Here is a 56,940-nt window from a genome sequence, read left to right as displayed (position 1 = left end):
GACGCCGGCGTGCAGCGCATCGTCATGCTCTCCGGCAGGGGCGAAGACGGAGCGCGTCGGTGCGAAGACATCCTGTTCGCCTCCGGGATCCCAGCGACCGTCGTGCGTGCGAGCTGGTTCATCCAGAACTTCACCGAGGGTGCACTGAGCGACGCCGCCCAGACCGGAGTGCTCGCGCTTCCGGCTGGAAACGTGCGGGAGCCGTTCATCGACGTCGACGACATCGCCGACGTGGCGGTGGAAGCGCTCACCGGAGACGGCCATGACGGCCGCCTCTATGAGGTGACAGGTCCGCAGCTGTTGACGTTCGCCGATGTGGCGACGCTGTTGTCAGAGATCAGTGGGCGCAACGTCGACTACGTGCCCATGGGATTCGACGACTTCCATGCGGCCGTCGCCGCCGAGCAGGGGCCGGAGGTCGCGACGCTGCTCACAGAGCTCTGCCGTGAGGTGTTCGACGGTCGCAACGAGAGCACCACCGATGGCGTCGCCCAAGCGATCGGCCGCGGTCCGCGCGACGCGCGCGCCGTGCTCACCGAAGCAGCCTTGGCGGGGGCCTGGGCATGAGCACCGGCAGGCTTCGCCGAATCGTGCTGCTCCTCGCTGGCCTCACGCTGGTTGCCATCGGAGCTGGTGCGGCGTTCGCACCCGACGCGTTCTACAGCAGCTACGGCATCGCGCTTGCCGGTGACACCGATCTGACGAGCGAGCTGCGCGCCGCAGGGCTGGCGTTGCTTCTGCTGGGCGCGACCGTTGTCGCGGGGGCATTCCTGGCACGGTTGACAACAGCTGCAGCACTCATCGGTGCCGTTGTGCTGCTCGCGTACGCCGGCGGCCGTGCTCTCTCCTGGGCGGTCGATGGCACTCCGTCGACGGCGCTTGCCCTGGCCGGTGCCGTCGAACTTGCGCTGGGCGCTGCGTGCCTCTGGGTGCTGATGCGGCCTGTCTCGCACGGGCCAAGCGCCTCGCTGAAACGCACCGCCGAAACTTCGACCACGAATGGGAGTTGACCACGAACGGGAGTTAACGATAAAGACTCCCCGCGCACCCGCCAGAGCCCGGTTACCCTTGCTACGTTTCCGTCCTGGGGGAGTTGGCCTGGATGGCGCCACGCGGGGAGCCATGAACCATACTAATCGAACTCTGCGCACCGCGCGATCCACGAGGTCAGCTTGCACCTTTGCTGGTGCGGGCGTTCACTGGAGTCGGAGGTATCACCCATGAGAATCGCCATTGCAGGTGGGCACGGCAAGATCGCGCTGCTCCTCGAAAAACAATTGTCAGACGCCGGCCACCAGGCTGTTGCCCTGATTCGCAACCCTGAGCATGCCACCGACGTGCTGGTCGCTGGAGGGATACCGGTGCAGATCGACCTTGAGGCCATCGACGCAGCAACGCTTGCGACCGATTTACAGGGCGTTGAAGCGGTTGTTTTTGCAGCGGGCGCAGGTCCGGGGAGCACAGCAGAGCGAAAACTGACCGTCGACCGTGACGCCGCGATACTGCTGGCCGATGCGGCAGAGGCGGCGGGCATCCGTCGCTACGTGCTGGTCTCAGCGATGTCGGCCGATGACTTCGACCCGGACTCTGACGACGTGTTCCAGGTCTACTTGAAGGCTAAGAGCGAAGCGGATGCCAACGTGCGGGGCCGCAGCCTCGACTGGACGATCGTGCGCCCTGGGAGCCTCACCGACGATCCGGCAACCGGCACCGTGAATCTCGCGGCGTCGACCGGTCGCGGCAGCATCCCTCGAGCGGATGTCGCTGCCCTCCTCGCCGACCTCCTCGTGACCGGGGAAGCCGTGCGCACGCAGTTCGAGGCGATCAGCGGCGAGGTTCCGGTGCGGGACGCCGTTGCGGCTCTCACCAGTTGACCCGCGTTCGCGATCGACGCGCATACCGGCCGAGTTGCCCGTATTTTCGGCCGCTCGCCTCGAGGTGGCACGAGCACCCTCTCCGACCGGGTAAGATTCTTTGAGGTCGTTGTCCTTCGGGGTACGACTCAGTTGGAGAATTCGCCTAGTGGCCTATGGCGCACGCTTGGAAAGCGTGTTGGGTGAAAGCCCTCGGGGGTTCGAATCCCCCATTCTCCGCCAAAGAAAGAAGAGCCAGGCCGAAGGTCGGGCTCTTCTTTCTTTTAACAGGAATTGTGATTCGAGGAGGAGTGAGGGCGGAGCCCGAACGACGGGGTCCCCCATTCTCCGCCAACAACGTAACGCCCGGCCTCAGGTCGGGCGTTATGTCGTTAACAGGATTGTGATTCGAGGCGACTCGAGGGCGCAGCCGCAGTTTTGCGTGATTTGTTGCTTAACGACTGAACGTTGTCCAAAATAGGCCACATCAGCGCTGTGACAGGCTTCCAGCGGACGGGCTAGCTCGATGAGTGCGACCCAAGAACCGCCGCAATGACACACCCCCCAAAGTGTGGCTATGACGCATGCGCAAAGTGGGGCAGACTCGGGGGGTACACCATCGTTCTGCCCCCGATTGTTGGGGCAGACTCGGGGGTGTTTGATACCGCAGCGCAGCGCTCAACGCGGTAGCTTTCACTAAATACATAAAATCCTGGCGCTGGGGAGCGTCAGGCGCCTGCAGTTGCAGGTGATTTCATCGTCAGATTTTCTAGGTCAATTGCGTTGGGGGAACATCCCCGCCTTGCCCTGAATGAATTGAGCTAAGGGGTCAGGGTGTTGTTCGAGGGGGCACAGCGTGCGACGGAGTTACGTCCGCTTGGGCACCTCTTCAAGCAGGGCCTGACTGCCGTTCTGGCGTTCTTCGTTCCCCTGTTCGCCGTGCTCTATTGGCTCACCATTCCTCGCGGGCTCTGGCTCCCCGTCGCTATCGTGCAGGTCATTGCGGCGTCGTGCATCTTCTACGCCATCTACTCGCACCAACATCTCAAGATCGTCGTCTCGCCCATCGGGTTCACCGAGCGTGGGTTCTTCGGACGCACGACGCGATACTCGGCTGCCGCCGTCGACAGCATCATGATGGTTGAGTTGTACCAGAGCGACACCCTCGACACCCATACCAATCTCTTCGTCAGGAAGTCAGACGGCACCGTGGCCCTCCGCATGCGCGGACAGTTCTGGGCACTGGCCGACATGGAAACGGTCATCGACGTGCTGGCCGCGCCCATCATCCGTGTCGAAGAACCCGTCACCCTGCGCGACCTCAACCGCACGAGTCCTGAGCTGTTGTACTGGTTTGAGCGCCGCCCCGTCGGAACCCGCGCGGCCCGCTGAGGCCAGCCGAACGACAGTCCCCGAGAGCTGACGCTAGCGCCGGCGCCTCGTTCCGAAGATTCCTGCGACGACACCCGTGAGAATGGTCTTCGTCACCGACGATCCGAGCACTTGTTCGACCACGGATTTCTGCGGCTGCGACCGGGTACGTGCGCGCGAGGTACCCGTGGTCTCCTTCATCAGTCGGTCGTATTCGGCCTGCGCCTTCTTCTCCGCCGCGGTCTGTTGGGTTGCGCCTGAGGCACGTGCTGATTCTCTGGCCGACTCAGCTTCGTTGGCCGCCTCCAGCTTCTCGGCGAGCATCTCCCTGGCCGATTCGCGGTCGATGGGCGTGCCGTACTTCGCGAACAGGGGCGAGGCATGGGCAGTCTTCTCGATCTGCTCCGCCGCCGTCGGCACCATCGACCCTTGCGGTGCCCGCAACCGGGTCCAGGCGACCGGGCTCGGCGCGCCCTTCTCGTTCATCACCGTCACAATCGCCTCGCCGGTGCCGAGCGTTGTCAGCACCTCAGCGAGGTCATAGCCGGAGTTGGGGTACGTCGATACCGTCTGGCGCAGCGCCTGCGCGTCGTCGGGGGTGAACGCCCGCAGTTGGTGCTGAACCCGCGACCCGAGCTGCGACAGCACGTCGGCCGGCACATCCTTCGGCGTCTGCGTCACGAAGAAGATGCCCACTCCCTTTGAACGGATGAGACGCACGGTCTGCGTGATCGACGCCAGGAAATCCTTCGACGCGTCCTTGAACAGCAGGTGGGCCTCATCGAAGAAGAACACCAGCTTGGGCTTGTCGAGGTCACCGACCTCCGGCAGGTCGTTGTAGAGGTCGGCGAGCAGCCACATGAGGAAGGACGAGTACAGTGCTGGCTTGTCCTGCACGCCTGGCACCTCGAGCAGGCTGACCACTCCCCTGCCGTCGGGCGTCTGGGCGAGGAATTCAGCGGTGTCGATCTCGGGTTCGCCGAAGAAGACATCCGCCCCCTGGTCGGCGAACGTGATGAGCTCGCGCAGGATCACCCCCACCGTCGCGCTGGAGAGGCCGCCGAGTTCGGTGAGCTCGCCCTTGCCCTCCGGGCTGATCAGGAAGCTCAGCACAGCGCGCAGGTCGGTGAGGTCGAGCAGCGGAAGCCCAGCTTTGTCTGCGTAGTGGAAGACCAGGCCAAGGCTCGACTCCTGGGTGTCGTTCAGGCCGAGCACCTTGGAGAGGAGCAGCGGCCCGAAGCCGGCGACCGTCGCCCTGATGGGTATCCCGGTGCCGATGCCGCCGAGGGAGAAGTACTCGGTGGGCGTCGCGACGGGCTGCCAGTTCTGCCCGATCTCCTGCGTACGCGCCAGAAGCTTGTCATTCGGGGTGCCGGCTGTTGCGATGCCGGAGAGGTCGCCCTTGATGTCGGCCGCAAACACCGCGACGCCGTTGGCCGAGAGCTGCTCTGCCAGCACCTGCAGCGTCTTGGTCTTGCCCGTTCCAGTGGCTCCGGCCACCAGGCCGTGCCGGTTGGTCATGGCCAGCGGGATACGAATGGGCACGTCAGGTCTGGCCTCGCCGTTGACCAGGGCACCCATTTCAAGGGCGGGCGCATCGAAGGCGTAGCCGGCGCGGATGGCGTCGACATGGCTGTCGTCGAGCGGGCCGCCACTGGCTGAAGCGGATGCCGCACTCGGCTCAGCGGCGGCCGGCTGCGCCGCCTGCGTGGCCCGTGCCAGCGCTTCGGCATGCGTGGCAGCGGCAACGGCTGCCTCCTGCGCCCGCTTGACCGCCGCCTCCGCATCGGCCTGCGCCTGTTTGGCTGCGGCGAGGGCGGCATCCGCCTCTGCCTGTGCTGCTGCTACCGGATCCACGTCGCTGGGGCTCATGGCCAGAAGTGTAGGCCGCGTGCTCACCCGGTACTAGGCACAGGCCGATTTCGCTCGTTCGTCCTTGAGCGCACGAGCCGTCAGGAGCACGCTGGAGGTATAGACAACGTCTCCACGATTGGCCGGCGCCTACGAGGTGAAGCGAGGATACGCATGACCAGCGATACACGTGCAGAACACGCTGCCAGTACGGAAGCTCGGCGGCTCTACCGAGGCCGAAACCTCGTCTCCGGCCTGCTGCTTGGCGTGGGAGTCGCAGCGTTCATCGACGAAACTGTGTTCCACCAATTGCTTCACTGGCATCACTTCTACGACAGGTCAACGCCGGATGTCGGACTCGTCTCTGACGGAATCTTCCACGCCTTCGGGTGGTTCGCCATGGTCGGCGCCCTGTTTCTGCTCGCGGACCTGTTTCGTCGGCATGCCGTGTGGTGGACACGATGGTGGGGAGGCGTTCTTCTTGGCGCAGGGATCTTCCAGCTCTATGACGGGACGATCCAGCACAAAGTGATGGGATTGCACCAGATCAGGTACGACGTTGATCTCCTCCCCTACGACCTGACCTGGAACATCCTCGCCGGCATCATGATCGTCATCGGCCTCATCCTGGTGATTCGGACACGTCACTCGGCTGCGACGACTGTGCCAGCACCTCCCCCACCTGCACCTGCACCTGCACCTGCACCTGCACCTGCACCTGCACCTGAGAACCTTGCCTAACCACGCACCGGGCAATCCCGCAATCCTGGGTGTCGTGCTGAGCCTGGGGATGGTGCTCGTCGCGCTCGCCTATGTCGCGCCCGCAATTCGAAATCGCAGGCGTCGACCATGGCCCTTGTACCGGTCGGCGCTGTGGATAGGCGGCGTGCTCGCTGTGTGGGTTGCCACCGTCGGACCCATCGCCGATGCGAGCCATGAGAATTTCAGCGCCCATATGGTCGGGCATCTCCTTCTGGGAATGCTGGCGCCGCTTCTGCTGGTGCTCGCTGCCCCCATAACGCTCGCACTTCGCACCCTCGACGTTGTACCCGCACGACGACTCTCTGCGGTCCTCAGGTCACCGCTGGTTCGCTTCTTCACGCATCCGATCGTCGCAACGGTGCTGAACATGGGAGGGCTGTGGGCCCTCTATACGACGGCGCTCTACCCGGCCATGCACGACAACGCACTGCTCCTGTTCGTCGTGCACATCCACGTCTTCGTCGCCGGCTACCTGTTCACTGTGTCCATGATCAGTGTGGATCCCGCTCCGCACCGTTCTGGCTACCTCTATCGGGCCATCGTCCTGGTCATTGCCTTGGCCGGGCACGACATCCTGGCCAAGTACCTGTATGTGCATCCGCCTGCCGGGGTTCCTGCGCCCCAGGCGGAGATCGGAAGCATGATCATGTACTACGGCGGCGACGTTATCGATCTCGTCGTGATTGTCGTGTTCTGCAGCCAATGGTTCGCAGCAACCCGACCGAAGCCGCCCAGGGTTGCTCTGCCGAGCGCGAGTTCAGTCTGAAGGCGCGAGCCGGAAACCTATCGGCCGCGCAGCAGTTCGATGGGCGTTGCCAGCGCCCAGTCGCGCACGAGGCCCTGCCGCACGGTCACCCCTGTGCCCGGCCCTGTCGGCACGCGCAACTGACCCGTGTGCTCACCGTCGCCGAGCACGAAGGGCTCCTCGATGAGGTCCTCGGCGAAGTACCGGTCAGATGCAGAGGTATCGCCGGGCAGCGTGAAGCCAGGCAGCGCGGCGAGCGCCACATTCGCAGCCCTGCCGATACCGGTCTCCAGCATTCCGCCGCACCACACAGGTACCTCAAGCGCCTGGCATACGTCGTGAATGCGCACCGCTTCCTGGTACCCGCCGACGCGGCCCGGCTTGATGTTGATCACCGATGTCGCCCCACGCTCGATCGCGTCAATGGCCACGTCGACGTTCACGATCGACTCGTCGAGACAGACCGGCGTCGCGATGGCCCGCGCCAACACGGCGTGCGCTGCGATGTCTTCTTCGACGAACGGCTGCTCGATCAGGAGTAACCCGTAGGCGTCGAGCTCGCGCAGGTGGTCGATGTCTTCGACGGTGTACGCGGTGTTCGCGTCGACCTGGAGTGGGACATCCGCCCCAATGAGAACGCGCACGGCGGCGACCGGCTCGAGGTCCCAGCCCGGCTTGATCTTCAGCTTGATGCGCCGGTAGCCGGCCTCGACGTAACCAGACACCTCGTCGAGCAACGTGTCGAGGTCTGGGCTGATGCCCACAGACACTCCGCAGTCGACCCAGTCGGCTGTGGCGCCCAGATACGTGCCCATGGAGATTCCGGATGCCCGCAGCTCTGCGTCGAGGATCGCCGCCTCCAGCGACGCCTTGGCCATGCGGTGCCCCACTACGAACGTCAGCAGGCCAGCGATGCTCTCCGCTGTGATGTCATCGGCGGCCAGCAACGCTGGGGCCAGGTAGTGGCGAATGACGTGTTCGCATCCGTCGACGTACTCAGAGCTGTACAGCGGTCCCTCCCCCGCAACGCACTCTCCCCAGCCTTCGGTCTCAGCGCCGGCCGTGCGTCCGCGCACGTGAACGAGGAGCACCACCCTGGCGACCTGCCGGCCGAACGAGGTCTCGAAGGGGCGCACGAGTGGCATCGCTACGCGGTGCAGGGTGATCGATTCAAGCTTCACGCGGGGTTCCGTCCGGAGGGTCGGTGGTGAGCACAGGGTCGCTGGTGAGCACGTAGTCGTTGATGGCATTCAATTCGGGGCGCAGGCCGACCAGGAAGGCGTCGGTGAAGACGGTACGCGACTGCTGGCGCATGGCGGCGGCGGTCTCTGGCTCTGCGACGCGCAGCTGCTCGAAGTCGGGAGCAAGCTCGAAGCCTGCTGTCGGCGTCCAATTCGGCGGGGCAACACCGGTCAGGGCGTTGTTCACCCGGGGAGAGGCCAGATTCCAGCGCACTTCGAAGCGGTCGCTATGGTCGTTGCCCGTAATGGCATCGTCGAGCTGCCCATAGAAATCGGGCAGGAATCGCACAACCTCGGCGCCCAGCTTCACCAGGTTGAAATGGGCGTTGCGACGGATGAGCGGGTCGAACGTCCACCGCATGTCGGTGACACCGTGCTCGAGGCAGAGTGCCCGCTGAAACAGTTTGATGGCGTAGCCGACGCCACCGCTTCGCCGCCACGGCACCACCGCAGCCATATGGGAGTGCAGATGGACGCCGTCGTTCCAGCCGAGGAACCCAAGCGCCGCCCCGACGGGCCGGCCCTCTGCGACAGCAATGAGCACGGTGTTGCCTGCGTAGTCGAGCGCGAGAAGCAACGAGCGGTCTGGGCTGCGTCCGAGCCCCCACGTTCGTTCGAATAGTCCAACGACGGCGTTCATGTCACCCGGTTCGGCCATCCGCACGCTCACCCCTGCCGCCTCAGCAGCAGCATCTGCCTGGCGGTATGCGGCGCGCACGAGTTCGGGGTCAACGCTCATGCATTGAGTAGACCACATCGGTCGGCCACCACGCAGCACCAGAATTGTCATCGGCAGAGGTGCCGCTGTCGTTGTCGCGGTCATTGTCGTTGTCGCTCGCCATCACAGCTGAGACCTGTTCACTCGGCTGCGATGGCGAGACACCGATCAACGGACAAGTCTTCTGCCCCCCACGTATAGCTAATGCCCTCAGGCATCCATCGTCCACCCCTGAAAGGGGTGCCACCAGGCCCGAGGGCAGGGCGAGAACGCAGCCCTGGCCAACGCGCAGCCCTGGCCGAATTCAGCGAGCCGCCGGCGTTCGCTCCTCCAGGCCCCAGGCCTGGCCATATCCACCGGATGCCTCCGGCGCTTTCATCAGGTCAAGGTACGGTGTGGCATCGAAAGACTCAGGACCCCGCACGCCGGTTCCCGTCCAGATCCCCTTCGCCAGCAGTTCGAGGGCGATGACCGGGTTCAGCGCCGTCTGCCAGACCACGCACTGCGCGTCGTACTCCGCCATCGTCCACTCGTTGTCGCTCACGTGATACAGGTAGACCTCGCGGGGCTGCCCATCGATACCGGTGCCGGTCACCCACACTCCGGCGCACGTCTTGCCCGTCATCCGCGGCCCGATCTGTGCCGGGTCAGGCAGGCTGGCGGCCACCACATCGCGTGGCGCGACCTCGACGGGCCCTGCAGCGCTTCGCACGCGCACCGGCGCCACGCTGTCGAGTCCGAGCAGGTGCAGTGTCTTCAGCACGCCGATGAATTCTTCGCCCAGTCCGTACTTGAAGGTCACGCGCTTCGCGTCAAGCCAGCGCGGCATCAGCAGCACCTCTTCGTGCTCGACGTTCACGCATTCAACGGCGCCGATGCCCTCAGGAAAGACGAAGGTCTCCGGCTCACTGAACGGCGGGGTGGTGTACCAGCCGCGGTCCTTCTCGAAGATCACCGGCGGGTTCAAGCATTCCTCGATCGTGGTCCAGATGCTGAACGACGGCGCGAAGACCTCGTTTCCGGATTCGTCGCGCACCACGAGGTTGGCGCCATCGCGGGTGCCGAGTTCGTCGATCTCGCTGAACAGATGGTCGGACGCGTAGCGCGCGAACACATCGGAGAGCCCGGGTTCGACGCCCATGCCAACGAGTGCGAGCCGACCTGCGCTCTCCCAATCGCCGGCCTGGGCGAACTGGTCGTCACCGAGCTTCACGCCGGTGAGTGAGTGTGGCTCTGTGGGGTGCGGCTCTGACAGGCTCATAGCCATGTCGATGTAGTCGGCCCCTGCGGCGAGCGCCCCGGCAAAGATCGTCGGCACGAACTTCGGCTCAACGGCGTTCATGACGTGCGTGATGGCGTGCTCCCTGGCCACGCGTGTCACCGCGTCTGGGTCACTCGCATCGATCTGGGCGGCGCTGAAGCGACTGGCCGTCTCTGCGCCGAGGCGACTCTCGATCGCCGCAATCGTGCGGATCGCCCTCGCCAGATCGAAGTCGCTCACCACGATGTGTTCGTAGAACGAACGCCTCGCCGCGATCTTCGCAATCGCGTCCCCAACGCCCCCAGCCCCGACAATCAGAATTCTCATGCCATGACGCTACAGTGCGGGGTCGGCTGCTGTCGCGCTTCCGCCGCGAAACGACCAACGCCACCCCAGGCCTACTCTGATGTGCGCGGCAGCGAACGATGTCGCATCCGCAACTGCCGCTCGCCATCGAGCCGTGCCGCCAGCGGCACCCACACCAGGAGGGCGACGCCGACGCCGATGAGCAGGCCGCCGATGGTGTCCGTCAGCCAGTGCGCGCCGAGATAGGTGCGGCTCAGCATCATGACGACGGTGTAGATCGCGCCGACAACCCAGACCCACACCTTCGCGAAGATGATGCCGAGCGCCACCGCCATGGTGGCGGCATTGGCGACGTGCCCAGAGGGGAATGAGCCGAAATCGGAGTGCACAAGGATGTCTTCTGGGCGCGCCCTGCCGAAGGTGTGTTTGAGGATCTGCACCAGCCCTGAGCTGACCAGCGTCGCCGCCAGGTAGTAGACGGCTGCGGTCGGGCGTTTGAAGACAAGAAGCAACACGATGATCGCAATCGGCACCACAAAGACGCCCACGATGCCGCCGCCAATGTAGTTCATGGCCAACGACGGAATCTCCCAGATCGGCGAGCGGTGCTCGACGATCTCATCCATCCATTCCACGTCGATGCCGGTCGGATTGCCGTTCGCCCTGATCACGAGCAGGGCTCCAAGCAGGGCGGCCAGAACGAGTGCTCCGATTCCGCTGATCAGCGGCCAACGTCGACTGAACCGCCTGGTCTTCGGACCGGCAGCGGTCTCAGCTGCTCCCTCATGCTCCATCTGCCCATGGTAAGTGACACTGCTACGAGGTCGCCCAGTGCCGCCGGACGACCCCGCCGCTACTATTCGGCGGCCAGCGTGTCGATGCCAGCGGCCAGCGTGTCGATGCCGGCGATGACAATCGTGACGAGGAGCTCAAAACTGCGATCAAGGTCGTCCGGCAGCTTGAACCCCCCGCCGAGTTCCAGCACGATGAAACCGTGCAGCGCTGAGCGCATGATCCGAATCGCCTCAACGGTGAGATCGGCGGGAAGGTCGAACCCGCGCAGAACTCTCGCCAGGGCGGTGAGTGTGGCTGCGCTGGCTGCGGCAAGTTCGGCATCCGCCGGGTCGGCAGGATCCGCTGCGACCTGCGTCGCGGCGTAGCGGCCAGGGTGGGCGGTCGCGAATGCCCGCATGACGTGTGCCACCGCCCTGAGCGCTTCCGGCCCGGCGCGGCCGATCGCCGCGCTTTCGATCGTGGCGGTGAACTCGGTCACACAGAGGATGGCAACCGATCGGCGCAGGTCTGTCAGCGACGCGACATGCTTGTAGAGACTGGGCACCGCCACCCCCACCTGCGCTGCGACAGCCGCGAGTGTCAGGGTGCCAAAGCCTGCGGTTCCCCCGGCATCGATGACGTCGAGTGCGGCGTTGGTGACCGCCTGGCGACTGAGCCCTGCCCTAGGCACGCGACGCCCAGGCATCCGTCACAGCGTCATTGCGCAGGGTGCTGCTTCGAAGAGCGCCGCTTCGAAGAGTACTGAGGAACTCGACCGTCGCCGGCACGACCAGGTCGGGGCGCTGAGCATGTGGATAGTGACCGGTCTGCGGCACCAGTGTCGAGTGCGAGTGCGCTCCGAGGGAGGCGATCCAATCGCTCTCGGCGGCTGGATCACGGTAATCGGGGTCCAGGTCGCCCACGAATGCCAGGATCGGGGCCGTCACCTCACCCAGCCTGGCCTCCACGACGGTGTGGTCGAGTTGCAGGGCCAGCTCTCTGAATGACCGCAACCGACCAGGCTCGCGCAGGGTCGAGCGGATGGCAGCGACATGCTCGTCCAGCCAGGGTGCGCGCGTTCCCTTGTTGAGCGACCGATAGAACGCCGACCAGAAGGCTGCGCCCCACGGCCGGGCGAGAGCGACGTGATAGAACAGCTGCATAGCGGCGCGCACGACGGCGTTTGTTGGCGCATCCCTCAGGATCGGCCCGTACATGACGAGTCCAGCGATCGCCTCAGGTCGCTCGGCTGCGGCCCACGCTGCGGCTGCCGCACCCATGGAGTTTCCGAGCACGACGGCCGAGCCGCCGAGTTCATCGATCAGGGCGAGCAGGTCTTCGCCCGTGGCCACATCTCCATGGACCCGAAAGGTGGTGTCGCTCTGTCCGTGTCCGCGGAGGTCGGTGACGGCCACGCGGAAGCCGGCGGCGACAAGCGCGGGGACGACCTCGCGGTAGCTGGAGCGCAGATCGCCCATGCCGGGAACGGCGACGACGAGCGGACCCGAACCGTCGACTGTGTAGGAGATGCGACCGTCTGGTCGTGCGAGGTAGCGCACATTCTGGCTTTCGGAAATGTTCATAGCCCTAAAGCTAATGGCATTAGCTTTAGCTGTCAACCCCTGCTTTCCGTGCCCTTCTAGTGCGCAAGGGCAGGGACGGAGCGCGGGCGCACGACGGTCCACAGCACGACGATCGAGATAAGGGAGGTCACGATCATCACCCCACCCATTGGCGTGGCCGTTGCGACGCCGAGCAGGCCGACAATGGGCGACACCAGCCCGGCGATTCCGAAGTTTGCCGCCCCGAGCAGCGAGGCCGCCGTACCGGCCTCATGGCCGTGGGCGTTCAGGGCGATGACCTGGGTGCAGGGGAAGCTGAAGCCACAGGCAGCGATGAAGAACCAGAGCGGGATGAGCGTGCCCCACAGGCCGACGCCCGCCTGGTCGAGGACGACGATGACGACAGCCATGGCCGCCATCACAGCAGTCGTGACCACCAGGATCCACTGCGGCGGAACATCAGACGAGTGCATCAGCCGAGAACTGGCCTGCACGCCGATGATGACGCCGATGGAGTTCACCGCGAACAGCAACCCGTACTGTTGCGGGTTGAACGCGTAGACCTGCTGGAACAGGAATGGCGACGCCGACAGGTAGGCGAACAGGCCGGTGAAGGTCATCGCCCCGACAATCGCGACGCCGACGAAGACCCGGTCGGTGAGCACGGACTTGTAGCGCTGGCCCAGGGTGTTGTGCCCGGCAACGTGTCGTTCTTCCTTCGGAAGGGTTTCGACGATGAACAGCATCACGGCAGCGATGACCAGTGTTCCGTAAGCGGCGAGCACCCAGAAGATCCCGCGCCAGTCCATCACGAGCAGCAGCTGGGAACCGAGCACGGGGGCCAGCACCGGCGCGAGCCCGTTGACCAGGGCCAGTCGGGACAGCATCTTCACGAGGGGCTTGCCACCGAACAGGTCGCGCACCATGGCCATGGCCACCACGCCACCCGCTGCGGCGCCGAACCCCTGCAGAACGCGGAACACGCCGAGCCACAGGATGTCGTCGGACAGGGCGGCGCCAACGCAGGCCAGCACGTGGAACGCCGTCGCGAGAATGAGCGGCAACCGGCGGCCGACCTTGTCGCTCCATGGACCGACAATCAGCTGCCCGACGCCAAAACCAATCATGGTGCCGGTCAGCGTGAGTTGGATCGCCGCCGTTGAGACACCGAGGTCGCTCTCGAGCATGGGGAATGCCGGCAGGTACAGGTCAATGGTGAACGGGCCAAGCGCGGTCAACGCGCCAAGAACCAGGATGTAGACCAGTCGCTGGCGGGCGGAAAGTCGATCTCCTGGGTGAAAAACAGAACTCACGTACTGGTGTCCTCGTCGTTATAAGGGGAAAAGGGAGTGCCTGCGCGCCGCGAACGGACTCAGGAAGCGATGGGGTGGAATCCGCTCGGGTCGTCGAGCACGCGCTCGAATGCGAGCTCAGCCGCCCCGATCATGAGCAGGCTGGAGCCCAACTCGGCCGCGGCCACCCGGACACTGCCGAACGGCGCCGGAAGCGCGCGCTCAGCCACGGCGTCGTTCAGCCGCTCTGGGTCGACGGCGAGCAGGGAGGCCAGGAAGCCACCGAGCACGATCAGCTGGGGATTCAGGATATTGACGGCGCCGGCCAGTGCAACGGCCAGGTAGTCGAGCTGACGGTTGACGGTGTTGCGCACCTCCGCCGAATCGGAGTTGAGAAGCGCGGTTTCCAGCTCATCGGCATCCGCCCCACTCAGGCCAAGCACGGCGAGCAGGTCGCGGCGGGTGACTTCGGCTTCGAGGGTTCCGCTAACGCCGGTGGAGTCCGTGTGGTCGCTGCTGCTCACCCTGGTGTGCCCGAACTCCCCCGCATAGCCGGCGACTCCCCCGACGGCCACGCCGCCGACGATGAGGCCGCCGCCGATTCCGCTGGCTCCGCCGTTCAGGTAAATCAAGTCGGAGATGCCCTTGCCTGCACCGAAGTAGCGCTCAGCCATTGCCCCGAGGCTTGCGTCGTTGGCCGCGACGACCGGATAGCCCGTTGCTGCTTCCAGCATGTCGGCGAGTGGCTCGTCGACCCACCCAAGATGCGGGGCATGCCGCACGAGCCCGTCGTGCGCACGGACGAGTCCAGGCACGGCAACGCCAATGCCGACAACCCTGAAGTTCGCTGCAAGGTCGTCGCGCAGGTCGTCGATGATGCCGGCGGCGATGCTGACGGCTTCGACCGCCGTCGGCGACGTCTCGACCGGAAAGCGGATGCGCTGGTGCACGACACCATCGAGGCCCACGATACCGACGGTCACCGCATCGATTTCCGGGTTGATGGCCAGCGCCACGACACGCGCGCTCACCGCAACGATCGGGCTCGGGCGGCCGACCTGATTGGTGGGGTCAGGGTCGCGTTCGACGGCGAGGCCGCGTTCGACGAGTTCGGCGACGAGCGCCGCAACCGTCGACCGGTTCAGGCCGGTGAGACGGGTGAGCTGTGACCGCGACGACGCGCCGTTCCGGTGCACCAGGCGAAGGATCGTCGACAGGTTGTGTCGACGAACGTCGTCGTGGTTGTTTCCCTGCACGGCTGCCCCCTCGTTACCAGCACAGCCGGCGCGTTGAATCCTCCAAGGCTACCGGCGATCCTGGCCATCACAGCGACAGCCCCGCTATTTGTGGTGATATTGTACAAATTCGCATCTGGGCGCCAGGCACTCGTGATGCGCAGGCAATACACCCGTGGTCGTCGGGTCCACGCGTGATGTAATCACCAGTGAAAGCGACGATGCATGAACACCGATCTGTCCGTAGCCGAGCTCCTGCAATACCGGAGCGATCAGACCGATCCAACCGACTTCGACGAGTTCTGGGCCGACACGATCGCTGCGGCGCGTGAGCTGGCCGCCGACCCCGTCATCGTGCGTGTCGAAACGCCCCTGACCTCGATTGAGGTCTACGACGTGACGTTCTCCGGCAGCGATGGGCACCCCATCCGCGGCTGGCTGCGCATTCCGGCAGGTGCACGCACACCGCTGCCCGCCGTTGTCGAGTTCATCGGGTACGGCGGCGGCCGTGGCCATGCTCTCGAGAACCTGCTGTGGGCATCCGCTGGCTATGTCAGTTTTCACATGGATACGCGTGGTCAGGGCTCCGGCTGGAGCCAGGGCGATACCCCAGACCCGGTGGGCAGTGGCCCCCAGCACCCCGGCATGATGACCCGCGGAATCGAGTCGAGAGAGACCTATTACTACCGCAGGGTGTTCACCGATGCGGTGCGAGCGATCGACACCGTGCGGGCACTTGACCAGGTGGATGCCGGCCGGGTCGCCGTCTACGGCGGAAGCCAGGGCGGTGGCATCGCGCTCGCTGTGAGCGGGTTGGTCGACGGCCTTGCCGCTGTCGCTCCTCGCGTGCCGTTCCTCTGCGACTTCCCGCGCGCCACCCGCATCACCGACGAGCACCCATACCGGGAGATCGCGTCGTACCTCGCCGTGCACCGCGACAAGGTGTCGCAGGCACACGGGGTGCTTGCCTACTTCGATGGCGTCAACTTCGCCAAGCGCGCCCAGGCACCCGCGCTGTTCTCGGCGAGCCTGATGGACGCGATTTGTCCGCCGTCGACGGTGTTCGGCGCGTTCAACGCCTATGCCGGCGACAAGGACATCTCGGTCTGGGAGTACAACGGGCACGAGGGTGGCGGCATCGTCGACTACGAGCTCGCGCTCACGTTCTTCGCGAATGCGTTCGCGACGAGCGACGTGGCTGCGGCCGTCTGACCAACCGGTGGTCGAGGAGGCCGCCAGGCCGTCTCGAGACCCACAGCCCTGGATCGGGTTGCGTGGGTTTCGAGACGCGGCCTCGTTCCTCGGGCGCTCCTCAACCACCGGGAGCGTTCAGCTCACAGGCTAGAGCGCGACCCGTCCGTCAGCGGATGCGACGGGGTCGCCCCCGGCGCGGCGAGCGCTGAATGCGACGGCAGGCTGCGAACCCGCAGCCGACGCGGTCACGGTGATGGCGTCATCCGCTGCTGTGACGGTGAAACTGATCGCCGAACCGTCGAGTGGATTGGCCACCTCGACCGTGCGGCTGCCGGTGAAGCCGGGGTAGACCGTGATGAGTGCGTCCTCGGTGAAGTCGTAGTCGGGGCGGTCGCTTCGCGAGCCCGTGACGATGACCGCGCCTTCGCGCACCCACAGCGGAATGCTGTCGAACGCATGCGTCTCCCTGCGCCAGCTGCCGCCGCTGACCACTTCGCCCGTGAGGTAGTTGGTCCAGGTGCCGGCAGGCAGGTAGTACCGCACGTCGCCCGAGGCGCTGAAGACCGGCGCCACCAGCAGGTCTGAGCCAAGCAGGTACTGCCGATCGAGGTAGTCGGTGGCCGGGTCGTCGCCGAATTCCAGCTGCATCGGACGCATGAACGGGATGCCGTGGCGATGCGCCTCCAGCCCCACCTGGTAAAGGTACGGCATCAACTCAAGCTTGAGCGTCGTGAAGCGACGGGTGACATCGACGGCGCTCTGGCCCGGCGCCTCGCTGCCATCGTCGAACAGCCACGGCACCCGGTAGCTCGTCGACCCGTGCAGCCGAGAGTGGCTGGACAGCAAGCCGAAAGCCAGCCAGCGCTTGAACACCGCGGCATCCGGCATGCCTTCGAACCCGCCGATGTCGTGGCTCCAGTAGCCGAAGCCGCTGAAGGCCAGCGACAGTCCGCCACGCAGGGTCTCGGCCATCGACTCGAAGCTGGAGGAGTTGTCCCCGCCCCAGTGCACCGGCTGCATCTGTCCGCCGACCGTGGCTGACCGAGCGAACAGCACCGCATCGCCTTCACCCCTGTGCTCTTCGAGCACCTCGAAGACGGCCTTGTTGTAGAGCTGGGTATAGAGGTTGTGCATGACGAGAGGAGAGCTGCCGTCGTGCCAGACGACATCCGTTGGAATGCGTTCGCCGAAGTCGGTCTTGATAGCGTCGACGCCCTGGTCGAAGAGGTGGCGCAGCTTGCCCTGGAACCAGGTGACGGCCTCGGGGTTGGTGAAGTCGACCAGGCCCATGCCGGCCTGCCAGAAGTCCCACTGCCAGACCTCGCCGTTCGGCTTCTTCACGAGGTAGCCGCCCTGCTTGGCCTCCTCGAAGATCGGGGCGCGCTGCGCGATGTATGGGTTGATCCAGGCGCTGACGTGCAGATTCTTGTCATGCAGTCGCGCCAGCATGCCCTCAGGGTCGGGGAAGACGCGCGGGTCCCATTCGAAGTCTGTCCAGTTGAACTCACGCATCCAGAAGCAGTCGAAGTGGAAGACAGACAGCGGCAGGTCGCGCTCCGCCATGCCGTCGATGAAGCTCGACACTGTGGCTTCGTCGTACTGGGTGGTGAACGAGGTCGACAGCCACAATCCGTATGACCACGCCGGCACGCGCGCAGGGCGACCGGTGAGCCGGGTGTAGCGCTCCAGGATCTCCTTCTGGGTCGGCCCGTAGATCACCAGGTACTCGAGCGCCTCCCCCGCGACGGAGAACTGCACCTCTTCGACCGACTCTGTGCCGACCTCGAACGAGACGTGCTCAGGGTGGTTGACGAGCACGCCATAACCGCGGTTAGTGAGGTAGAACGGGATGTTCTTGTACGACTGCTCACTCGACGTGCCGCCATCGGCATTCCAGATGTCGATGGTCTGGCCGTTCTTCACGAGCGGGCCGAACCTCTCCCCCAGCCCGTAGACAAGTTCGCCGACGCCGAGCGACAGGCGGCCGTGCACATAAGCGGATGCCGGCGCCAGGCCCGTCGTCGTCACGCCGGACACTCCGGCGGGCTCGGTGGTGATGGGGGCGTCCGGCTGCAGCTTCATGTACCCGATCGACTTGTGGCCGCTCGAGGTGAGCACCTCGCCCGCGGCCTCAAAGCTCAGGTTCCATGGGGCGCCCGGCGCAATGCGCGCGGTGAGCTCGCCGGACGTCACAGCGCCACCGGCATCCGTCACCTCAATCTCGCCGTGGCCGTTCTCTGCCCCGACGAGGTCGAAGCCCGGCCCGACCTGGCCGCCGGTGTCCTTCTCAATGCGCACCCGGATGACACCATCGAGCGGCGACGAGAGCGTCACTCCGAGCAGTGCCCGATTGAGCACGTCGCCGCGACGCTCGATGACTTTGGTGGGGGCGGAGATGCGGAGCGCATCGCCACGCTGCTCCGTGCGTTGTACCTCGATGTCGTACGCCTCCTGGGCGTAGAGAGCGTCGACGCCGGGCCTGGCGTGCCAGAATCCATCGGTGAACTTCATGGTTACTTGACTGCTCCTGCGGTGATGCCCCTGGTGAGGGTGCGTTGGAAGATGAGGAAGAAGATCAGCGTCGGCAACAGGCCGAGCAGTGCGGACGCGCTCGTGGTGGTGACGTCCATCATGCGGTCACCCTGCAGCACGCTGATCGCGACGGGCACGGTCTGCGAGGCGTTGCTCACCAGGAAGGTGAGCGGAATCAGGAACTCGTTCCACGTCCAGATGAAGAAGAAGATGAGCAGCACGCTGAGCGTCGGCCGGGTGATGGGATAGACGACCCGCCACAGGATGGTGAACCGGCTCGCGCCGTCGATCGAGGCGGCCTCGAGGATCTCGCGCGGGAAGGTGCCGAGCACCGATGCCAGCAGGTAGGTGCCGAATGCACTCTGGATCACCACGAAGATGATGATGACGGCCCACTGGTTGTCGTACAGCCCGACCAGCTTGAACATGAAGTAGAGCGGGTAGAGCAGTACTTCCTGCGGCAGCATGTTGGCCAGCAGGATGAGGAGCACGATCCAGGTGCGGCCCTTGACCCGCCCGATGCCGAGCGCGAAGGCGTTGAGAAGCGAGATGCCGACGGCGAGCACCGCGACGGTGCCGGAGATGAAGAAGCTGTTCCAGAGCTTCTCCGGGAAGTTGACGCGCTGCCAGAACGACGTCAAGCCGTCGAGATAGAGCTCCTTTGGAACGGAGAGGGGGCCAGACGTGTTGTATTCGCTCGGCGATTTGAACGAGTTGAGCAAGATCAAGAGGAACGGCACGGCGATGAGCAGGCCGATCAGGATGGCGACGACGAGGATGAGCCAGTCGCCTGGCGTCTTCCGTGTCATGCCGCCCTTGCCCTTTTTCGGCACGGGGCGCGAAACGGTGGGCTGCGGACGTGCGGCGTCTGCCGGCTTCTCCAGTGTGGTGCTGCTGGACGACATTAGCGTTCCTCTTCCTTGCGCTCGAGCCGGGTCTGGGCGATGACGAATACCACTGCGACAGCGGCGACCACGATCGTGAGTGCCGTCGCGATGGTGGCTCCGTATCCCACCTGCTGTGACTGGAAGAACTCGCTGTACGCGTAGTAGGCAGGGACGATGGTCGACGTGCCTGGGCCGCCGCCGGTCAGCGTGTAGATGGGGCCGAACACCTTGAGCGCCGCGATCGTGCAGGTGAGGGTGACGACGAAGATCTCTGGGCGGATGATGCTGACTGTGATCGCACGGAAGCGCTGGAACCAGTTCGCTCCGTCGAGCTCTGCAGCCTCGTAGAGTTCGGGGTCGACGCGTTGCAGTGCGGCCATGAAGATGACGATCGGGTAGCCGAGCTGCACCCAGATCATGATGACCATGATGCTGGGAAGCGCGGTGTCAGGGCTGCCGAGCCAGTTGTGCTGCAGCGAGCCGAGGCCGATTGCGTCGAGCACCTGGTTGAGCGCGCCGTTCTGCGGCCGGAGGATCCAGCCGATCACGATCGCGGCGATCACGCCTGGGAGGATCTGCGGCAGGTAATAGGTAGCACGGAGGAAGCTGGCGAGCTTGCCGCCGAACTTCTTGCCGATGAGGTCGAAGAGCATGGCGGCGAGCACGAGGCCGAGCAGTGTTGGCACGACGACCATGGCAACCACCATGGCGATCGAGTTGCTGAACGACGCCCAGAACGTGCTGTCGCCGAGGAGCTTCTCCCAGTTGTCGAGCCCAATCCACTCCGGGGGTTTGATGCCCCTGTACTTCGTGAAGGTGAGGTAGATGTTCCAGACCAGCGGAATCAGGATGATCAGTGTGATCAGTGTGAGGCCGGGCACGAGGTACACCCAGAAGCCCTTACTGCTGCTGCCTGGGATGAGGCTGCGGTACTGCGGCTTACGACGTACCGGTTCGTCGACTGCGAGAGAAGTCGCCATGCGAATTCCTATCCTTGCGAGGTAACCGGGGGCCGCGTGCGGCCCCCGGTTAGTGGTGCGAATTTGTGCGAGCGGAGCGAATGTCGCGAGACGTTAGCCGACGATGTCGTCGACGCCCGACTGGTACTGCTCACCGAGCTGCTTCTGGACGTCCTTGACCGACTTGGTGCCGTTCAACAGTTCCTGCAGGCCGGCGTTCAGCTCGTCGTAGAACGTTGCGGTTGGCCAGTCGGGGTAGAAGGCGATGCCGTCTTTCTCGGTCAGCTCGTTGAAGTTCGCGATGAGCTCCTGGCTCTTCGGGTCGGTGATGTCGTCGGTGTTCGCCGCGACGGGGATTCCACCGTTGTTACCGATGAGCGCCTGGATCTCTGGGCGCATGGTGATGTCAATGAACTGGTACGCGAGTTCCTTGTTCGAGGCGTTCTCCGGCACGGCCCACATGTTGCCGGCTGAGCCAGGGGACAACTCGGTCTCTGGGAAGAGGAAGGTGCCCCAGTCGAAGCCGGTCGCCTCAGTCGTGAAGCGGTTGTACCACCAGCTGCCGGAGAAGAAGATCGGGTACTGGCCGCTGATGAAGCTGGTTCCGGCATCCTCAGCCTTCAGGCCGGTGGCGTCGGTGCTGATGTAGCCGGCATCCGTCCAGTCCTTGATGGTCTGGGTGGCGTAGCTGATCTCCGGGCCCTGCCAGTCGACGGGGTTGGAGTACAGCTGGTAGTCGTTCACCCAGTCGCGGTCGGCCTTCGTCAGTGCCAGCTGGTACCAGAGCTGCCCCAGGGGGTACTCGGTTGCGGCCTGGGCGAGCGGGGTGATTCCCTTCGCCTCGAATGCGGCGAGCACCGCTTCGAACTCGGCAAGCGTGGTCGGCACCTCGAGGCCGTTCGCGGCGAACATGTCCTTGTTGTAGTACACCTCGACGTACTCGCCGTAGTTCGGGACGCCGTACCAGGAGCCATTGCCCATGACGCCGTTCTCGTCGTACTTGGCGGTGGTCTGCAGCGACGGGGCGAGCTTGTCTGCCCAGCCGAACTCGTCGACCGCGTCATCGAGGTTGGAGAGCAGGCCCTGGCTGGCCAGCAGGCCGGCTGTGGCGTTGCCCTTGTTGTACTCGAGCACGTCAGGCGCCTCGTTCGAGTTCAACACCTGGCTTGCGGTGGAGCGGATCTGCTCGAAGCTCTTCTCTTCGAATTCGACGGTGGCGCCGGTCTCTTCTTCGAAGACCTTGATTGCCTCGTTCCAGGCGATGCCCATCGCGCTGTCTGCGCTCTCGAAGTGCCAGAGCTTCAGGGTCTTGCCGTCTTCGGCCGAGTCGCCTGACGTTGCTGAGCAACCCGAGAGAACCAGGGCACTGGCTCCCAGGAGCGCGATGCCGGCCAGAATTTTTCTGCTTTTCATGAGTAACTACTTCCTCGTAGGTGGTGCAGGGGCGAGCGGATGCTGCTGTGTTGCGGTGGTGCTGGTGGTGCTGTGGTGCTGGCTTTCGAAACGTTTCGATACTTGCGGTGAAAAGAATCCTTTCGATGTGCGGGGAAGGTCAGGGACGGTAGTGGGCCGTTGAACCGAGCGCGACATACGTGGGCTCGATCAGTTCAACGTGCGGGACGGTGTCGCCGTGCAGCTGCGCCATGATGAGCTGGATCGCCCTGCTGCACGACGCATCCGACGGAAGGGGAATGACATCGAGCGGCGGATCCAGGTGGTCGGTCTCAAAGCTCGAGCACGCGGAGACGATCGACAAGTCCTGCGGCACGCGGATGCCGCGCTGGCTCAGCAGTTCGAGCACCATCGACTGCACTGGCTCGTTGCTGTTCAGCACGAGGGCCGTCATTCCCGGCAGTGCGTCCATGAGGGCGTCGACGGATGCCCGCACCCCGGCAGAGTCCTCAGCAGACGGCGTGAACGCCGCCTCGATCCCCCGACGTTTGGCGTCGGCCAGAAACGAGTCCCTGAACCGCGGCGGGAAGTTCGATCCACGCTCGTAAACGATCGGCGCCTGGCCGAGCAGTCCGATTCGGGTGTGGCCGAGGGCGGTCAGTCGCTCGAGGCTCATTTCGGCTGCGCGTTCAAAGTCGAGGTCGACACAGGTGAGGCCCGTCGTGTCGCTGGGGATGCCGACAACCGTCGCCGGCAGGCCGAGTTCACGAATGAGGTCGGTGCGCACGTCTTCGGTGGAGACGTCGAGCAACAGGATCCCGTCAACGAGCGACGAGCGCGCCACGCGGCGCAGGCCGCTCGTCGCCTCATCCTGGGTGAGAAGCAGAACGTCGTAGTTGAATTCGCGCGCGGCCTTGACGATCGAGAGCACGAACGTCATGTGGGCGGGGGCGTAGGTGCCGGAGTGCAGCGGCGCGCTCAGCGCGAAGATGTTGGTGCGGCTGCCCTTGAGCATTTGCGCGCCGGCGTTCGGTCGGTAGTCCAGCTGCAGGACGGCAGCTTCGACTCGTCTGCGGGTGGTTTCCGCAATGGATCGCTTCCCGCTCAGCGCGTAGGAAACGGTGGAGATGGACACACCAGCGACGCGAGCGACGTCGTGAATGTTGGCCATCTGAACTCCATTGTTTAAACGTTTCGAATGCGGTGTCCAGAGCCTAAGCCAGCCAGAAGTCAGAGCGCAAGACATTTGTGGTAATTCACTACAAATGTCTTTTAGCCCGATGAGCGGCATTCTTTGCTGAGAGGTAGTGCAGACGCTTCGCTCGTGCTCTAATATGTTTTGAAGTCCAACAAATCATCATTGATGCTGAATCGGAGCTCGACAATGTCACTCACCCCCACCCCGGCCGATAAGTTCTCCTTCGGTCTGTGGACCGTCGGCTACAACGGAGCCGACCCCTTCGGCGGCCCCACCCGCCCCGACCTCGACGTTGTCGAAGCTGTCACCCGCCTGCACGAACTGGGCGCATACGGTCTCACCTTCCACGACGACGACCTCTTCGCCTTCGGCTCAACGGATGCCGCGCGCCAGAACCAGATCGACCGCCTCAAGCAGGCACTCGCCGACACCGGCCTCATCATTCCGATGGTGACCACCAACCTGTTCAGCGCACCGGTCTTCAAGGACGGCGGCTTCACGTCGAACGACCGCGCCGTTCGCCGCTTCGCGCTCCGCAAGGTGATGCGCAACCTCGACCTTGCCGCAGAGCTCGGTGCCAAGACGTTCGTCATGTGGGGCGGCCGCGAGGGCGCAGAGTATGACTCCGCCAAGGACATCCGCGCTGCACTCGACCGCTACCGCGAAGCCGTGAACCTGCTGGGTGACTATGTGACCGACAAGGGTTACGACATCCGCTTCGCCATTGAGCCGAAGCCGAACGAGCCCCGTGGCGACATCCTGCTGCCGACGCTCGGCCACGCCATCGCATTCATCAACACGCTGGAGCGCCCTGAGCTCGTCGGTGTGAACCCTGAGGTCGGCCACGAGCAGATGGCCGGACTGAACTTCACCGCCGGCATCGCGCAGGCGCTTGACGCCGGCAAGCTGTACCACATCGACCTCAACGGCCAGCGTGGCATCAAGTACGACCAGGACCTCGTGTTCGGTCACGGCGACCTGCAGAACGCGTTCTCGCTCGTCGACCTGCTCGAAAACGGTGGCCCGAACGGTGGCCAGGCGTACGACGGCCCGCGTCACTTCGATTACAAGCCGTCACGCACCGAGGACATCACCGGCGTCTGGACGTCGGCTGCGGCCAATATGCGCACCTACCTGCTGCTCAAGGAGCGCGCCGCGGCATTCCGCGCCGACCCTGAGGTGCAGGAGGCACTGGCCGCGTCACGCGTGCCTGAGCTGTCCGTCACCACGCTCGGCGAGGGCGAAAGCTACGACGACTTCCTCGCCGACCGCGCCTCGTACGAGGACTTCGACGCCAAGGCATACTTCGGTGGCAAGGGCTTCGGCTTCGTGCACCTGCAGCAGCTGGCGCTCGAGCACCTGATGGGCGCGCGCAACTAGCACGCTCCCATCCGCGCCAGCCGACCACGCGGCGCAGCAGGGTCCATGAGTCGCCCATTTTTGCTAGTGCACGAGCACTCTGAACTAGCAGAAGTGGGCGACTCATCCGTCGTCACCCCCTTCACGTATCGCCCACACACCACCCGCACCACCACTCGCTGAGGAGCACCGCATGACCCTGGTCGCCGGAGTCGATTCATCCACCCAGAGCTGCAAGATTGTCATCACGGATGCCGACACCGGCGCCCTGGTCCGCAGCGGCAGGGCCACGCACCCCGTCGGCACAGAGGTTGATCCCGCCGCCTGGTGGGACGCCCTGCAACTCGCCATCAGCGAGGCCGGCGGACTCGACGACGTCTCAGCGATCTCGATCGCCGCCCAGCAACACGGCATGGTCGTACTGGATGCCGATGGCCGCGTCATCCGCCCCGCCCTGCTCTGGAACGACACCCGCAGCGCGCCCGCCGCAGCAGACCTCATCGCAGAGGTCGGGGCCGCGGAGCTCGCGCGCCGCACCGGGGTCGTTCCCGTTGCATCATTCACCATCACGAAACTGCGCTGGCTGCAGGGCGCTGAGCCGGAGAACGCCGCCCGCGTCGCCGCCGTCGCCCTCCCCCACGACTGGCTCACCTGGCGCCTTCGCGGCTTCGGCCCTGTCGACGAGAGCAGCCGTGGACCGGTCCTCACCGAGCTGACGACCGACCGCTCCGACGCGAGTGGCACCGGATACTGGTCACCACTCACCGGCGAATACGACCGCGAACTCCTCGCGCTGGCCCTCGGCCACGACGCGATCCTGCCGCGCGTACTCAGCCCAGGCGAATCCGCCGGCACGACGGGGCCTGACGTGGCGGCATCCGCTCTCGTCATCGGCGTCGGCGCAGGCGACAACGCCGGAGCTGCCCTCGGTCTGGGGGCAGGCACGGGCGATGTCGTGGTGTCCATCGGCACGAGCGGCACCGTGTTCGCCGTCACCGACGCACCCATAGCGGATGTCACGGGCACCGTCGCCGGGTTCGCCGACGCGACAGGGCGCTCGCTTCCCCTCGTCGCCACCCTGAATGCCGCGCGCGTGCTCGACGCCATCTCGGGCCTCCTCGCCGTCGACTTCGATGAGCTCGGGCGCCTCGCGCTTGAGGCGGAACCCGGCGCGGCCGGACTCGTGCTGCAGCCGTACTTCGAGGGCGAGCGCACGCCCAACCTGCCGGATGCCTCGGCCTCCCTCTTCGGGATGACCCTGGCTTCGACGTCCAGGCCCAATCTGGCGCGTGCCGCGATCGAAGGATTGCTCTGTGGCTTGGCCGACGGCCTCGACGCCGTGCTCGGGCTCGGTGTGCAGGCCGACCGCATCCTGCTGATCGGCGGCGCGGCGCAGAACCCGGCCGTGCAGGCCATCGCCGCGCAGGTCTTCGCCGTGCCGGTGCAGGTGCCGACGCCCGGCGAATACGTCGCCAACGGCGCGGCAGCCCAGGCCGCCTGGGCACTGACGGGAACCCGTCCGACCTGGACACTGTCGACGACAGCAGAGCCCGCACCCGACTTCCGCCCGGTGATCCGCGAGCAGTACGCCGCGCACCGCGTGCAGTAGCGGCACCAGGGCAGCACCCCTGAACCGGGGTGCTGCCCGAATAGAACTACGCTCGCGCTGCGTGCGCCACGAGTGCCCGACCGAGCGCTCTGGCCAGGGGGGACGCATCCGCTTGTGCACGGACGCGGAACGTGGTGAGCGTGACTTCGCCATCGCTCCACGCGATGGTTGCCGTGGTCGTTGCCGCGTGCCGCAGCCATCCGGAGAAGAGCGCTGAGTGCACCTGTGCGGGGCGCATGGCCGCCGGGATTCCGTTGATGACCAACTCACCGAGAAGATCCTCGTAGGCGATGCCGAGGAGCGGTCCACCGGGAAGCGTTGCGAACGCGCCGTCTCGCCGCAACCATTCCTGGCGCGGAACCCAGTCGCCGTCGCCGTCTCGCGGCCCCAGCTTGGCGATCGGCAGGTAGTCGAACGCGTCGCAGAAGGCATCCGCTTCTTCAACGAGCACCAGTACCCTGCCCCCGCGACGGGCATGCTCCTGCGCCGCGGCATCGAAGCTGCGGACGACGAGCAGGTCGGTCGCATCAGGCGCAACTGCGTCATCCGCTGCGGCGAAGCCGAGACCCGCGAGCCAGGCACGCACCGCCGGGTCGGTCGAGCACACGGATCGGTCGAGCGCCGGCACCTCGTCCATGACCACGGCGATGATCGCGGCGTCGCGAGCCTGCAGGATGCCGTCGACCCAGAGTTCTGTCGCGATCTCCAGCTCGCCAGGGTAGTTCGGCATGGTGAGCTCGGTAGTCACCGTCGCACGCTCGTCGATCCGAACCGATCGAGACTCGACAGTCGTGCCGTCGACGCTCCACCGCAGTTCACCGATCGCACCAGCGCGAGAGCCCAGTGGCCTCGGCGGCACGACAGCGGTCGACACCGCGATGGTCCCGCCCACGCGGTCGGAGTACGATTCCGGGCGAAGTACAACGGCGATGTCACCGTTGATCAACCGGAAGTCTTCGTTGAACTGCTTGGGGTTGCGCATCATGTCGAAGAGGCCGTTGGCCTCCCACTGCACATCGCTCAACTGCGTCAAAACATATCCAGAGATGGAGCCATGGCTGCGGATCGACCCGGTCTGGTAGCGATTGGCCACCATCTGCGAGTGGTGCAGCGCAGTGACGAGGGCGTCCCACGATCCGAAGACGTCCGTCAACCCGAGGTCAGCGAATCGCGCTGCGAGCCCGGTGCCTTCGGCGGCGCCGTATGCCCAATGGGCGCCGTTCGCGAACCACCATGGCTCAGACCCGTCATCCTCGAACTGGTCGAACGCGGTGGGCAGGGCCCAGTTTCCGTATTCGGAGAGGATGAGCGGCTCATCACCACTCCGGACGGCGTCGCCATAGGGGCTGTATGTCCAGGCTGGCCTGCTCGCGAAATCGGCGATCTTCTCGTCCCACGGCACCCGGCTCTCCGGGATTCCCCGATAGACGTGAAAATCATCGAGGTCGCTCTTGATGTGGAAGTTGGGCTCGCACGCCGAGTTGTCGACGACGAGCGCGTCTGGCGCCAACGCCTTGACCCTGTCGAACGTCTCCTGCAGCCAGGCACGCTGCCCGGCATCCCGCAGGTCGATGCCCCATGACTCGTTCATGACGGTCCAGATCACAATCGACGGATGATGGCCGTCCAGCTGGATGAGATCGGCCAGCAACTGCGCGCCCTCTGCAGCCCCGCGGCTCGTCATGGTGAGCCAGCTCGGCAGTTCGGCCCACACCAGCAGGCCCATCCGGTCGGCCAGGTCGTAGTAGCGCTCGTCTGGACGCTTGATGTGGCAGCGCAGCATATTGAAGCCAAGGCGCTTCGTCTCGGTGAAGAGCGCTTCGAGCGCCTCATCGGATTCGGGAATCGTGGAGCTGCCCAGGTGGTAGTCCTGGTCGAGCACCGCACGAATCTCCAGCGGCTCACCGTTCAGCAGCACCTCACCGTTGCGAGTCGAGATCGTGCGGAATCCGGTCGTGCGCTGTTGCGTGTCGACACCGCTCGCTGTGTTCACGCTCACCGCCACCGTGTACAGCTGCGGGTCGGTGGTCGTCCAGGACTGCGGCGCCGGAATGCGCACATCGAGCGACATCCGTTCAGCGCCATCGTGCAGCTCTATAAGAGAGGAGTAGGTGTCGGCGTCGTTGCCGACGCGGGTGACGACGATGCTCGCCGTGTCACCGGCAGTTGCCGCGACAGCCAGGCTCGCTGTCGCCGTGATCACACCGGTCGTGGCATCGGCCCGAACGAACACATCGTTCAGGTGCTGGGGTGTTCGTGATTCGATCCGCACCGACTGCCAGATACCGGCGCTCGTGCCGTACCAGCTCTGCTTGCCGTGGGGAACCTCGGTGAAACTGGCCTCGTCGCCCGCCCGCATCCTCGGCGGGTAGGACACAGCGACCTCAATGTGGTTGGTGCCCACCGTCAGGGCATCGCCCAGGTCGAACTCGAACGGCGTCCATCCACCGACGTGCTCGCCGATCGGCTGGCCGTTCAGTGTGACGGATGCCGCATAGTTGACTCCCCCGAAGTGCAGGTGCGCGCTTCTGTCGCGAGCCCACCCCTCAGGCACATCGAAGCTCCGGTGGTAGCGAACCGTCTGGTGCGACATGCCATGCCCCTGAACCTGTGTGGTCCATGGCCCAGGAACGACGACGGAAACGTCGGCCTGTCCGCTGCCGAGCGACAGTGCCCATTCACCGTTCAGGTCAAGGTGTGGACGACTGGATTCGATCATGTGCCTGTGCTCCTTGAGAGGGGCCCGCGACGGCGTGCCGCGGGCCCCTGGTCTAATGCGGGGTGTGGACTACTTCGCCAATGCCTGTTCGACGCGCGACTGCGCCTCTGTCAGGGCTGCGCTGATGTCCTTGTCGTTCAGCCATGTCGACTCGATCTGCTCAAGGATCGCGTCTTCGGCGCTCTGCCAGTTCTCGATGTGCGGCACGAGCTTGGCGTTGTGCAGGGCCGTCTCCACGTAGTTCTCGCGCTGCACGGCATCCGTGTATGCCTCTGACTCCAGCACCGAAACGCGCGGCGACATGTGACCAGTGGCGATCGCCCAGGTGTCGGTGTTGTTGTAGAGGTACTTCGCGAACTCAATGGCCGCGCGGTACTGCACAACATCGCCATCCTTCTGGCGCGGAATGGCCCAGGTGTGCGAGGCAGCCCACGTTGCGGGCTCTTCGTACAGGGTGGGGAAGTCAGCGACCTGGTAGGTGAACGGTGCCGTTGTCGCGTATTCGTTGACGACCCAGGTTCCGTTCATCATCATGGCCGCGTCACCGGCGAGGAACTGGGCGTTCGACCCTGCGTAGTCGACTGTCGCATCTGCGTATCCCTCGTCAACGAGAGTGTTGATGAACTCGAGGGCGTCCTTCGCCTCAGGGGTGTCGATGCTCACCGTCTTGCCGTCTTCAGAGATCAGCGCGCCGCCCTGCTGGTTGACCAGGCTGGAGAACAGGCGGAAGCCCATCGGGTCGTTCGCGAGGGCGATCGAGATGAAGTACTTTCCGGTCTTCTCCTTGACGGTCTTGGCCGCGGCGAGGAACTCGTCGGTGCTCGTGGGGAGCTGAGGCGTGCCGTCGGCGTTGATGAGTCCGGCCTGCGTGAACAGGTCGACATTCACGTGAGCGAGGATGGCGTGCAGGTCGAACGGGACCGCGTAGGTCTCGCCTTCCCACTCGACACCGCTCCGTGCTGAGTCGCTGGCATCAGCAAGCTCGATACCGAGCTCTTCAGCGTCGAAGGCGATGATGCTGTTGCGTGCTGCGTAGTCCGGCAGCGCGTGAGCGTGCAGGTTGGCGATGTCGGCGGGCGCTCCGCCGGCCAGGCTGGCGTTGAGCGCGTCATAGTACGACGCCCATTCGCTGCCACCCAGGCGCTCGACGGTGATGCCGAACTCGTTCTCAGCGTTGAACTTGTTGGTGAGGATCTGGATGGCCTCACACTCGTTTGCTGCCTTGCTCGTGTCGGTGACGCCCGTGGTCGTCTCCTCGCAGTCGCCGAACATCCTGGCCATCTGAATCGTCGTGCCGTCGAGCTGCTCTGCTGTAACGGCTTTGATGTCGGCGGTCAGGTCTTCCGAACTGGCGGAACTCGCTCCGGTGGAACAACCCGCGAGCAATAGTGACGCCACCGCAAACGACGACGTCGTCATTGCGATCCTCTTGGTGCGCATGTGTGTATCTCCTCTTGTGTGGAAAGGTGGCCGGGTGGCCGGTAGTACAGCGGTGGAGTGGCTATTTATCGCCACTGGTCAAGGCAATGCCTCGGATGAGGTGCCGTTGGAACAGCACGAAGATGATGAGTAGTGGCAGGCTGCCCATGACGCCGCGGGCCATGAGCGACCCGAGTTCGGTGGCCTGCGCGAAGTTGCCCTGCAGCGAGGCCAACCCGGTGGTGATGGTGAACATCTCACGCTGGGTCGCCGAGACGAGCGGCCAGAGGTAGTCGTTCCAGGTCTGCACGAAGGTGAAGATTCCGAGCGCGACCATCGATGGCCTGGCCAGCGGCAGCATGATCGAGATGAACGTGCGCCACGGCCCTGCACCGTCGATGCGCGCCGCCTCTTCCACCTCGTCTGGAACCTTCGAGAAGAACTGCGTCATGAGGAACACGCCAAGCGGGGCAGCGAGTCTCGGCAGGATCAGCGCCTCGTAGCTGTTGTGCAGGTCGAGGTCGGCGAACATGGTGAAGAGAGGGATGAACATCGCCTCTTTCGGGATCATCAGCCCGGCCAGCACGCTGGCGTAGATGAAGACCTTGCCTGGAAAGTCGATCTTGGCGAACGCGTAGCCGGCCATCGCGCACAGGATGACGGTGACCACCGTGGTGATCACAGACACGATGAAGCTGTTCAGGAACCAGCGCGGCGTCAGCCCAACCTGCATGACACCGATGAAATTGTCGAAGGTGACCGCGGGTGGGATCAGGCCGGTCGTCTCAGCGGCCAGCATGCTGTTCGGCGTCAACGCGAGCGACACCATCCACAGCGCGGGTATCAGCCAGACGATGCTCGCCACGATCATGAGCACGTGATAGACAGCGGATGCCGACATCCGGCGCGAGCTCGGACGCTTGGGCCGCTTCGACGTTGAGGTCCGCGCCATGGCGCGAGTGGTGTTCGGGGCCGATGAAGTGAGGAGTGCCATGTGCGGTTACCTTTCCCGGCCGAAGACCTTGAGTTGCACGATTGAGACGACGAGCATCACCGCGAAGAGGAAGAGCGAGACAGCAGAGGCGTATCCCAGCTCGAGGTCGCGGAAGCCGGCTTCGTAGATGTGCTGGATGAGCACGCGGGTCGCGCCGCCTGGCCCACCGCCGGTCATGATGTTCACCTGGCCGAACACCTGGAACGACGAGATGATCTGGGTGATGATGACGAGGACGAGCACATGCTTCAGGCCCGGAATCGTGATGTTCCAGAACTTGGTGAGCGGTCCGGCTCCGTCGAGCGCCGCAGCTTCGTAGAGCGATTCGTCGATGTCCTGCAGGCCGGCCGCAAACAGCACGAGGTTGAATCCGACGGTCCACCAGACGGTGGTGATGATGATCCCAGCCATGGCGAAGCTGGGGTCTGACAGCCAGGCGATCGGGCCGATCCCGAAGTTCGCGAGGAATGGCGCGAGGAGGCCGCGGTCAGGCGACAGGAAGTAGCTCCAGACCAGCGTGACCACCGACACCGGGAGCACGTACGGCAGGAAGAATGCCATTTGGTAGAGGCCACGCCCGCGGCGCTTTCCCTGCAGGGCGAGTGCCATCAGCAAGCCGAGGCCGGCGATGATCGGCACAGACACCACGGTGAAGACCAGCGTGTTCTTGAAGGACACCCAGAAGTTCGGGTCGTTCCACATGCCACCATCGCCGGGGTGGAAACCAAGCACGATGGCGAGCAGCAGCAGCCCGCCGACACCGATGCCCATGCCCCACGAGATCGAGCGGCGCTGAATGGGACGGATGGCCAGGGCGATGGCCGCAGCGACGATGAGCAGGCGAGGCACGAAGAGGTGCGCAGCGGTCCAGGTCATCTCGGTGCCCCAGAACATGCGCACGTAGTTGTCGAGGCCGATCCAGTTGCGGGTGTACCCCAGCAGATCCCAGTCGTGCAGGCTCATGACCACGGCCTGCACGAGGGGGTAGCCGATGAATGCGAGATAGATGATCAGGAAGGGGGCCGTGAACATCAGCCCGTGTTTCAGCCCTGTGCGGGCCTGACGAACACTGCGAGCCATCGTGAGTCCTCCGAATTGCCACGTTGCAAATTGTGTGAATGACTGATTTAGCCATAGCAATCAGACCCGTGTCAAATCTCCGCACATCCTGGCCGTGTCGTTCTGCGCGTGCTGGCGACCGCGATTCCAAAAGTGCGCAACGATGGAGCCATGGCCGCCAACATCCACGACGTCGCCCAGCTCGCCGGCGTCTCGCCGCGCACGGTGTCGAATGTCGTGAACAATTTCGTGCACGTACGCCCGGGCACTCGCACGCGCGTTCAGGCGGCAATTGAACAGCTCGGCTATCGGCCGAACATCAGCGCGCGCCGCTTGAGACAGGGCAAAACCCGGATTCTCGCGCTGGCCGTTCCAGAGCTCTCCCAGCCCTACTTCTCAGAGCTCAGCGAGCTCATCGAGCGGGCAGCGCAGTCCCAGGGATACACGGTGATGGCCGCCCAGACCGGTGGCGCGCGTGACCGGGAGATCGGTATCCTGCGCGAGTTCGGTTCGCACGTCGTCGACGGTCTGATCCTGAGCCCCATGAGCATGCAGGCCACCGATCTGCGGGAGAACAAGCCGAGCGTTCCCATGGTGCTGATCGGGGAGCAGATCTTCAGCGAGGCGTTCGTCGACATCGCGATCGACAACGTGCGAGCCGTTCAGGATGTCACCACCCACCTCATTTCCACCGGCCGCATGCGGATCGCCGCCCTTGGCGCATACTCAGAACCCGGGTACCGCAGCGCCGATCTGCGCCTGGAGGGATACCGCACTGCACTCGAGCAGGCCGGGCTCCCCTTCCACCCCGAACTCGTGCTCTATACCGACCAGTACAGCCGCAGCGCCGGACGCGCTGCCGTGCTCGCCGCAGCCGAGGCCGGTCTCGAATTCGACGCCATCGTCTGCTTCAACGACGTGCTCGCCCTCGGCGCACTGCGCGCGCTGGCCGACCTGGGCATCTCTGTCCCCGGCCGCGTCGCGGTGACGGGCATGGACGACATCGAAGACTCCGCGTTCTGCGTCCCGTCGCTGACGACGATCTCCCCCGACAAGGAAGCCATCGCGACCAACGCGGTTACCCGCCTTCTTGAGCTGATCGACGACCCAGAGGCCGCTGCCAGCGACATCATGCCGGCACACCGACTCGTGGTGCGGGAGAGTTCAGCTCCGGCCTGAGCGCGCGGAGGCGCACTGTTACAGCTGGCGACCGCGCACGAACCCGGCCGGGTCATCGAGTAGCGCCGCGAACGGCAGCTCAGCGGCCCCGACCATCATGAGCCGCGAGCGGAGACTGGCCCGCTCGATGGTCACGGCGTGACCCCTGCTGCTCATTGAGCGCACCCGCACGGCTTCGGCCAGACGCTCTCGACCAACCGAGAGCAGCGAGCCGAGAAACCCGCCGAGGACGACCATCTCAGGGTCGAACATGTTCACGAAATTGGAGATGGCCTCCGACAGGCAGTCGATCTGGCGGCGCACTTCACGCAACACAGCGGGGTCCCGCGACACCGCGAGCGCAATGTCGAGGTCATCCTGGTCTGCACGGGTCACGCCAAGCACAGCCAGCAGCCTGGCCAGGCTCACCTCGGTCTCCAGGCACCCGATACGCCCGCAATGGCAGCGCACCCCCGTGCTGTTCACGAGGGTGTGGCCGAGCTCTCCCGCATAACCGCGCGTGCCGCGGAGCGGTGTCCCGCTGATGATGAGGCCACCGCCGATACCGCTCGCGCTGCCGTTGAGGTACACGACGTCATCGCAGTGCTGCGCGATGCCGAACAGGCTCTCCGCGATCGCGCCGAGGCTGGCGTCGTTGCCGGCGAAAACCGGATAGCCGAGAGCTTTCGACAACGGCGCAGCGAGGGCAGCGTCGCGCCAGCCAAGGTGCGGCGCGACGAGAATCCGTCCGTCCGACGAATTCACCAGGGCAGGCACGGCCACGCCAACACCGGCGATGCGATACGTCCGCTCGATCTCGCCACGCATGCCGTCGACGATGGCCTTTACCACGTTGATGGTTTCGCCGATGCTCGGCACCCCCGCAGTGTCGAAACGGATGCGCCTGATCACCTCACCCCCCAGGCCAACCAGTCCGACGGTGATGGCATCAACGTCGGGGTTGACCGCAATCGCGGCCAGCCCGGGGTTCGGGTACACCTGCGGGCTCGGACGTCCGACCCGGCCGACGACACTCTCCGGCTCGCCCTCATATGCCATGCCGAGGTCGACCAGTTCCGAAACAAGCGCGGAGATAGTCGAGCGATTGAGGCCGGTGCGCTTCGTGAGGTCGGCGCGCGAGCATCCGCTTGCATGATGCAGCATCGTCAACGCCATCGACAGGTTGTACCGACGCAACTGGTCGTTGCTGGTCCCGCCGCGAATGCCGAGAGTCGGCGGGGCGCTATTCATCCGACTCTTCACCCTTCACTGTAACGAGCCTGAGACGAGCCTGAGTCGAGCCAGCGGTTAGCGCCCGCCCCGACGCTTGTTGAAGATGTCGAACGCAACGGCCAGCAGCAGCACCAGACCCTTGATCGCCATCTGCCAGGCCGAGTCGACGGAGAGAATCGAGAGCCCCATGTTGAGCACGCCCATGACCAGGCCACCGATCACAGCTCCGACCACGGTTCCGACACCGCCCTGCACGGCCGCACCACCAATAAAGACCGCCGCAATGGCATCGAGTTCGTAGTTTCCACCGGCGGCTGCCACGGCGCCACCCGCACGGGACGTCGACACGACACCAGCGAGCGCGGCCAGCACACCCATGTTGACGAAGATGAAGAAGTTGACCCACTTCGTCTTCACGCCGCTCATGATGGCGGCGAACATGTTGCCACCCATCGCGTACACGTGACGGCCGAACACTGTTTGGTTGAGCACGAACGTGTAGAGCAGGATCAGCACGGCCAGGATGATGAGGATGATCGGTGTTCCGCTGTAGCCGGAGAGCAGCCAGGCGAACCAGATGATGGCGAGTGCTGCGATGCCGCTCTTCACCCACATCGAGGTGATCGGCTCGCGCGGCAGGTCAAGCTTGCGCAGCGTGGCCCTGCTGCGCAGCTGCTGCACGATGAGCGCCAGCGCCGTCAGTACACCAAGGGCGAGGGTGAGCACGTCGCGGCCACCGATTTCGCCGAGGAAGCCAGGGATCCAGCCGGCACCGATCGCGGTGAATTCGGCCGGGAGGCCGCTGATCGTTCCGCCGGTGAGCAGCACCAGGGTGAGCCCGCGGAAGATGAGCATGCCGGCCAGCGTGACGATGAACGCCGGTATCCCCACGAAGGCGACCCAGAATCCCTGCCACGCCCCGATGACGGCGCCGACCAGCAGGGAGATGAGCACTGCGGCCCACCATGGCAGGTCCCACGAATTCATGCTGATCGCCGCAACCGCGCCGACCAGCGCGACGACCGATCCGACGGAGAGGTCAATGTGCCCGGCGATGATCACGATGACCATGCCGATGGCGAGGATCAGCACGTAGGCGTTCTGCTGGATCAGGTTGTTGACGTTCCCCGGCAGCAGCAGCCGCCCGTTGGTGAGCACCTGGAAGAGCACGACGATGATGGCGAGAGCGGCGAGGATGCCGTACTGCCTGAAATTGATCGAGAGTCGCGGCTTCCGCACAGAGGCGGGAGGCGGAGTGGGAGTGGGCGTAGTGGTGGGGGTGCTGGTGGTACTCATCGGGGCTCAGTCCTTTCCCGCGGTCATGTAGTGCATAAGAGTTTCTTGCGACGCGTCGGCCCTGGCCACCTCGCCGGTGAGCTTTCCTTCAGAGATCGCGTAGATGCGATCCGCCAGGCCGAGGAGTTCGGGCAGCTCGGAGGAGATCACGACGACTGCCTTGCCCTGTGCGGCGAGTTCGTTGATGATGCCGTAGATCTCGTACTTCGCACCGACATCGATGCCGCGCGTCGGCTCATCGAGGATCAGGATGTCTGGGCCGGAGAAGATCCACTTTGAAAGCACGACCTTCTGCTGGTTTCCGCCTGACAGCTTGCCGGTGACGGCTGAAACGGATGGCGCCTTGATGTTCATCTTCTGGAGGTACGACTCTGCGACCTTGTATTCGCGGTTGCGGTCGATCACGCCGTATTTGGCGAGCTTGCCGAGCGCCGCGGCCGATACGTTCACGGTGATGTCACCGATCAGATTGAGGCCGTATCGCTTACGGTCCTCCGTGGCATAGGCGAAGCCGTGCTTGATGGCTTCATCCACGGTGCGCATCTGGATCTCTTCACCGTTCTTGTACACGGAGCCTGAGATATTGGTGCCGTATGAACGGCCGAACAGGCTCATCGCCAGTTCGGTGCGGCCGGCACCCATGAGTCCGGCGAAGCCGACGATCTCGCCCGCACGCACAGTGAAGGACGCCCCGTCGACGACCTTTCGGGTGGTGTCGACCGGGTGATAGACGGTCCAGTCCTCAACCCGGAGCACTTCGTCACCGATGTTCGGATCGCGCGGCGGGAACAGGTTGTTGAGGTCACGACCAACCATGGCGCGGATAATCCGTGCCTCCGTGGCATCCGGTCCGTCCATCGCGATCGTCTCGATGCTCGTGCCGTCGCGGATCACCGTGACGGTGTCGGCGATCCGCTTAATCTCTTTGAGCTTGTGGGAGATGATGATGCAGGTGATGCCCTGGCTGCGCAGGTGGTCGATCAGTCCGAGCAGGTGGGCAGAGTCCTCATCGTTGAGCGCCGCTGTCGGCTCGTCGAGGATGAGGAGCTTGACCTGCTTGGAGAGCGCCTTGGCGATTTCGACCAGTTGCTGCTTGCCCACGCCGAGCTCGAGGATCTTGGTGGCCGGGTTCTCGTCCAGGCCGACCCTGGCCAGCAGGAGTGCGGCTTCGCGGTTGGTCTTGTTCCAGTCGATGACACCGCGGCGGGCGTTCTCGTTGCCGAGGAAAATGTTCTCTGCGATCGAGAGATACGGGCTGAGCGCGAGCTCCTGGTGGATGATGACGATGCCGTCATGCTCGCTGTCGTTGATGCTGCGATAGGCAACCTGCTTGCCTTCGAACTCGATGGTGCCGTCGAAGCTGCCGACGGGATACACGCCGCTCAGCACCTTCATCAGCGTCGATTTCCCCGCGCCGTTCTCGCCGCAGATCGCGTGGACCTCGCCGCGCTTCACTTCGATCGACACTCCGTCGAGTGCCTTGACGCCACTGAAGTCCTTCTCGATGTTGTTCATCCTGAGGATGGTCGAGTGTTCCATGGCCGCCTCCTGTTCTTGCTCGCCGTGGATGCACAACCCACAGACTCCGGGAGGCCGGCCCCGCCAGATGGCGGGACCGGCCGGTTCACATCGGTCGTACTGGTGTCGCGTTGAGCGACTTACAGTCCGACGTCTGATGCCTTGACGAAGCCGGAGTCGACGAGCTTGGTCTGCACGTCATCCTTCACAACGACCTCTGGGTCGAGCAGGTACGACGGAACGACCTTCTTGCCGTTGTCGTACGTCTTGGTGTCGTTGACCTCGACCTCTTCGCCGGCGTTGATTTCCTGGATCATGGTGAAGACGCGCTCACCGAGGGTGCGGGTGTCCTTCCACACGGTCATCGCCTGCTCGCCGTCGAGGATCGCCTTGACGTTGGCCTTGTCGGCGTCCTGCCCGGTGATGAGCGGGTAGTCAGCGCCCGGCGTGTAGCCGGCCGACTTCAGTGAGGCGATGATGCCGATGGCCAGGCTGTCGTTCGGGGAGAGCACAACGTTGACCTTCTGGTCGCCGGTGTAGAACGACGACAGGCGGTTGTCCATCTCGGCCTGGGCCTTGTCTGACGCCCAGCCCTGGATGCCGATGGAGGCCCAGTCATCGTCGGATGCCGGTGCCTTGCCGCTCGGGACGACCAGCTGGCCGCTCTCGACGTAGGGAAGCAGAACATCCCAGGCGCCGGAGAAGAAGAACTTGGCGTTGTTGTCGTCCGGGCTGCCGGCGAACGGCTCCAGGTTGAACGGGCCCTTGCCATCAGCCAGGCCGAGCTGCTCTTCGATGAACTGCCCCTGCAGCTGGCCGACCTTGTAGTTGTCGAACGTCGCGTAGTAGTCGACGTCTTCGGTGCCCTTGATCAGGCGGTCGTACGCGATGACGGTGGCATCCTGCTTCTTGGCCTCTGCGAGCACCGGTGCGAGCACCTCGCCGTCGATGGCTGCGACCACGAGGATCTTGGCGCCGCCGGCGACCTGGTTCTGGATCTGGCTGATCTGCTGGTCGGTCTTGTTGTCTGCATACTGCAGGTCAACGGTGCAGCCGGCACCCTCAAGCTGCTTCTGCAGCTGCTCGCCGTCGTTGATCCAGCGCTCAAGGCTGCGGGTCGGCATGGAGATGCCGACGTTGCAGTCACCCGCGATGGCGTCGGTGGATTCTGCCCCAGCGCCTGAGCCTGAGTCGCCTGATGCGCATGCCGCGAGCGACAGGAGAACGGCTCCGGTCGCCGCAACGGCAAGGAGTTTTTTGGTCATGGACATTGTGGTTGCTTTCCTCTCTGAGAGCTGCCAGTCACGTCAGCGGCCGGAGTTGAAACCGGCGGCCTGCTGAACGGAGGGCTGTCCATAACGGTGATTGACCTGTTCTGCACAGGCGTACGCACAAGTTGTCATGGTGTTACCTCCTTGTAACGGGACATCGCTGTGATGATCCCGGTCGCAATCGCGACCTTTTGTTGACGGAGAGAACTTATCCAACAATCGTGATCCGCGTCCATTGTTTTCTTGAAGATTGCTATTTTTGTGGCCGAACCGTTGCCAAAAGCCAAGGGTTGCTCAGCTTTCGCTGCCACTGGCCTCGTGTAGCCCCGATAAGTTCGGGCCGCGCACTATCTCGTTCTGGCCAGGGCCGCACCGGCTTCGCGCAGGTAGGTGAGCGGATCATTCATCGCCGCAGCCACGCTCCCCGCACGCACCGTGAGGGACTCAGCCGTCGCGAAGCCCACCGTTGCAGGGTCGACGTCAGGGGCGATCGATCCCGCGACGAGCAGCGTGGAGACACCGTGCTCGCGAGCCAATCCCGCCACGTAGCCTGGCACCTTTCCAGAGACCGACTGGGCATCGAACCGGCCCTCCCCCGTGATCACAACGGATGCCCCCGCCACCGCATCCGGCACACCGAGCGCCTCCCCGACGGCCGCTGAACCCGGCGCGATCCGTGCGCCCCAGGCCAGCAGTCCGAAGCCGGTGCCGCCAGCCGCACCGCTGCCCGGCGTGTTCGGGTCTACCCGGATCAACCGCACAAGCCGCCGCAGATTCGATTCGAGGCCGGCGACCTGGGCGGGATTCGCACCCTTCTGCGGACCGAAGACTGCCGCTGCACCGAATTCGCCGAGCAGCGGATTGGTGACATCGCTGAGGATTATGGCCCCGCCAGGCGGCAGGGCACGCAGCGATTCCAGCCGCACCTTCGCGAGGCTCCCGAGCCCCCGGTTGCCCAGCCGAATCGGCCGGTTGCCGGTGTCGAGCATCGATGCGCCGATGGCCGCGAGCGCGCCGGCTCCGGCATCCGTCGATGAACTGCCGCCGATGGCGAGGAGCAGTCGCTCAACACCGTGGTCCAGGGCATCGGCGATGGCCTGGCCGAAGCCGAGGGTGTGCGCGTTCAGCGGGTCAGGCGCGTCGAGCAGGGTGATGCCGCTGGTGTTTGCGAGCTCAACGACGGCAGTGCCGTTCGGCAGCAGTAACCAGTGCGCCGAGACAGGCCTGTTGTCAGGACCCTGCACGACAACCGGCATCCGCTTCGCACCAGGCACTGCGCATTCGAACGCGTCGAGGGTGCCTTCTCCGCCGTCTGCCATAGGCAGCAGCTGCAGGTTGTCCCCCGGTCGAACCGATGACCATCCGGCGGCAATCGCTCTGGCGGCGTCCGCGGCACTCGCCGATCCCTTGAATGAATCCGGCGCAATCACGACGTTCATCGACACCGCGTTCCCCCTGCCCTCGCTGGATTCGACCCTAGCGCCGAGCCGGTCACGTCCCCGAGATATTTCAGCCTGCGCCGGTAGGCTCGCCCGGATGACTTCTTTAGCTGCAGCCTCACGCCGACTGCTCATTGGTGGCCTCGCCGTCATGCTCGCAGCGCTACTCGCCATCACAGGAGTGGGGGGCATGGCATTGGCCGCACCCAGCTCCGGTCGAGACACCGACCGTACTGCCGACCGAAACACCGACGAGTTCGACCCCGGTTTCATCATCAGCGACTACAACTTCTTCAATGCGGATGCCATGAGCGAGCCAGAGGTCCAGTCCTTCCTCGACGAGCGGAACTGTCGCCCGAAAGACGCATCGCCGTGCCTGTGGGAGTACCGCGAGAACACGAGCGACCAGCCGGCCGAAGCTGCCGGCCACTGCACCGCATACCTCGGCGCACCGCACGAACGCGCCAGCCGCATCATCGCGAAGGTGGCTGAGGCCTGCCAGATCAGCCCTGAGGTACTGCTCGTGCTCGTGCAAAAAGAGCAGTCGCTCCTCACTCGTCCGAGTGAGTCCGGCTACCTGCGCGCGACGGGCTACGGCTGCCCTGACACGGCGGACTGCGACGCAGAATACTTCGGCTTCTTCAACCAGGTCTATAACGCTGCGTGGCAGTTCCGCCAGTACACGCAGGAGCCGGAGCGCACCTATTCAATCGGGTCGGTCGACATCGGCTTCAATCCGGATGCCGCCTGCGGGGCAACCACAATTGACATCCAGAACCAGGCAACGGCCAACCTGTACAACTACACGCCGTACCAGCCGAACTCCGCTGCACTGGTCGACATTGACGCGGGCGACGCGTGCTCAGCCTACGGAAACCTCAACTTCTGGCTGATGTACAACCGGTGGTTCGGCGACTCGGAGAGCGCGCCGTTCCCCGACATCTTCGACGAGTGCCTCAACCTGGTCGGTGGCCGACGCTGCCTGCCGCCCACGCTGTTGCCCAGCGCGTAGCCAGCAGCCAGAGGGCCTCCGAAACGCCACAGCAAGGCAGCGCGGCACAGCTGGCTCCCAGCATCCCCATAGGCGTGACACAGCAGTATTCTTTAGCGTCAACACAGACCTGACCCTGACGAAACGGTGGTGCTTTCGATGAACGCCAACGCCCCTGGCAAACCGCAGCCCTCGAAGAAAAACCGTCGAGAAGAGGCGCGTGACACCGCCAGGCAGATGCGCGCAGAGCAGCAGAAGCGCCAGAAGCGCAACAAACTGTTGATCCGCAGCGGCATTGGTGTCGGGGTTCTTGCCGTTGCCGTGATCGTCGCTCTTGTCATCGTGAACCAGCCGCGCGCGGCATCCGCTGGGCCCCTCAATATGGCCAGCGACGGAATCCTGCTGACCGGTGACGGCACCACCATCACCGCAACGGAGACCACCGCAGTGCCGATCGACTCGACGCCGTCGCCCACTGACCAGACCGCCCTCGACGCCACGGCCAACATCACCATGTACGTCGACTACCTGTGCCCCTATTGCGAACAGTTCGAGCAAGCGAATATGGGACAGATTGAGAGCTGGGTCGAGTCTGGCCAGGCCACGCTTGAAATCCACCCGCTGTCGATCCTCGATTCCAATTCCGCCGGCAGTAAGTACTCGACCCGCTCAGCAAACGTGGTGGCGTGCGTCGCGAACTACGACCCAGACAACGTTCTCGCGGTACACAAGGCCCTCTTCGAGCAGCAGCCGGCTGAAGGCACGACAGGGCTGAGCAACGTTGAACTGGTTGAGCTCGTGAAGAGCGCAGGCGTGACGGATGAAGACGTCGCGTCATGCATCAACGACCAGACGTACTCCAACTGGGTCGGCACTGCGACCGATCGCGCGCTGGCCGGTCCGCTCGCCAACGCTGACATCGCACAGGTCACGGGGACTCCGACGGTGATCGTGAACGGTGTGGCATACACCGGCGCACTTGACGATGCCACGGCGTTCCAGAAATTCGTGCTCGAGCAGGCCAGCGCGGCGAGCACGGGCACGCAGTAGCCGGACTCAAGGGGTCGGGGTGCGCCGCGGCAGTGTCATCACGACCCGCGCTATCGCCAGGGCAATGAAGAGCTGCCCGGTCAGCACCTCAACAATTGCCAGCGTCTGACCCAGTTGAGTTGCGGGCACCAGGTTCCCGTACCCGGTCGTGGTCATTGACGTGAACGAGAAGAAGAGCGCGGTCGCGAGACTGGTGGGGGTTCCCACCCCGAGCAAGTCGCTGTAAAGGCCGATCAGCGTGTACGCGAAGGTGAAGAACATGCCGATCAGCACGTACGCGCAAATGATGGCGAGGAGTGACTGCGCGTCGACCGCTGTGCGCTTCGACTGATGACGGACGATGGCCGCCGGAGCCAGGCCATAAAGAACCAGAGAGCCGGCGGTCATGACGGTTTCGGTGAGCGTTCCTTCGAACCCGAAGATCCAGGCCACCACAGTCGCGCCGGCGCACACCAACACCAGAATCGTGCCGACCCGGCTGACGCGCGGCGACAAGTCGGTGGCGTGGAAAATCGCCCACAGGGTGGCGAGCTGCACGAGAAGCGCGAACGGGCTTGGCTCCGGCCTCGTCTGCCACGCGCACAAGAGGTATGCGATCCCGATGAAGAGCAAAACCGTGCCGTACCCAGGGTGAAAGAATCGATCCCGGCCGAACAGGTGGCGCGGTTGCGGCGTTGAATCTGGAGTCGAATCAACCGCCATGCTTCAGCCTCCCCGGCCTGCTCCCACTCGCTGACGCACAGGCTACTCCCGGGCGGCCACGGGTGGCCACAGTTCTCTGCCGGCATGACGGCGGGCACTGCCGACTCCACCCGTGCAGGGCTAGGGTGGCTAGGTGACCGAGGCAACGCACATCCCCATAGACCAGCACTCCCACGTGGCACTCGCGGCCAAAGAACTTGACCTTCGGCTGGTAGACACCGCAGACTCCGCTGCCGTCACGGCCTGGCTCCTGGCCGATGCACGCGGCTTCCACGGCGCCGATCCGAGCACGGAGTATCTGGCCAGCAGGGCCAGGGAACTCGGCGAGGGTGATGACAGGGTCACGGGGGTCTGGGATCTCTCCCTGCCCGAGAGTGCGCTTCCGGTGGCCACCGTCTGGTCATGGCAGATGGGACTCACCGTGCCGGGTGGCAACACCCTGAGCGCCTGGGCAATCAGCTCAGTCACGGTCTCCCCCACGCATCGCCGGAAGGGCATCGCCCGCGCACTTCTCACCAGCGAGCTCCGCACGGCGCAGGCCGCGGGAAGCGCGATGGCCATGCTGACCGTCACCGAAGCCACTATCTACGGCCGCTACGGATTCGGCCCTGCTGCCTGGCAGGCCCCGTACACGATCGACACCAGCGGCCTCCGCTGGATCGGCCCAGTGCCAGAGGGACGCGTGGAATTCATCACGCCAAACGACCTGCTCAGCATCGCCCCAGCCGTCTATGAGCGCGCCAGGGTCCGCGTTCCCGGCGAGGCCGATCGCCGTAACGATACGTGGACGCGCATCCTGGGCATCGCTCACCAGTCACCGAGCGATGACAAGCGCGACCTGAGGGCCGTCATCTACCGCAACGCTGACACAGACGTTCAGGGCTTCGCCGTGTACCGTTTCGAGGGCCACGAGGAGAATTCACACCTTGAGCTCATCGACCTCATCGCAGAGTCGGACGATGCGTACTCGGCGTTGTGGCGCTACCTGATTGAGATGGACCTCATCCGGAAGATCTCGGCGCCCAGGCGCAACGTGGCGGAACCCGTCATCTGGCAGGTTAACAACCCGCGCGCCATTCGCAAGACCGACGAGCGCGACCAGCTCTGGCTGCGCATCCTCGACGTGCCGCGGGTACTGGCCGCCCGCGCCTATTCCGCTCCGGGCATATTCGTACTCACGGTGCACGACGAGCTGGGCTTTGCCGATGGCGAGTACGTGCTCGAGATCGCGCCGACCGGCCACGGCACGGTCACCCTGCTCAAGCACTCCACCGTGCACCTGCAAGCGGATGTCGCCACTGTCACCCTCTCCGTCAACGACCTGGCGTCGCTCTACCTCGGCGGCGCGAGCGCCGTTGCCCTCGCCAGATCTGGCCGCCTCGACGGCCTGAGTTCGAACGCGGCCGAAGCGCTGGATCGCTCGTTCACCTCTGCCGACAGCCCGCATCTCAGCACCTGGTTCTAGCCGAACTGCACACCCGCGCGGTCGGGAGTCATAGGTCTGAAAAAGTGCGGTGAGAATGATTCACAAATTTGTGAAATCGGCGTATTCTCACCGGCATGAACACAATCATTGAGACCAGGGCGCTCACGAAGCACTTTGGCCGCGTACGCGCTCTCGATGGCCTTGATCTCTCCGTCAGCGCGGGTGACGTGCACGGATTCCTCGGACCCAACGGCGCCGGAAAATCGACAACCATCCGCATCCTGCTTGGCCTGGCCAGGCCAACAGGCGGAACGGTGACACTCTTCGGGCAGGATCCGTGGAACGACGCGGTCGACCTGCATCGCCGCATCGCCTCCGTTCCGGGCGACGTCAACCTGTGGCCCAACCTGTCGGGCGGCGAGGCGATCGACCTCATCAGCCGCCTGCGAGGTGGCACCAGAGACCGCGACCTGTACGCCAGTCGCAAGGCACGACTCCTCGAGGTGTTTCGGTTCGACCCCACGAAGAAGGGTCGCTCGTATTCGAAGGGCAATCGCCAGAAAGTGGCGCTGATTGCCGCCTTTGCGACACCCGCTGAGCTCTACATCCTCGACGAGCCGACGAGCGGCCTCGACCCGCTGATGGAGGCGATCTTCAACCAGGAGATTCGACGCGCGGCAGACGATGGTGCGACGGTGCTGCTGTCGAGCCACATCCTGTCGGAGGTCGAGCAGCTGTGTGATCGCGTCAGCATCATTCGCGACGGCCGGTGCGTGCAAACCGGCACGCTCGCCGAGTTGCGCAGTCTCACGCGCACCGAGATCTCGTTCGCTGAGGCCGGCCTCACCCCAGAGCAGCTGCGTCCCCTCGCCGCCCAGTTCGACCTGAACATGACCGCGGGGCGCGTGCACTTCACCGTCGAGAGCGAGCGAGTGTCAGCCGTTCTTCCGGCGCTTGCAGAGTTGGGTGTCACCGGTCTCACGATCGCGCCGCCGTCGCTGGAGGAGTTGTTCCTGCAGCAGTACGCCGTCCAGCCAGAGAGCGATCTCTCCGCAGCGGGGGCGCATCGGAAATGAGTACGCTGACAATCCTGCTTCGGCAGCGCATCCGTCGTGATCGGATCCAGCTTGCAATCTGGATCCTCGGCATCGGACTGCTCGCGTTGTTTTCAGCGTCGGCCGTTGAACGGACGTACGGCGATGCGGCCGGCCGTGAGGGCATCATCCGCTTGGCTGTGGCGAACCCCGCAATCCTGATGCTGCGCGGACAACCACAGGGGGCGAGCCTTGACGCCGTGGTGTTCTTTCAGATCTTCACGTTCCTGGCGCTGATGGCCGGGTTCATGAGCACCTTTCTCGCCGTGCGCCATAGCCGTGCTGAGGAGGAGAGCCTTCGTGCAGAGCTGATTGCCGCGACCCCCGCCGCCCGCACCCTGCCGACAGTGGCCACGCTCATACATGGCCTGCTGGCGAACCTCGTGCTCGGCGTCGTGGTGGCGCTGGCGTTCATCGCGGGTGGCCTTGAGCCGGGCGGATCCGTCGTGGTCGGCTGCGCCATCGCGCTGGTCGGCATCGCGTTCCTCGCGATCGGCCTGCTCTCGGCGCAGTTCATGCGCACCTCACGAGGGGCGAACGGACTCGCGGCGTCCATCGTCGGGGCGGCCTATATCCTGCGCGGCCTCGGCGATGCGCTGGGCACGCCATCGTCGGACGGGCTGCACATGGTCAGCGCCTGGCCGAGCTGGTTGTCGCCGATCGGATGGGGGCAGCAGACCGCTCCGTTCACAGCATCTACGCTGGCTCCCCTGCTGCTGTGCCTGGCCGTTGCGGTCGTCTGCACGGCAATCGTGTTCGCGCTGCAGGCTCGCAGGGACAGCGGGGCCAGCTTGCTACCGGCATCCGTTGGTCGGGCCTCGGCGCGAGCCGGCCTCTCCGGCTCGTTCAGCCTGGCGTGGCGACTGCAGTGGCCGACGATCCTCGGCTGGTGCCTCGGAGCCGCGGCGACGGGTTTACTGGCGGGGTCGCTGGCCAAGCTGGTCGTCGCCGCCACAGAAGCGGATGCCACGTTGGGCACGGCCGTGCACAGCATCGTGCCTGGCGCCGGTGGCACGGCAGAGCAGGTGCTCATCTCAGCACTGTTCAGCCTGGTTGGCGTGCTGGCCGCGGCCTGCGCGACGCAGGTGATCATTCGCATGCACCAGGAGGAAAGTGCTGGCCTGGCGGCCGAAGTGTTGGCGACACCTGTGGCTCGGCTGCGCTGGTTCGGTGACTACGTGGTGCTCGGCACCGTGTCGGTGGTGATCGTGCTCGTGGTCGCTGCCGTGTTCTCCGGCGTCGGCGCACTCGCGTCTGGGGACGACGTTCAGGTGATCGGCGACTCGTTCGCCGCCGCAGCCGCTCAGTTGCCGGCGGCTCTCGTCTATCTCGGTGTCCTGTCGCTGATCTTCGTCGCGGCGCCCGGGGTCACGCTCGCCCTCGGCTGGGTATTGCTCGGCCTCGGCGGATTCCTCGGCATCTTCGGCGGGCTCGTCGGCTTGCCGGAATGGGCCCGCGATCTCTCGCCGTTCACCCACACCCCGCTCGTCGTCGGATCGGACACCGACTGGTCGGGCGGACTTTGGATGCTGGGGGTGGCAGTCATCGCCCTGGTATTGGCTGTTGTCGGGATGCGGCGGCGCGATATCCGCTCGACGTAGTTCGCCTGTGACTGCACCCGCTCTGACCTGTACCCACGACCTGACCTTTACCCATGAAAGGACAAACGGATGCCGCGAGATGACCGAGCACTGACCGCAAGCCTCGAGAAGTCGGCGGCGGTGCTGACCTCTGCGGGGTTTCCGCGGATGCCGGCCAGGGTGCTGATGGCGCTGATGGGGGCGGAGGCCGGCGGGTTGACCGCTGTCGACCTGGCTGACCGGCTGAGTGTGAGCGCTGCGGCTATCTCAGGGGCGGTGCGATATCTGCAGGACATCGGACTCATCCATCGCATCGCCCAGTCGGGGAGTCGGCGCGACCGGTACGAGCTTCCGGAAGATGCCTGGTACGCCGCACTCATGACCAAGAATCCGGTCTACGAGACCTTGGCCGCCCTGGCGGATTCGGCGGTGGTCGCCCTCGACGATCGGTCATCGAAGGAGGCTGCGCGACTGGCCGAGATGGCCAGGTTCTATCGGTTCCTCAGTGAGCGGATGCCGATGCTCATCGAGGAGTGGGAGACGTTGCGCAGCGAGGGGGCTGGCGTCGGGACTGTGGTGAGCTGAGGCTGCGGGTTCGTCTGTTGCGGTGGTTGCGTTACGTCTGTGGCTGAGGCATCGGTTTCGTCTGTGGCTGAGGTTACGTTTCGTCTGTGGCTGAGGTTACGGTTTTGCCAGAAGGCGGGGCTACGGATTCGCTTGTTGCAGTGTCTGTGGCTCGCTTGTTGCGGTGCCTGTGGCCGCGTCGTCGACTCCAGCTATCTGTGACGTCCTGTCCTTCTGTTGAAACCACAGCAGCTCCTCCACAGGCGTGTGTTGTCTCGGTCTGTCCACAGATTGCCCCAATCTAGAGAATAAACTTTCGGTACTTGGGATGATTATGGTATGCGAAATTCGATCACAATTCTTACCCTGTATGCCTTCTCGGCGACCAGGGCCGGGATCGATCCCGGTGCCGGGGCGGCCGATTCGCCGGTAGCGGTAGCAACACGGGCAGCGACTCGGGTCGCTGGTCTGTCGACGGTGACGACATGACTCTGCTCGCGACCCATCCTCTGACCGAACCCGCCGAGCTACCTCCCCTCGTCGCCATTGCCGAGGCTCGTGAAGCGTTCGCCACAGCCCTGGCCAGACTCTCGCACTCCCAGCTCACCGACGAGGACGCGATCGCGGCCAGCTGCGAGATCGAAGTCATCGGACGCCTCGCCGATGGGGCCCGCATCAGCTCCGCGGCCGATATTGAGCACCGCTCGGAGAAATGGCTCGGCAAAGACTCCCTGGCCAGGAAGCGCGGCTGTAGCGATGGAACCGGGCTGCTCACCCTGATCACCAGGGCATCCCGGCAAGACGTGACCCGCCGGCTCAAGCTCAGCGCCCAACTGATGCCCCGCCACGACCTCACCATGGTGCTGCCCCCGCTGTTCCCGGCCGTCGCCGACGCCCTCGCCGCCGGGGAACTCGGCCTGGAGGCCGCCGAGGCCATCGTGACCGGACTGAACAGCATCCGCCCCCGCGTCAACCCAGCCGACCTGCACGGCGCAGAAGCAGCCTTGGTCGCCGCCGCTACCGGCGCAGTTACCGCAGAGACTGCTGACCTGCCGAACGCGGGATTCGCGTTCGACACGGACTGCATCAAGGGACAGGTCCAGGTGTGGATTGCCCGCCTCGATCCGGACGGCGCAGCCCCCTCCGATGACAACCACGAGGCGCGCAGCAGCTTCGGCTTCGGCCGGCTCAAGAACGGCCTCTACCCGCTCCGCGGCGGCGTCACCCCAGATCTCCGCGGTGTCATGGACGGCATCTTCAACACCTACCTCTCAGCCCATACCGACACCCCGGGCAATGCCGGACCCGCCTACGACGCCAGGCACGGCATCACTGACGCGGGCACGGGCACTGGCGCGGGTGCGAGTAATAGCGAACCGGGAATGGGGGAGCCCGCCGGCCACGCATCTGGTCCCGCGTTCCCGTCCGCCGCCGAACAGGCCGCGGAAGCCGCGGCCGACGCGGAACGGCAGGCCCGGATCGATGCCGGCGAGGTCATCCCCGGCGCCGAACTTGGGTTTGATGACCGATCAGGGGCCGAGAAACGCGCCGACATCCTCCGCGCCGTCTTCGACCACACCGCCCGCGACCCACACACCCCGACGATGGGCGGTGCGGCCCCGACGGTAATGGTGCACGTGAACGCAGTAGACCTCGCCGCAGATATCCGCGCAGATGTCGGCGACAACAACGGCAACGGCAACGGCAACGATGCAGACAACGCCCACAGTGGCGATGGTCGCAGTGTTGGCGTCGGCTGGATCGACGGCATCGACGCCCCGATCTCAATGCGCACCGTGAAGCAACTGATCTGCGCCGGCGGCTCCCAAACCATCGTCCTCGGAGCCCGCAACGAAGTCCTCCACCTCGGAACCACCGAACGCTTCTTCACCCGGGCACAACGCCGGGCCATGGCCGCCCGTGATGGCGGTTGCGCGATCCCGGGATGCACCGTCCCACCGGCCTGGACCGAAGCCCACCACGTCATCCCCTGGTACCTCGGCGGCAAGACAGACATCGACAACGGAGTACTGCTCTGCTGGTACCACCACCACAGCATCGACACCTCGGGCTGGCAGATCCGCATGGTTAACGGGTCCCCGGAGATCAAGGCACCAGCCTGGCTCGACCCTGACAGACGATGGCTTCCCGGCGGACAACACTGCGCAACACCGAGTCGGCGTCGCCGCAGCTGAACTCGCTGCCGCTGAACTCGCAGAAGCGACAGGGCAGCAGGGTTGGTCAGCGGGGTCGGGCTGCAGGGTCGGGCTGCAGGGTCGGGCTGCAGAGTTGGTCAGCCAAGTTCGGGCAGCACCAGCCGATTGCGATGCCTTCCAGCCAACCGCGAGAGTGCCCGGCCATGTCAACCCCCTTGAAATGCCGTTTCACCAGTGCAAACGTGAACCAGAAGAGTGAAAACTGATGATGCGAATGCCTGCCATCACTGCTTGCCATCACTGCTGAGGCGATGACGAGGCGACGTCATCACCGACGACAGGGGTTGAGCACGATGTCAATATTCCTCACCATCATCATCGTCGTGGCCGTGATCCTGGCCATAACAGGCGGCTTGGTGCAATCGCTGAGCTTTCTCCTGTGGATCGGAATTGTGCTCGCCGTGATCGCCATCGTCGCCTGGTTGATCCGTGCGATCAGCGGCCGCAACTCGACGTAGGTTGACGTAGATCGGAGACAGTCAATGCCCCGAAGCAAGAATCCCAGCCTCAAGGACCCAGGGCTCTACGACAAGCTCCGCGACGAGGGCGCCTCGGCTGAGAAGGCTGCCCGCATCTCCAACGCCGCTGCCAAAGAGGGCCGCTCCGAGATCGGGCGAAAAGGTGGGCAATCCGGCGACTACGACGACTGGACAGTCGAACGCCTGCGAGGCAGAGCAAAGGAGCTCGGCATCACCGGCTATTCCGGCAAACGGAAGAGTGAACTCATCGACCTGCTGCGAAACCACTGATCGCACGTAGTGGTCAGCCAGGTCGCTCAGCGTCCGGTACCGCGGATGCGGCGCGACAGCTCAGCGGCAACCTCGGCGACCTGCGCGGCGAGCTCCGGCCACCGCGCAGGCTCGATCGAGTCCCGAGGGAATGTGATCGCAATTCCCGCCGCCGGCCATCCGACATGGTCCTGCACCGACACGGCAACGGATGCGAAATTCTCCGTCACCTCGCCATCTTCCGTTGCGAAGCCCTCCTCGGTCACCTTCTGCAGCACACGCTTGAGTTCGGCGTAGCTGTGCGGCGGTCGGCCATTGCGGTCGACGAATGCGGCGGCATCCGGATAAAGCGCCCGCAGCTGCGCCGGTGGCAACGTCGCTAGCATTGCCCGCCCGCTCGCGGTGAGGTGTCCGGGGAGTCTGATGCCGACATCCGTCACCAAGCGCGGCCGCCGTGGCGCACGTTCCTCGGCGATGTAGAGCACATCGCGCCCATGCAGCACTGCCAAGTGTCCAGACTCGCCGATCCGGTCAACGAGTCCGGCGAGGAGCGGCTGACCGATGCGACTGAGCGGCTCCTGATGGGAGAAGCCGCTGCTGAGCTCGAACGCCGCGACACCGAGGCCATAGCGTCTGGCCTCCGGAATGTGCAGCACAAAACCGTGCTCCTGCAGCACGGCAAGCAGGTGATAGATCGTGGAGCGAGGGATACCGAGGGCGCTCGCGATCACCGCGGCCGGCACCGGGCCGCGCTGGGTAGACAGGAAACGCAGGATGCGCAGGGTCTGGTCTGCGGCCGGCACCTTGACGGCATGGCCGGAACGCGTGGACCGCTCTAGATCCATGGGAGTCCCGCGTCCATCTGAGCCGCATCCATGTCAGTCCCTCCGGCATCCGGTCTGTGATCCCAGACACATCGTATGCGCATGCTCTGGTGCCATCCGGCAGACCCTCGGCATGCTGGGCCTAGGAACACAAGCCAAGGAGTACGAATGTCAGAACCCCGCATCGTGCGCGCCGCCCGCGGAACGACACTCACCGCGAAGAGCTGGCAAACCGAAGGCCCCCTGCGCATGCTCATGAACAACCTCGACCCCGAGGTCGCCGAGCACCCGGAGAGCCTCGTCGTCTATGGCGGAACGGGCAAAGCCGCCCGCAACTGGGAGGCATACGACGCCATCGTTCGCACGCTGGAAACCCTCGACAGCGACGAGACCCTGCTTGTGCAGTCCGGCAAGCCCGTCGGCGTGTTCCGCACCCACGAGTGGGCACCCCGCGTGCTGATCGCGAACTCCAACCTCGTCGGCGACTGGGCCACCTGGCCAGAATTCCGCCGGCTCGAGGCGCTTGGCCTCACCATGTACGGCCAGATGACCGCCGGATCCTGGATCTACATCGGCACCCAGGGCATCCTGCAGGGCACCTATGAGACCTTCGCCGCCGTCGCTGCCAAGCTGGCGGGCAAGCTTTCTGGCGAACGCGTCAGCACTGCCTCCCTCGCCGGAACCCTCACCCTCACGGGCGGTGCCGGCGGCATGGGCGGCGCACAACCGCTCGCCGTGACCATGAACGAGGGAGTCGTGCTCATCGTCGACGTCGACGAGACCCGCCTCACACGCCGCGTCGAGCACGGCTACCTCGGCGAGATGACCCACGACATCGACGACGCCATTGCCCGCGTGTTGGCCGCCAAAGCCGAGCGCCGGCCGCTGTCGGTGGGCCTGGTCGGCAACGCGGCATCCGTTTTCACCGAGTTGCTTGAGCGACAGGTTCCGATCGACATCGTGACCGACCAGACCAGCGCACACGACCCCCTCTCCTACCTGCCGGAGGGCGTCAGCGTGGCCGAATGGCACGACTACGCCGCCGCCAAGCCAGAAGAATTCACCGACAGGGCCCGCACGAGCATGGCCAAGCAGGTCGCCGCCATGGTGGGATTCCAGGATGCCGGCGCAGAGGTCTTCGACTACGGCAACTCGATCCGCGCCGAAGCCGTGCTCGGTGGCTTCGATCGGGCCTTCGAGTTCCCTGGCTTTGTCCCCGCCTACATTCGCCCGCTCTTCGCCGAGGGCAAAGGGCCATTCCGCTGGGCAGCGCTCTCGGGCGACCCGGCCGATATCGCAGCGACCGACAAGGCAATCGTCGAGCTCTTCCCGCACGACGAGCACCTGCGCCGCTGGATCACCGCTGCCGGAGAGAAGGTGCACTTCGAGGGTCTGCCTGCGCGCATCTGCTGGCTCGGCTACAAGGAGCGCCACCTGGCCGGGCTCAAGTTCAACGAGATGGTCGCCTCCGGCGAGCTGTCGGCGCCACTTGTCATCGGCCGCGACCACCTCGACTCCGGTTCGGTCGCCTCGCCCTATCGCGAAACGGAAGCCATGGCAGACGGCTCAGACGCCATCGCAGACTGGCCCCTCCTGAACGCCCTGCTGAACACCGCTTCAGGGGCCACGTGGGTGTCGATCCACCACGGCGGCGGAGTCGGGATCGGTCGCAGCATCCACGCCGGACAGGTCATCGTGGCCGACGGCACTCCCCTTGCCGCCGAGAAGATCGAACGCGTGCTCACCAACGATCCCGGCACCGGGGTAATGCGTCACGTCGACGCCGGCTACGAACGCGCGGCAGAGGTGGCCCGCGAACGCGGCCTGCGCGTGCCGATGTGGGAATCCTGATCCGGCTGCCATGACGTCTGCCATGACACCTGCCACAGCATCCGCCCTGCTCCTCACCGACATCGGCCTCCTCGTCACGAATGACGCTGCCAGCGGATCTGGCCAGACCGGCGAGATCACGGATGCCGCACTGCTGGTCGAGAACGGCATCGTCACCTGGGTGGGCCCCGCCGCCGCCATCCGCTCCAACACCAGCGCAGCGATCTCGCCGGAAACACTCGCCAGCGCCGAAGTCACCAGCGCACACGGCGCGTGCGTGATTCCCGGCTTCGTCGACAGCCACACCCATCTGGTGTTCGGCGGCGATCGGGCCGCCGAGTTCGAGGCACGTATGTCCGGCCAGGCATATGAGGCGGGCGGCATCCGCTCGACTGTCGCGGCCACCCGCGCCGCCACCGATGCCGAGCTGCTGACCCGCCTGCACGGCTTCGTGGATGAGCTGCTCGAGCAGGGCACCACCACCGTGGAGATCAAGAGTGGCTACGGATTGTCCGTCGCCGATGAGGCTCGACTGGTTCGTCTGGCGTCGATGGTCACCGACGAGGTCACGTTCCTCGGCGCGCACGTCGTGCCCGCCGAGTATGCGGGGCGCCCAGATGACTACGTCGACCTGGTGGTCGGCGAGATGCTGGACGCCTGCGCACCGCACTCGAAGTGGATCGATGTCTTCTGCGAAACGGGTGCCTTCACCGTTGAACAGAGCCGGCGCGTGCTGGAGGCCGGCATCAGGGCCGGCCTCCAGCCCCGCGTGCACGCCAGCCAGCTGGGGCCGGGCGGCGGAGTGCAACTCGCTGTCGAGTGCGGGGCGGCATCCGTTGACCATTGCACGTACCTGACCGATGCCGACGTGGCAGCGCTAGCCGGATCCGACACCGTGGCCACGCTGCTGCCCGGCGTCGAGTTTTCGACCAGGCAGCCCTATCCGGATGCCCGCCGATTGATCGATGCCGGCGTCACCGTTGCGCTGGCCAGCGACTGCAACCCGGGCTCGAGTTTCACGTCGTCGATGGCGTTCTGCATCGCGGTGGCCGTGCGCGACATGGGTATGACGCCGGCAGAAGCCATCTGGGCTGCAACGGCTGGCGGGGCCATGGCTCTCCGCCGCACCGACGTCGGCCGACTCTCCCCCGGCTCTCGCGCCGACCTCGTCGAACTCACCGCGCCGAGCTACGTTCACCTCGCCTACCGGCCGGGCGTTCCGCTCGTCTCCCGGGTGTGGAAGGGCGGCGAGCTGCGCTTCGAACGGCGCGCAGCAAACAGGGTTTAGCGGGCAGCAGGCAGCGGGCAACAGGCAGTGACCCATCCCACTCAGCGCAGCGCGATCCCCGCCGCCACCTCAAGCACGCACAGCGCTGTCAGTCGCACCGTTCGTCCGTCTGCGGCATCCGCTGTCGCATCGACCTCGGCCAGGTCAACGGACTCCACGCGTGCGTCGGCCCCTGCCGCCCTGGCCGCGACGCGCAGCTCGTACGCCGAGATGCCGCCGGGCACAGACGCCGGGCACCCGGGCGCCACCGAGCGGTCGCACACGTCGACATCGAGGTCGACGTGAATCGGTCCGCCGCCTGCCCCCGCGATCTCCAGCGCTTCGGCGAACACGTCAGCCATCGGCCGCCGGTGCAGCTCATCGCGATGGACCACCGTGATGCCGTAGTCGCGCGCGCGATCGGCGTACTCCCGGGAGTTCACGAAGTCGGCGATCCCGATCTGCACGATGCGCCGCCCGTCGAGCCCCGCCTCGACCAGTCGTCGCACCGGGGAGCCGTTGTTGATCCCGTCGCGCAGGTCGTAGTGGGCATCGAGCGTGATGAGCCCAGCGCTCGGCAGCCGCGTGCCCCACGTGCCGAGCGCCGCAGAGACGGTCACCGAGTTGTCGCCGCCGATGGCGACCACCACGTCCGACCAGGCCGCAGCCTCTCCGACGGCCTTTCTGGCCCTCGCCTCCCCGGCCTCCCCATCTGGGTCGTGCACGTTCCCGAAATCCACGATGGTGAGATCGTCGATCGAACGGATGCCGCCCCGATGCCCGCGGTCAGCCATGATCGCGCCTGAATAGCGTGGCAGCACCGCGCGAACGGCATCCGGCGTTGCACCGGCATTCGTCGGAGAGAGCGAAGTGCGCCAGGCCGGCAGGCCGATCAGCGCGAGGTCGATGTGTGCGCCGGCCGGCACGTCAGACGGCGATGGCCAGTTGCCCGTTCGCGGCCAGCGCGCATCGGTTGGCAGCGCGGGGGCGGCCGGAGCGGCCGGAGCGGGCGGACGGTTCGGCTGCGCTGGCGTGGTCACAGCACCGACGCTAGCCGAGCGGATGCCACAGCAACAGGCATCCGCTCACCGCGATGTCTGGCGCACCAGACGTCGCAGGTGCCTCCTCGCGTGGCAACCCTTGAACCGCCAACGGGCCGCGAGTACGTTGAGTGCACGCCAACCCGTGGGGGTGTGAGATGGCAAATCCCGATTTCTCTCTGCTGAGCCAGCGCATCGACGGAGAACTCATCCGCCCTGGCCAACCGAGATACACCGAGGCCAGACGGGTGTGGAACGGTCTGATCGACCGGCATCCGTCTGCCATCCTTCGGTGCACATCCACCTCAGACGTGAGCCAGGGAATCGCGTTCGCGACGGCGAACAGCTTTCCCGTCGCCGTGCGCGGCGGCGCCCACAGCGTTGCCGGCTACGGCACCGTCGACGGCGGCCTGGTTATCGACCTCGCCGCCATGAACGAGGTTCACGTCGATGCCGACAATCGCACGGTGACCGTTGGCGGCGGCGCAACCTGGGGCCAGGTGGATGCCGCAACCCAGCAATTCGGTCTTGCCGTGCCAGGAGGGGTCTTTTCCCGCACCGGCGTCGGCGGACTCACCCTGGGCGGCGGCTACGGCTGGATCCGCAACAAGTACGGACTCAGCTGCGCCAGCCTGCTCGGTGCCGAGCTTGTCACCGCCGATTCCGCTGTGGTGACCACCCACCAGGCGCATCACCCCGATCTGCTCTGGGCGCTCCGCGGCGGCGGCGGGAACGTCGGTGTCGTCACCCGTTTCATCTTTCGGCTGCACCCGGTCGGCCCAGCCGTCTTCTTCCTCTCCGTGATGCACGATGCCCGCGGAGATGGCGGTGTTCGCGGGCTCAAGGCATTCCGTGAGTTCTGCTCTCGAGCCCCGGATGAGATCGGCCTGGCTGCATCCCTCGGCGTTGTCCCCGCTGACGCAGAGGGCTTCTCGGCCGAGATGACCGGCATCCCATTCATCGGCTTCGCCGGGGTTTTCGTGGGCGATCCGGTCATCGGTGAACGGCTGCTCCAACCGCTCCGCGAGTTCGGCATCCCGCTGCGTGATGCCTCAGCGGTCATGCCGTACACCGAGGTGCAGCAGGTCTTCGACGACGACTACCCGGAGGGAGACCGCTACTACTGGAAATCCCTGCACGTGAATCGCCTCGACGACGCGGCACTCGGCCTGCTGGCCCAGGCGGGCGCGAACACCGTGTCAGACCTCAGCACGATCGATGTGATGCACCTCTCTGGGGCAGCCCGCCGACCGATCGACGGCGCACTGCCGGCAACGCCGGCATCGTTTCTGGTCAACGCCGAAGCGAACTGGACCGAATCGCGCGCTGATGCCGCAAACATTGCCTGGGCTCGCGCACTGGTCGACGCACTCCACCCGTTCTCGACCGGCAGTGGCTATCTGAACTTCGCCGGCCTGCAG

Annotated in this window: 49 protein-coding genes, 1 tRNA gene and 1 other RNA gene (2 of these 51 running past the window's edge); 23 read left to right on the top strand and 28 right to left on the bottom strand. The window is 65.1% G+C overall.

Translation table 11 applies throughout. The features are described 5' to 3' along the window. Together AC25Z0_RS11500 and AC25Z0_RS11495 are read left to right on the top strand one after the other, a co-directional pair. Positions 1–567: the 3' portion of an NmrA family NAD(P)-binding protein gene (locus AC25Z0_RS11500; protein ID WP_488133299.1), read on the top strand. Its footprint begins 249 nt before the window's first position; only the last 567 of its 816 coding nucleotides appear in the window; the start codon falls outside the window, past its left edge; the stop codon is at positions 565–567. After that, on the top strand, positions 564–1,010 hold the full coding sequence (locus tag AC25Z0_RS11495) for a DUF4345 domain-containing protein (RefSeq protein WP_488133298.1): 447 nt from the start codon (positions 564–566) through the stop codon (positions 1,008–1,010). The genes AC25Z0_RS11500 and AC25Z0_RS11495 overlap by 4 nt, the downstream gene beginning before the upstream one ends. Before the next feature lie 18 nt (positions 1,011–1,028). Here AC25Z0_RS11495 and ffs read toward each other — a convergent pair. Beyond that, positions 1,029–1,125: signal recognition particle sRNA small type (ffs, locus tag AC25Z0_RS11490), an RNA gene on the bottom strand. 95 nt (positions 1,126–1,220) lie between these two features. Between ffs and AC25Z0_RS11485 the strand changes: the two genes are divergently transcribed. The 3 genes from AC25Z0_RS11485 to AC25Z0_RS11475 all read left to right on the top strand — a co-directional run bounded on the left by AC25Z0_RS11485 (position 1,221) and on the right by AC25Z0_RS11475 (position 3,245). Continuing rightward, the gene (locus AC25Z0_RS11485; protein ID WP_488133297.1) at positions 1,221–1,874 is read left to right on the top strand and encodes an SDR family oxidoreductase; all 654 of its coding nucleotides are present in this window, start codon (positions 1,221–1,223) and stop codon (positions 1,872–1,874) included. Positions 1,875–2,008: 134 nt separating this feature from the next. Next, positions 2,009–2,096, top strand: a tRNA-Ser gene (locus AC25Z0_RS11480). Between the two features lie 591 nt (positions 2,097–2,687). Continuing rightward, the gene (locus tag AC25Z0_RS11475) at positions 2,688–3,245 is read left to right on the top strand and encodes a hypothetical protein (RefSeq protein WP_488119786.1); all 558 of its coding nucleotides are present in this window, start codon (positions 2,688–2,690) and stop codon (positions 3,243–3,245) included. A gap of 33 nt (positions 3,246–3,278) precedes the next feature. Here the strand turns inward: AC25Z0_RS11475 and AC25Z0_RS11470 are convergent, their stop codons facing one another. After that, positions 3,279–5,096: a helicase HerA-like domain-containing protein gene (locus AC25Z0_RS11470; RefSeq protein WP_488133296.1), complete on the bottom strand. Its 1,818-nt coding sequence runs from the start codon at positions 5,094–5,096 to the stop codon at positions 3,279–3,281. Positions 5,097–5,249: 153 nt separating this feature from the next. On the opposite strand from AC25Z0_RS11470, the gene AC25Z0_RS11465 reads away from it, so the two are divergent. Both AC25Z0_RS11465 and AC25Z0_RS11460 read left to right on the top strand, forming a co-directional pair. Continuing rightward, a complete protein-coding gene (locus tag AC25Z0_RS11465; RefSeq protein ID WP_488133295.1) occupies positions 5,250–5,816 on the top strand; it encodes a DUF2243 domain-containing protein in 567 nt (188 codons plus the stop codon). Next, positions 5,809–6,603, top strand: a complete 795-nt coding sequence (locus AC25Z0_RS11460; protein WP_488133294.1) for a cytochrome c oxidase assembly protein — start codon at positions 5,809–5,811, stop codon at positions 6,601–6,603. The genes AC25Z0_RS11465 and AC25Z0_RS11460 overlap by 8 nt, the downstream gene beginning before the upstream one ends. Before the next feature lie 17 nt (positions 6,604–6,620). Here AC25Z0_RS11460 and menC read toward each other — a convergent pair whose 3' ends face one another. The 9 genes from menC to AC25Z0_RS11415 form a co-directional block, all read right to left on the bottom strand. Further along, positions 6,621–7,763, bottom strand: coding sequence for an o-succinylbenzoate synthase (gene menC / locus AC25Z0_RS11455; RefSeq protein WP_488119782.1), 1,143 nt, complete (start codon positions 7,761–7,763; stop codon positions 6,621–6,623). Further along, positions 7,753–8,562, bottom strand: a complete 810-nt coding sequence (locus AC25Z0_RS11450; RefSeq protein WP_488119781.1) for a hypothetical protein — start codon at positions 8,560–8,562, stop codon at positions 7,753–7,755. The genes menC and AC25Z0_RS11450 overlap by 11 nt, the downstream gene beginning before the upstream one ends. Continuing rightward, entirely contained in the window at positions 8,552–8,713 is a 162-nt protein-coding gene (locus AC25Z0_RS11445; protein WP_488119780.1) for a hypothetical protein, read from the bottom strand. Before AC25Z0_RS11445 ends, AC25Z0_RS11450 begins: the two co-directional genes overlap by 11 nt. A gap of 132 nt (positions 8,714–8,845) precedes the next feature. Then, complete coding sequence (locus AC25Z0_RS11440; RefSeq protein WP_488119779.1) at positions 8,846–10,129, bottom strand: saccharopine dehydrogenase family protein; 1,284 nt, start codon at positions 10,127–10,129, stop codon at positions 8,846–8,848. Between the two features lie 71 nt (positions 10,130–10,200). After that, positions 10,201–10,902 carry a phosphatase PAP2 family protein gene (locus tag AC25Z0_RS11435; RefSeq protein ID WP_488119778.1) on the bottom strand — a complete coding sequence of 234 codons (702 nt, stop codon included), beginning with the start codon at positions 10,900–10,902 and terminating at the stop codon, positions 10,201–10,203. A 62-nt stretch (positions 10,903–10,964) separates the two neighbouring features. Further along, positions 10,965–11,573, bottom strand: a complete 609-nt coding sequence (locus AC25Z0_RS11430; RefSeq protein ID WP_488119777.1) for a TetR/AcrR family transcriptional regulator — start codon at positions 11,571–11,573, stop codon at positions 10,965–10,967. Beyond that, complete coding sequence (locus AC25Z0_RS11425) at positions 11,566–12,465, bottom strand: alpha/beta fold hydrolase (protein ID WP_488133293.1); 900 nt, start codon at positions 12,463–12,465, stop codon at positions 11,566–11,568. The genes AC25Z0_RS11430 and AC25Z0_RS11425 overlap by 8 nt, the downstream gene beginning before the upstream one ends. Positions 12,466–12,521: 56 nt before the next feature. Continuing rightward, entirely contained in the window at positions 12,522–13,757 is a 1,236-nt protein-coding gene (locus tag AC25Z0_RS11420; protein WP_488119775.1) for a multidrug effflux MFS transporter, read from the bottom strand. Positions 13,758–13,816: 59 nt separating this feature from the next. Beyond that, positions 13,817–14,992: an ROK family protein gene (locus AC25Z0_RS11415; protein WP_488133292.1), complete on the bottom strand. Its 1,176-nt coding sequence runs from the start codon at positions 14,990–14,992 to the stop codon at positions 13,817–13,819. A gap of 204 nt (positions 14,993–15,196) precedes the next feature. Here AC25Z0_RS11415 and AC25Z0_RS11410 point away from each other — a divergent pair, with 204 nt between their 5' ends. Next, positions 15,197–16,183, top strand: coding sequence for an acetylxylan esterase (locus tag AC25Z0_RS11410; RefSeq protein ID WP_488133291.1), 987 nt, complete (start codon positions 15,197–15,199; stop codon positions 16,181–16,183). 129 nt (positions 16,184–16,312) lie between these two features. On the opposite strand, the gene yicI is transcribed toward AC25Z0_RS11410, so the two are convergent. From yicI to AC25Z0_RS11385, 5 genes are all read right to left on the bottom strand, one after another. Next, complete coding sequence (yicI, locus tag AC25Z0_RS11405; RefSeq protein ID WP_488133290.1) at positions 16,313–18,676, bottom strand: alpha-xylosidase; 2,364 nt, start codon at positions 18,674–18,676, stop codon at positions 16,313–16,315. Positions 18,677–18,678: 2 nt separating this feature from the next. Further along, entirely contained in the window at positions 18,679–19,602 is a 924-nt protein-coding gene (locus AC25Z0_RS11400) for a carbohydrate ABC transporter permease (RefSeq protein ID WP_488119771.1), read from the bottom strand. Further along, positions 19,602–20,564: a carbohydrate ABC transporter permease gene (locus AC25Z0_RS11395; RefSeq protein ID WP_488133289.1), complete on the bottom strand. Its 963-nt coding sequence runs from the start codon at positions 20,562–20,564 to the stop codon at positions 19,602–19,604. Before AC25Z0_RS11395 ends, AC25Z0_RS11400 begins: the two co-directional genes overlap by 1 nt. 93 nt (positions 20,565–20,657) lie before the next feature. Continuing rightward, positions 20,658–21,956 (bottom strand): ABC transporter substrate-binding protein, encoded by a 1,299-nt coding sequence (locus AC25Z0_RS11390; protein WP_488133288.1) that lies wholly within the window; start codon positions 21,954–21,956, stop codon positions 20,658–20,660. A gap of 139 nt (positions 21,957–22,095) precedes the next feature. After that, on the bottom strand, positions 22,096–23,106 hold the full coding sequence (locus tag AC25Z0_RS11385; protein ID WP_488133287.1) for a LacI family DNA-binding transcriptional regulator: 1,011 nt from the start codon (positions 23,104–23,106) through the stop codon (positions 22,096–22,098). A gap of 213 nt (positions 23,107–23,319) precedes the next feature. On the opposite strand from AC25Z0_RS11385, the gene xylA reads away from it, so the two are divergent. Both xylA and xylB read left to right on the top strand, forming a co-directional pair. Further along, entirely contained in the window at positions 23,320–24,513 is a 1,194-nt protein-coding gene (gene xylA / locus AC25Z0_RS11380; RefSeq protein WP_488133286.1) for a xylose isomerase, read from the top strand. A 172-nt stretch (positions 24,514–24,685) separates the two neighbouring features. Next, positions 24,686–26,101: a xylulokinase gene (xylB, locus tag AC25Z0_RS11375; RefSeq protein WP_488133285.1), complete on the top strand. Its 1,416-nt coding sequence runs from the start codon at positions 24,686–24,688 to the stop codon at positions 26,099–26,101. 46 nt (positions 26,102–26,147) lie between these two features. On the opposite strand, the gene AC25Z0_RS11370 is transcribed toward xylB, so the two are convergent. The 4 genes from AC25Z0_RS11370 to AC25Z0_RS11355 all read right to left on the bottom strand — a co-directional run bounded on the left by AC25Z0_RS11370 (position 26,148) and on the right by AC25Z0_RS11355 (position 32,313). After that, entirely contained in the window at positions 26,148–28,820 is a 2,673-nt protein-coding gene (locus AC25Z0_RS11370; protein WP_488119764.1) for a sugar-binding domain-containing protein, read from the bottom strand. A gap of 69 nt (positions 28,821–28,889) precedes the next feature. Continuing rightward, on the bottom strand, positions 28,890–30,260 hold the full coding sequence (locus AC25Z0_RS11365) for an extracellular solute-binding protein (protein ID WP_488119763.1): 1,371 nt from the start codon (positions 30,258–30,260) through the stop codon (positions 28,890–28,892). Between the two features lie 61 nt (positions 30,261–30,321). Further along, positions 30,322–31,233, bottom strand: coding sequence for a carbohydrate ABC transporter permease (locus tag AC25Z0_RS11360; protein ID WP_488119762.1), 912 nt, complete (start codon positions 31,231–31,233; stop codon positions 30,322–30,324). Between the two features lie 6 nt (positions 31,234–31,239). After that, complete coding sequence (locus AC25Z0_RS11355) at positions 31,240–32,313, bottom strand: carbohydrate ABC transporter permease (RefSeq protein WP_488119761.1); 1,074 nt, start codon at positions 32,311–32,313, stop codon at positions 31,240–31,242. 150 nt (positions 32,314–32,463) lie between these two features. On the opposite strand from AC25Z0_RS11355, the gene AC25Z0_RS11350 reads away from it, so the two are divergent. Then, positions 32,464–33,471, top strand: coding sequence for a LacI family DNA-binding transcriptional regulator (locus AC25Z0_RS11350; RefSeq protein ID WP_488119760.1), 1,008 nt, complete (start codon positions 32,464–32,466; stop codon positions 33,469–33,471). A gap of 18 nt (positions 33,472–33,489) precedes the next feature. On the opposite strand, the gene AC25Z0_RS11345 is transcribed toward AC25Z0_RS11350, so the two are convergent. The 5 genes from AC25Z0_RS11345 to AC25Z0_RS11325 all read right to left on the bottom strand — a co-directional run bounded on the left by AC25Z0_RS11345 (position 33,490) and on the right by AC25Z0_RS11325 (position 40,207). Next, complete coding sequence (locus tag AC25Z0_RS11345) at positions 33,490–34,701, bottom strand: ROK family protein (protein ID WP_488119759.1); 1,212 nt, start codon at positions 34,699–34,701, stop codon at positions 33,490–33,492. A gap of 57 nt (positions 34,702–34,758) precedes the next feature. Beyond that, positions 34,759–35,979, bottom strand: coding sequence for a multiple monosaccharide ABC transporter permease (gene mmsB, locus AC25Z0_RS11340; protein ID WP_488133284.1), 1,221 nt, complete (start codon positions 35,977–35,979; stop codon positions 34,759–34,761). A gap of 6 nt (positions 35,980–35,985) precedes the next feature. Further along, positions 35,986–37,518, bottom strand: a complete 1,533-nt coding sequence (gene mmsA / locus AC25Z0_RS11335; protein ID WP_488119757.1) for a multiple monosaccharide ABC transporter ATP-binding protein — start codon at positions 37,516–37,518, stop codon at positions 35,986–35,988. A gap of 119 nt (positions 37,519–37,637) precedes the next feature. After that, positions 37,638–38,768 (bottom strand): multiple monosaccharide ABC transporter substrate-binding protein, encoded by a 1,131-nt coding sequence (gene chvE, locus AC25Z0_RS11330; RefSeq protein ID WP_488119756.1) that lies wholly within the window; start codon positions 38,766–38,768, stop codon positions 37,638–37,640. 347 nt (positions 38,769–39,115) lie between these two features. Then, positions 39,116–40,207 carry a glycerate kinase gene (locus AC25Z0_RS11325; protein WP_488133283.1) on the bottom strand — a complete coding sequence of 364 codons (1,092 nt, stop codon included), beginning with the start codon at positions 40,205–40,207 and terminating at the stop codon, positions 39,116–39,118. A 97-nt stretch (positions 40,208–40,304) separates the two neighbouring features. Here AC25Z0_RS11325 and AC25Z0_RS11320 point away from each other — a divergent pair, with 97 nt between their 5' ends. Both AC25Z0_RS11320 and AC25Z0_RS11315 read left to right on the top strand, forming a co-directional pair. Then, on the top strand, positions 40,305–41,219 hold the full coding sequence (locus AC25Z0_RS11320; RefSeq protein WP_488133282.1) for a hypothetical protein: 915 nt from the start codon (positions 40,305–40,307) through the stop codon (positions 41,217–41,219). Positions 41,220–41,357: 138 nt separating this feature from the next. Beyond that, positions 41,358–42,248, top strand: a complete 891-nt coding sequence (locus AC25Z0_RS11315) for a DsbA family protein (RefSeq protein ID WP_488119753.1) — start codon at positions 41,358–41,360, stop codon at positions 42,246–42,248. Positions 42,249–42,254: 6 nt separating this feature from the next. Here the strand turns inward: AC25Z0_RS11315 and AC25Z0_RS11310 are convergent, their stop codons facing one another. Continuing rightward, positions 42,255–42,950: a potassium channel family protein gene (locus tag AC25Z0_RS11310; RefSeq protein WP_488119752.1), complete on the bottom strand. Its 696-nt coding sequence runs from the start codon at positions 42,948–42,950 to the stop codon at positions 42,255–42,257. Between the two features lie 133 nt (positions 42,951–43,083). Here AC25Z0_RS11310 and AC25Z0_RS11305 point away from each other — a divergent pair, with 133 nt between their 5' ends. From AC25Z0_RS11305 to AC25Z0_RS11275, 7 genes are all read left to right on the top strand, one after another. Further along, positions 43,084–44,415: a GNAT family N-acetyltransferase gene (locus AC25Z0_RS11305; RefSeq protein WP_488119751.1), complete on the top strand. Its 1,332-nt coding sequence runs from the start codon at positions 43,084–43,086 to the stop codon at positions 44,413–44,415. Positions 44,416–44,510: 95 nt separating this feature from the next. After that, positions 44,511–45,452: an ABC transporter ATP-binding protein gene (locus tag AC25Z0_RS11300; protein WP_488133281.1), complete on the top strand. Its 942-nt coding sequence runs from the start codon at positions 44,511–44,513 to the stop codon at positions 45,450–45,452. Next, positions 45,449–47,071: an ABC transporter permease gene (locus tag AC25Z0_RS11295; RefSeq protein WP_488133280.1), complete on the top strand. Its 1,623-nt coding sequence runs from the start codon at positions 45,449–45,451 to the stop codon at positions 47,069–47,071. The genes AC25Z0_RS11300 and AC25Z0_RS11295 overlap by 4 nt, the downstream gene beginning before the upstream one ends. A 69-nt stretch (positions 47,072–47,140) precedes the next feature. After that, on the top strand, positions 47,141–47,635 hold the full coding sequence (locus tag AC25Z0_RS11290) for a GbsR/MarR family transcriptional regulator (RefSeq protein WP_488133279.1): 495 nt from the start codon (positions 47,141–47,143) through the stop codon (positions 47,633–47,635). Positions 47,636–48,099: 464 nt separating this feature from the next. Then, complete coding sequence (locus tag AC25Z0_RS11285) at positions 48,100–49,809, top strand: HNH endonuclease signature motif containing protein (protein ID WP_488133278.1); 1,710 nt, start codon at positions 48,100–48,102, stop codon at positions 49,807–49,809. A gap of 314 nt (positions 49,810–50,123) precedes the next feature. Continuing rightward, on the top strand, positions 50,124–50,288 hold the full coding sequence (locus tag AC25Z0_RS11280; RefSeq protein ID WP_488119746.1) for a hypothetical protein: 165 nt from the start codon (positions 50,124–50,126) through the stop codon (positions 50,286–50,288). Positions 50,289–50,312: 24 nt separating this feature from the next. After that, positions 50,313–50,579 (top strand): DUF7218 family protein, encoded by a 267-nt coding sequence (locus tag AC25Z0_RS11275; RefSeq protein ID WP_488119745.1) that lies wholly within the window; start codon positions 50,313–50,315, stop codon positions 50,577–50,579. A 26-nt stretch (positions 50,580–50,605) separates the two neighbouring features. Here the strand turns inward: AC25Z0_RS11275 and AC25Z0_RS11270 are convergent, their stop codons facing one another. Beyond that, complete coding sequence (locus AC25Z0_RS11270; protein WP_488133277.1) at positions 50,606–51,403, bottom strand: IclR family transcriptional regulator; 798 nt, start codon at positions 51,401–51,403, stop codon at positions 50,606–50,608. Between the two features lie 147 nt (positions 51,404–51,550). Between AC25Z0_RS11270 and hutU the strand changes: the two genes are divergently transcribed. Continuing rightward, positions 51,551–53,233: a urocanate hydratase gene (gene hutU, locus AC25Z0_RS11265; RefSeq protein WP_488133276.1), complete on the top strand. Its 1,683-nt coding sequence runs from the start codon at positions 51,551–51,553 to the stop codon at positions 53,231–53,233. A gap of 22 nt (positions 53,234–53,255) precedes the next feature. Then, complete coding sequence (gene hutI / locus AC25Z0_RS11260; RefSeq protein WP_488133275.1) at positions 53,256–54,500, top strand: imidazolonepropionase; 1,245 nt, start codon at positions 53,256–53,258, stop codon at positions 54,498–54,500. Positions 54,501–54,541: 41 nt separating this feature from the next. On the opposite strand, the gene AC25Z0_RS11255 is transcribed toward hutI, so the two are convergent. After that, on the bottom strand, positions 54,542–55,519 hold the full coding sequence (locus AC25Z0_RS11255; protein ID WP_488133274.1) for an arginase family protein: 978 nt from the start codon (positions 55,517–55,519) through the stop codon (positions 54,542–54,544). 158 nt (positions 55,520–55,677) lie between these two features. On the opposite strand from AC25Z0_RS11255, the gene AC25Z0_RS11250 reads away from it, so the two are divergent. Beyond that, a protein-coding gene (locus tag AC25Z0_RS11250; protein ID WP_488133273.1) for an FAD-binding oxidoreductase crosses the window boundary here: on the top strand, positions 55,678–56,940 show its 5' portion. 135 nt of this gene lie beyond the right edge of the window; the window shows 1,263 of its 1,398 coding nt (coding positions 1–1,263); it begins with the start codon at positions 55,678–55,680; its stop codon lies off the right edge, out of view.

The sequence above is a fragment of the Leifsonia sp. Y862 genome (assembly GCF_057669585.1).
Note: the sequence above shows the minus strand (reverse complement) of the source record. Positions and strands in the feature narration are given on the sequence as shown.

What these genes read in the sequence shown, in the direction of transcription:
- AC25Z0_RS11495 (WP_488133298.1), top strand. Translation starts at nt 564, where the DNA reads ATGAGCACCGGCAGGCTTCGCCGAATCGTGCTGCTCCTCGCTGGCCTC.
- AC25Z0_RS11485 (WP_488133297.1), top strand. Translation starts at nt 1,221, where the DNA reads ATGAGAATCGCCATTGCAGGTGGGCACGGCAAGATCGCGCTGCTCCTC.
- AC25Z0_RS11470 (WP_488133296.1), bottom strand. Translation starts at nt 5,096, where the DNA reads ATGAGCCCCAGCGACGTGGATCCGGTAGCAGCAGCACAGGCAGAGGCG.
- AC25Z0_RS11465 (WP_488133295.1), top strand. Translation starts at nt 5,250, where the DNA reads ATGACCAGCGATACACGTGCAGAACACGCTGCCAGTACGGAAGCTCGG.
- AC25Z0_RS11450 (WP_488119781.1), bottom strand. Translation starts at nt 8,562, where the DNA reads ATGAGCGTTGACCCCGAACTCGTGCGCGCCGCATACCGCCAGGCAGAT.
- AC25Z0_RS11440 (WP_488119779.1), bottom strand. Translation starts at nt 10,129, where the DNA reads ATGAGAATTCTGATTGTCGGGGCTGGGGGCGTTGGGGACGCGATTGCG.
- AC25Z0_RS11435 (WP_488119778.1), bottom strand. Translation starts at nt 10,902, where the DNA reads ATGGAGCATGAGGGAGCAGCTGAGACCGCTGCCGGTCCGAAGACCAGG.
- AC25Z0_RS11425 (WP_488133293.1), bottom strand. Translation starts at nt 12,465, where the DNA reads ATGAACATTTCCGAAAGCCAGAATGTGCGCTACCTCGCACGACCAGAC.
- AC25Z0_RS11410 (WP_488133291.1), top strand. Translation starts at nt 15,197, where the DNA reads ATGAACACCGATCTGTCCGTAGCCGAGCTCCTGCAATACCGGAGCGAT.
- yicI (WP_488133290.1), bottom strand. Translation starts at nt 18,676, where the DNA reads ATGAAGTTCACCGATGGATTCTGGCACGCCAGGCCCGGCGTCGACGCT.
- AC25Z0_RS11400 (WP_488119771.1), bottom strand. Translation starts at nt 19,602, where the DNA reads ATGTCGTCCAGCAGCACCACACTGGAGAAGCCGGCAGACGCCGCACGT.
- AC25Z0_RS11395 (WP_488133289.1), bottom strand. Translation starts at nt 20,564, where the DNA reads ATGGCGACTTCTCTCGCAGTCGACGAACCGGTACGTCGTAAGCCGCAG.
- AC25Z0_RS11390 (WP_488133288.1), bottom strand. Translation starts at nt 21,956, where the DNA reads ATGAAAAGCAGAAAAATTCTGGCCGGCATCGCGCTCCTGGGAGCCAGT.
- AC25Z0_RS11385 (WP_488133287.1), bottom strand. Translation starts at nt 23,106, where the DNA reads ATGGCCAACATTCACGACGTCGCTCGCGTCGCTGGTGTGTCCATCTCC.
- xylA (WP_488133286.1), top strand. Translation starts at nt 23,320, where the DNA reads ATGTCACTCACCCCCACCCCGGCCGATAAGTTCTCCTTCGGTCTGTGG.
- xylB (WP_488133285.1), top strand. Translation starts at nt 24,686, where the DNA reads ATGACCCTGGTCGCCGGAGTCGATTCATCCACCCAGAGCTGCAAGATT.
- AC25Z0_RS11370 (WP_488119764.1), bottom strand. Translation starts at nt 28,820, where the DNA reads ATGATCGAATCCAGTCGTCCACACCTTGACCTGAACGGTGAATGGGCA.
- AC25Z0_RS11365 (WP_488119763.1), bottom strand. Translation starts at nt 30,260, where the DNA reads ATGCGCACCAAGAGGATCGCAATGACGACGTCGTCGTTTGCGGTGGCG.
- AC25Z0_RS11360 (WP_488119762.1), bottom strand. Translation starts at nt 31,233, where the DNA reads ATGGCACTCCTCACTTCATCGGCCCCGAACACCACTCGCGCCATGGCG.
- AC25Z0_RS11355 (WP_488119761.1), bottom strand. Translation starts at nt 32,313, where the DNA reads ATGGCTCGCAGTGTTCGTCAGGCCCGCACAGGGCTGAAACACGGGCTG.
- AC25Z0_RS11350 (WP_488119760.1), top strand. Translation starts at nt 32,464, where the DNA reads ATGGCCGCCAACATCCACGACGTCGCCCAGCTCGCCGGCGTCTCGCCG.
- AC25Z0_RS11345 (WP_488119759.1), bottom strand. Translation starts at nt 34,701, where the DNA reads ATGAATAGCGCCCCGCCGACTCTCGGCATTCGCGGCGGGACCAGCAAC.
- mmsB (WP_488133284.1), bottom strand. Translation starts at nt 35,979, where the DNA reads ATGAGTACCACCAGCACCCCCACCACTACGCCCACTCCCACTCCGCCT.
- mmsA (WP_488119757.1), bottom strand. Translation starts at nt 37,518, where the DNA reads ATGGAACACTCGACCATCCTCAGGATGAACAACATCGAGAAGGACTTC.
- chvE (WP_488119756.1), bottom strand. Translation starts at nt 38,768, where the DNA reads ATGTCCATGACCAAAAAACTCCTTGCCGTTGCGGCGACCGGAGCCGTT.
- AC25Z0_RS11325 (WP_488133283.1), bottom strand. Translation starts at nt 40,207, where the DNA reads ATGAACGTCGTGATTGCGCCGGATTCATTCAAGGGATCGGCGAGTGCC.
- AC25Z0_RS11320 (WP_488133282.1), top strand. Translation starts at nt 40,305, where the DNA reads ATGACTTCTTTAGCTGCAGCCTCACGCCGACTGCTCATTGGTGGCCTC.
- AC25Z0_RS11315 (WP_488119753.1), top strand. Translation starts at nt 41,358, where the DNA reads ATGAACGCCAACGCCCCTGGCAAACCGCAGCCCTCGAAGAAAAACCGT.
- AC25Z0_RS11310 (WP_488119752.1), bottom strand. Translation starts at nt 42,950, where the DNA reads ATGGCGGTTGATTCGACTCCAGATTCAACGCCGCAACCGCGCCACCTG.
- AC25Z0_RS11300 (WP_488133281.1), top strand. Translation starts at nt 44,511, where the DNA reads ATGAACACAATCATTGAGACCAGGGCGCTCACGAAGCACTTTGGCCGC.
- AC25Z0_RS11295 (WP_488133280.1), top strand. Translation starts at nt 45,449, where the DNA reads ATGAGTACGCTGACAATCCTGCTTCGGCAGCGCATCCGTCGTGATCGG.
- AC25Z0_RS11290 (WP_488133279.1), top strand. Translation starts at nt 47,141, where the DNA reads ATGCCGCGAGATGACCGAGCACTGACCGCAAGCCTCGAGAAGTCGGCG.
- AC25Z0_RS11285 (WP_488133278.1), top strand. Translation starts at nt 48,100, where the DNA reads ATGACTCTGCTCGCGACCCATCCTCTGACCGAACCCGCCGAGCTACCT.
- AC25Z0_RS11280 (WP_488119746.1), top strand. Translation starts at nt 50,124, where the DNA reads ATGTCAATATTCCTCACCATCATCATCGTCGTGGCCGTGATCCTGGCC.
- AC25Z0_RS11275 (WP_488119745.1), top strand. Translation starts at nt 50,313, where the DNA reads ATGCCCCGAAGCAAGAATCCCAGCCTCAAGGACCCAGGGCTCTACGAC.
- AC25Z0_RS11270 (WP_488133277.1), bottom strand. Translation starts at nt 51,403, where the DNA reads ATGGATCTAGAGCGGTCCACGCGTTCCGGCCATGCCGTCAAGGTGCCG.
- hutU (WP_488133276.1), top strand. Translation starts at nt 51,551, where the DNA reads ATGTCAGAACCCCGCATCGTGCGCGCCGCCCGCGGAACGACACTCACC.
- hutI (WP_488133275.1), top strand. Translation starts at nt 53,256, where the DNA reads ATGACACCTGCCACAGCATCCGCCCTGCTCCTCACCGACATCGGCCTC.